The organism is Caballeronia sp. INML3B (assembly GCF_023631305.1).
Taxonomy (GTDB): domain Bacteria; phylum Pseudomonadota; class Gammaproteobacteria; order Burkholderiales; family Burkholderiaceae; genus Caballeronia; species Caballeronia turbans.
Window position 1 is genome coordinate 1 of the sequence record NZ_JALQDI010000058.1, and the last position, 56517, is coordinate 56517.

51 protein-coding genes, 2 pseudogenes and 1 riboswitch (1 of these 54 only partly in view) are annotated in these 56517 nt (G+C 64.6%); of the genes and pseudogenes, 28 read left to right on the forward strand and 25 right to left on the reverse strand.

Translation table 11 applies throughout. The annotated features are described in order from the left end of the window. Positions 1–126 precede the first annotated feature (126 nt). Positions 127–390, reverse strand: a complete 264-nt coding sequence (locus NCS58_RS25520) for a hypothetical protein (RefSeq protein WP_061116204.1) — start codon at positions 388–390, stop codon at positions 127–129. A gap of 344 nt (positions 391–734) precedes the next feature. On the opposite strand from NCS58_RS25520, the gene NCS58_RS25525 reads away from it, so the two are divergent. After that, positions 735–2132: an amino acid permease gene (locus NCS58_RS25525; protein ID WP_061116205.1), complete on the forward strand. Its 1398-nt coding sequence runs from the start codon at positions 735–737 to the stop codon at positions 2130–2132. 23 nt (positions 2133–2155) lie between these two features. Then, positions 2156–3355 carry an amino acid aminotransferase gene (locus NCS58_RS25530; protein ID WP_061116206.1) on the forward strand — a complete coding sequence of 400 codons (1200 nt, stop codon included), beginning with the start codon at positions 2156–2158 and terminating at the stop codon, positions 3353–3355. A gap of 3 nt (positions 3356–3358) precedes the next feature. Here the strand turns inward: NCS58_RS25530 and NCS58_RS25535 are convergent, their stop codons facing one another. After that, the gene (locus NCS58_RS25535) at positions 3359–3739 is read right to left on the reverse strand and encodes a hypothetical protein (protein ID WP_061116508.1); all 381 of its coding nucleotides are present in this window, start codon (positions 3737–3739) and stop codon (positions 3359–3361) included. Positions 3740–3863: 124 nt separating this feature from the next. Here NCS58_RS25535 and NCS58_RS25540 point away from each other — a divergent pair, with 124 nt between their 5' ends. The 3 genes from NCS58_RS25540 (at position 3864) to NCS58_RS25550 (ending at position 7182) form a co-directional block, all read left to right on the forward strand. Then, entirely contained in the window at positions 3864–4112 is a 249-nt protein-coding gene (locus tag NCS58_RS25540; RefSeq protein ID WP_061116509.1) for a hypothetical protein, read from the forward strand. Between the two features lie 55 nt (positions 4113–4167). Next, on the forward strand, positions 4168–4491 hold the full coding sequence (locus NCS58_RS25545) for a hypothetical protein (RefSeq protein ID WP_061116510.1): 324 nt from the start codon (positions 4168–4170) through the stop codon (positions 4489–4491). 174 nt (positions 4492–4665) lie between these two features. Next, complete coding sequence (locus tag NCS58_RS25550; protein ID WP_061116207.1) at positions 4666–7182, forward strand: glucose/quinate/shikimate family membrane-bound PQQ-dependent dehydrogenase; 2517 nt, start codon at positions 4666–4668, stop codon at positions 7180–7182. Positions 7183–7224: 42 nt separating this feature from the next. Here the strand turns inward: NCS58_RS25550 and NCS58_RS34225 are convergent, their stop codons facing one another. Both NCS58_RS34225 and NCS58_RS25555 read right to left on the reverse strand, forming a co-directional pair. Further along, positions 7225–7359 (reverse strand): hypothetical protein, encoded by a 135-nt coding sequence (locus NCS58_RS34225; protein ID WP_284502400.1) that lies wholly within the window; start codon positions 7357–7359, stop codon positions 7225–7227. Between the two features lie 149 nt (positions 7360–7508). After that, positions 7509–7868 (reverse strand): ester cyclase, encoded by a 360-nt coding sequence (locus NCS58_RS25555; protein WP_250538906.1) that lies wholly within the window; start codon positions 7866–7868, stop codon positions 7509–7511. A 200-nt stretch (positions 7869–8068) separates the two neighbouring features. Beyond that, positions 8069–8241, forward strand: a riboswitch (yybP-ykoY riboswitch). Between the two features lie 7 nt (positions 8242–8248). Here NCS58_RS25555 and mntP point away from each other — a divergent pair. Further along, positions 8249–8818 carry a manganese efflux pump MntP gene (gene mntP / locus NCS58_RS25560; protein ID WP_061116209.1) on the forward strand — a complete coding sequence of 190 codons (570 nt, stop codon included), beginning with the start codon at positions 8249–8251 and terminating at the stop codon, positions 8816–8818. On the opposite strand, the gene NCS58_RS25565 is transcribed toward mntP, so the two are convergent. Next, the gene (locus NCS58_RS25565) at positions 8784–9212 is read right to left on the reverse strand and encodes a DUF6632 domain-containing protein (protein WP_061116511.1); all 429 of its coding nucleotides are present in this window, start codon (positions 9210–9212) and stop codon (positions 8784–8786) included. The genes mntP and NCS58_RS25565 overlap by 35 nt on opposite strands. A gap of 174 nt (positions 9213–9386) precedes the next feature. On the opposite strand from NCS58_RS25565, the gene alr reads away from it, so the two are divergent. Continuing rightward, positions 9387–10490, forward strand: a complete 1104-nt coding sequence (alr, locus tag NCS58_RS25570) for an alanine racemase (RefSeq protein WP_061116210.1) — start codon at positions 9387–9389, stop codon at positions 10488–10490. Positions 10491–10509: 19 nt separating this feature from the next. Here alr and NCS58_RS25575 read toward each other — a convergent pair whose 3' ends face one another. Further along, positions 10510–11979, reverse strand: a complete 1470-nt coding sequence (locus tag NCS58_RS25575; RefSeq protein WP_061116211.1) for a PLP-dependent aminotransferase family protein — start codon at positions 11977–11979, stop codon at positions 10510–10512. 85 nt (positions 11980–12064) lie between these two features. On the opposite strand from NCS58_RS25575, the gene NCS58_RS25580 reads away from it, so the two are divergent. Then, positions 12065–12688 carry an FMN-binding negative transcriptional regulator gene (locus tag NCS58_RS25580; protein ID WP_250538908.1) on the forward strand — a complete coding sequence of 208 codons (624 nt, stop codon included), beginning with the start codon at positions 12065–12067 and terminating at the stop codon, positions 12686–12688. A gap of 6 nt (positions 12689–12694) precedes the next feature. Beyond that, positions 12695–13318 carry a LysE family translocator gene (locus tag NCS58_RS25585; protein ID WP_061116213.1) on the forward strand — a complete coding sequence of 208 codons (624 nt, stop codon included), beginning with the start codon at positions 12695–12697 and terminating at the stop codon, positions 13316–13318. Between the two features lie 20 nt (positions 13319–13338). On the opposite strand, the gene NCS58_RS25590 is transcribed toward NCS58_RS25585, so the two are convergent. From NCS58_RS25590 to NCS58_RS25605, 4 genes are read right to left on the reverse strand one after another with little or no spacing between them, the layout of a single operon-like run. Next, positions 13339–14718, reverse strand: coding sequence for a CoA transferase (locus tag NCS58_RS25590; RefSeq protein WP_061116214.1), 1380 nt, complete (start codon positions 14716–14718; stop codon positions 13339–13341). A 54-nt stretch (positions 14719–14772) separates the two neighbouring features. Next, positions 14773–15774: a 4-hydroxythreonine-4-phosphate dehydrogenase PdxA gene (gene pdxA / locus NCS58_RS25595; RefSeq protein WP_061116215.1), complete on the reverse strand. Its 1002-nt coding sequence runs from the start codon at positions 15772–15774 to the stop codon at positions 14773–14775. Positions 15775–15800: 26 nt separating this feature from the next. Continuing rightward, positions 15801–17054: a four-carbon acid sugar kinase family protein gene (locus NCS58_RS25600; RefSeq protein ID WP_061116216.1), complete on the reverse strand. Its 1254-nt coding sequence runs from the start codon at positions 17052–17054 to the stop codon at positions 15801–15803. Then, positions 17051–18049: a 2-keto-3-deoxygluconate permease gene (locus NCS58_RS25605; protein ID WP_061116217.1), complete on the reverse strand. Its 999-nt coding sequence runs from the start codon at positions 18047–18049 to the stop codon at positions 17051–17053. Before NCS58_RS25605 ends, NCS58_RS25600 begins: the two co-directional genes overlap by 4 nt. A gap of 235 nt (positions 18050–18284) precedes the next feature. On the opposite strand from NCS58_RS25605, the gene NCS58_RS25610 reads away from it, so the two are divergent. Continuing rightward, positions 18285–19064 carry a DeoR/GlpR family DNA-binding transcription regulator gene (locus NCS58_RS25610; RefSeq protein WP_061116218.1) on the forward strand — a complete coding sequence of 260 codons (780 nt, stop codon included), beginning with the start codon at positions 18285–18287 and terminating at the stop codon, positions 19062–19064. Here NCS58_RS25610 and NCS58_RS25615 read toward each other — a convergent pair. The 3 genes and pseudogenes from NCS58_RS25615 to NCS58_RS25625 all read right to left on the reverse strand — a co-directional run. Then, positions 19045–19197: pseudogene (locus NCS58_RS25615) on the reverse strand (thiolase C-terminal domain-containing protein); the annotation flags it as partial. The gene NCS58_RS25610 and the pseudogene NCS58_RS25615 overlap by 20 nt on opposite strands. A gap of 97 nt (positions 19198–19294) precedes the next feature. Next, entirely contained in the window at positions 19295–21805 is a 2511-nt protein-coding gene (locus NCS58_RS25620; protein ID WP_250477783.1) for a PAS domain S-box protein, read from the reverse strand. A 166-nt stretch (positions 21806–21971) separates the two neighbouring features. Beyond that, a complete protein-coding gene (locus NCS58_RS25625) occupies positions 21972–22850 on the reverse strand; it encodes an SDR family oxidoreductase (protein ID WP_061116512.1) in 879 nt (292 codons plus the stop codon). A gap of 104 nt (positions 22851–22954) precedes the next feature. Between NCS58_RS25625 and NCS58_RS25630 the strand changes: the two genes are divergently transcribed. Further along, complete coding sequence (locus NCS58_RS25630) at positions 22955–23806, forward strand: LysR family transcriptional regulator (protein WP_061116220.1); 852 nt, start codon at positions 22955–22957, stop codon at positions 23804–23806. Between the two features lie 47 nt (positions 23807–23853). On the opposite strand, the gene NCS58_RS25635 is transcribed toward NCS58_RS25630, so the two are convergent. After that, positions 23854–25194, reverse strand: coding sequence for a PLP-dependent aminotransferase family protein (locus tag NCS58_RS25635; protein WP_061116221.1), 1341 nt, complete (start codon positions 25192–25194; stop codon positions 23854–23856). Positions 25195–25293: 99 nt separating this feature from the next. On the opposite strand from NCS58_RS25635, the gene NCS58_RS25640 reads away from it, so the two are divergent. From NCS58_RS25640 to NCS58_RS25685, 10 genes are all read left to right on the forward strand, one after another. Then, positions 25294–25908, forward strand: coding sequence for a DJ-1/PfpI family protein (locus NCS58_RS25640; RefSeq protein ID WP_061116222.1), 615 nt, complete (start codon positions 25294–25296; stop codon positions 25906–25908). A gap of 196 nt (positions 25909–26104) precedes the next feature. Then, on the forward strand, positions 26105–26800 hold the full coding sequence (locus tag NCS58_RS25645) for a GntR family transcriptional regulator (protein WP_250477784.1): 696 nt from the start codon (positions 26105–26107) through the stop codon (positions 26798–26800). Positions 26801–26840: 40 nt separating this feature from the next. Continuing rightward, the gene (gene mtnK, locus NCS58_RS25650; RefSeq protein ID WP_061116224.1) at positions 26841–28106 is read left to right on the forward strand and encodes an S-methyl-5-thioribose kinase; all 1266 of its coding nucleotides are present in this window, start codon (positions 26841–26843) and stop codon (positions 28104–28106) included. 11 nt (positions 28107–28117) lie between these two features. Further along, positions 28118–29197, forward strand: a complete 1080-nt coding sequence (gene mtnA / locus NCS58_RS25655) for an S-methyl-5-thioribose-1-phosphate isomerase (RefSeq protein WP_250477785.1) — start codon at positions 28118–28120, stop codon at positions 29195–29197. Continuing rightward, positions 29194–29865, forward strand: coding sequence for an L-fuculose-phosphate aldolase (locus NCS58_RS25660; protein ID WP_061116226.1), 672 nt, complete (start codon positions 29194–29196; stop codon positions 29863–29865). Before mtnA ends, NCS58_RS25660 begins: the two co-directional genes overlap by 4 nt. Before the next feature lie 71 nt (positions 29866–29936). Next, the gene (locus tag NCS58_RS25665; protein ID WP_061116227.1) at positions 29937–31052 is read left to right on the forward strand and encodes a sugar ABC transporter substrate-binding protein; all 1116 of its coding nucleotides are present in this window, start codon (positions 29937–29939) and stop codon (positions 31050–31052) included. 57 nt (positions 31053–31109) lie between these two features. Beyond that, on the forward strand, positions 31110–32645 hold the full coding sequence (locus tag NCS58_RS25670; RefSeq protein WP_061116228.1) for a sugar ABC transporter ATP-binding protein: 1536 nt from the start codon (positions 31110–31112) through the stop codon (positions 32643–32645). After that, positions 32642–33643, forward strand: a complete 1002-nt coding sequence (locus NCS58_RS25675; RefSeq protein ID WP_061116229.1) for an ABC transporter permease — start codon at positions 32642–32644, stop codon at positions 33641–33643. The genes NCS58_RS25670 and NCS58_RS25675 overlap by 4 nt, the downstream gene beginning before the upstream one ends. Positions 33644–34374: 731 nt before the next feature. Further along, positions 34375–35385 (forward strand): dihydroxyacetone kinase subunit DhaK, encoded by a 1011-nt coding sequence (locus tag NCS58_RS25680; protein WP_061116230.1) that lies wholly within the window; start codon positions 34375–34377, stop codon positions 35383–35385. 11 nt (positions 35386–35396) lie between these two features. Continuing rightward, complete coding sequence (locus NCS58_RS25685; RefSeq protein ID WP_061116231.1) at positions 35397–36023, forward strand: DAK2 domain-containing protein; 627 nt, start codon at positions 35397–35399, stop codon at positions 36021–36023. 12 nt (positions 36024–36035) lie between these two features. Here NCS58_RS25685 and proP read toward each other — a convergent pair whose 3' ends face one another. Further along, a complete protein-coding gene (gene proP, locus NCS58_RS25690) occupies positions 36036–37508 on the reverse strand; it encodes a glycine betaine/L-proline transporter ProP (RefSeq protein WP_061116232.1) in 1473 nt (490 codons plus the stop codon). 352 nt (positions 37509–37860) lie between these two features. On the opposite strand from proP, the gene NCS58_RS25695 reads away from it, so the two are divergent. Beyond that, on the forward strand, positions 37861–38208 hold the full coding sequence (locus NCS58_RS25695) for a hypothetical protein (RefSeq protein WP_250477786.1): 348 nt from the start codon (positions 37861–37863) through the stop codon (positions 38206–38208). A 14-nt stretch (positions 38209–38222) separates the two neighbouring features. Here NCS58_RS25695 and NCS58_RS25700 read toward each other — a convergent pair whose 3' ends face one another. From NCS58_RS25700 to NCS58_RS25740, 9 genes are all read right to left on the reverse strand, one after another. After that, entirely contained in the window at positions 38223–39830 is a 1608-nt protein-coding gene (locus NCS58_RS25700) for an ABC transporter substrate-binding protein (RefSeq protein ID WP_086960704.1), read from the reverse strand. Between the two features lie 85 nt (positions 39831–39915). Further along, a complete protein-coding gene (locus NCS58_RS25705) occupies positions 39916–41553 on the reverse strand; it encodes an AMP-binding protein (protein ID WP_061116235.1) in 1638 nt (545 codons plus the stop codon). A 12-nt stretch (positions 41554–41565) separates the two neighbouring features. Next, positions 41566–41961, reverse strand: coding sequence for a RidA family protein (locus tag NCS58_RS25710; protein ID WP_061116236.1), 396 nt, complete (start codon positions 41959–41961; stop codon positions 41566–41568). Next, complete coding sequence (locus NCS58_RS25715) at positions 41958–42407, reverse strand: thioesterase family protein (RefSeq protein ID WP_061116237.1); 450 nt, start codon at positions 42405–42407, stop codon at positions 41958–41960. Before NCS58_RS25715 ends, NCS58_RS25710 begins: the two co-directional genes overlap by 4 nt. Beyond that, positions 42404–43585, reverse strand: a complete 1182-nt coding sequence (locus NCS58_RS25720; RefSeq protein WP_061116238.1) for an acyl-CoA dehydrogenase family protein — start codon at positions 43583–43585, stop codon at positions 42404–42406. The genes NCS58_RS25715 and NCS58_RS25720 overlap by 4 nt, the downstream gene beginning before the upstream one ends. Continuing rightward, on the reverse strand, positions 43586–44437 hold the full coding sequence (locus NCS58_RS25725; RefSeq protein ID WP_061116239.1) for an enoyl-CoA hydratase family protein: 852 nt from the start codon (positions 44435–44437) through the stop codon (positions 43586–43588). 11 nt (positions 44438–44448) lie between these two features. After that, positions 44449–45009 carry a MarR family winged helix-turn-helix transcriptional regulator gene (locus NCS58_RS25730; RefSeq protein WP_061116240.1) on the reverse strand — a complete coding sequence of 187 codons (561 nt, stop codon included), beginning with the start codon at positions 45007–45009 and terminating at the stop codon, positions 44449–44451. After that, positions 45006–45767, reverse strand: coding sequence for an SDR family NAD(P)-dependent oxidoreductase (locus NCS58_RS25735; protein ID WP_061116241.1), 762 nt, complete (start codon positions 45765–45767; stop codon positions 45006–45008). Before NCS58_RS25735 ends, NCS58_RS25730 begins: the two co-directional genes overlap by 4 nt. A 2-nt stretch (positions 45768–45769) precedes the next feature. Further along, complete coding sequence (locus NCS58_RS25740) at positions 45770–48154, reverse strand: bifunctional salicylyl-CoA 5-hydroxylase/oxidoreductase (RefSeq protein ID WP_250538907.1); 2385 nt, start codon at positions 48152–48154, stop codon at positions 45770–45772. Positions 48155–48288: 134 nt separating this feature from the next. Here NCS58_RS25740 and NCS58_RS25745 point away from each other — a divergent pair. From NCS58_RS25745 to NCS58_RS25755, 3 genes and pseudogenes are all read left to right on the forward strand, one after another. Then, a pseudogene (locus NCS58_RS25745) lies at positions 48289–48630 on the forward strand (MFS transporter); the annotation flags it as partial. Between the two features lie 22 nt (positions 48631–48652). Then, on the forward strand, positions 48653–49135 hold the full coding sequence (locus tag NCS58_RS25750; protein WP_061116244.1) for a YncE family protein: 483 nt from the start codon (positions 48653–48655) through the stop codon (positions 49133–49135). 206 nt (positions 49136–49341) lie between these two features. Continuing rightward, positions 49342–50694 carry an MFS transporter gene (locus tag NCS58_RS25755; protein ID WP_061116245.1) on the forward strand — a complete coding sequence of 451 codons (1353 nt, stop codon included), beginning with the start codon at positions 49342–49344 and terminating at the stop codon, positions 50692–50694. Between the two features lie 53 nt (positions 50695–50747). Here NCS58_RS25755 and NCS58_RS25760 read toward each other — a convergent pair whose 3' ends face one another. Continuing rightward, positions 50748–51812 carry an Ldh family oxidoreductase gene (locus tag NCS58_RS25760; RefSeq protein ID WP_061116246.1) on the reverse strand — a complete coding sequence of 355 codons (1065 nt, stop codon included), beginning with the start codon at positions 51810–51812 and terminating at the stop codon, positions 50748–50750. Between the two features lie 152 nt (positions 51813–51964). On the opposite strand from NCS58_RS25760, the gene NCS58_RS25765 reads away from it, so the two are divergent. From NCS58_RS25765 to bcsZ, 3 genes are all read left to right on the forward strand, one after another. Then, the gene (locus NCS58_RS25765) at positions 51965–52954 is read left to right on the forward strand and encodes a LysR family transcriptional regulator (RefSeq protein WP_061116247.1); all 990 of its coding nucleotides are present in this window, start codon (positions 51965–51967) and stop codon (positions 52952–52954) included. Positions 52955–53360: 406 nt separating this feature from the next. Continuing rightward, positions 53361–55643 (forward strand): cellulose biosynthesis cyclic di-GMP-binding regulatory protein BcsB, encoded by a 2283-nt coding sequence (gene bcsB, locus NCS58_RS25770; protein WP_061116248.1) that lies wholly within the window; start codon positions 53361–53363, stop codon positions 55641–55643. Between the two features lie 57 nt (positions 55644–55700). Continuing rightward, a protein-coding gene (gene bcsZ, locus NCS58_RS25775; RefSeq protein WP_409219309.1) for a cellulose synthase complex periplasmic endoglucanase BcsZ crosses the window boundary here: on the forward strand, positions 55701–56517 show its 5' portion. It continues 410 nt past the right edge of the window; 817 of the gene's 1227 nt are visible here — the first part of the coding sequence; the start codon lies at positions 55701–55703; its stop codon lies off the right edge, out of view.

The window sequence follows — 56517 nt, forward strand, 5'->3', positions numbered from 1 at the left end:
ACTCCACCGCCCACACCCCAAAAAACCCCCACCCCCGGGATATTATATAAAAATACAAATTAAACCTACCCCCCGAGCCCCCGCGCGGGGGCGGCGCGCCCCCCCCCCCCTGGCCCTGTTGGTCCGTTACGCCTGCGACGCGGGCAGCGCCAGCAAGCGTCCGATCAGCTGTTGCGCGAGCGCATGCTGCTCGGTGATGGTCACGGCGTCGTCGTCGGTTGCATCGCGCTCGCCGCGCAACTTGCCCGCGAGGCGCATGATGTTGTCCGACGCCGCCTGCAGCGCGTGCAGCAATTCGGCTTGCGTCGCCGCCGCGCTGTCCTGCGATCCTTCAGTGAAACACTGCGCCGTTCGATGCGGCCTGGCGTTTCCTTCCATCGTCTGATACATGGCGACCCCGTTGTGAGTGGATGATGCGATTCTCCCGCCGATGCGCGCCGGGCAATCCTCCGAACAACCCCTGATTTCGGCCTCAGTTCGTTTGTTGTGCGGCGCTCAGGTCCGGGACGCGCGCTGCGGTAGGTCCGCCCATCAAGGCTTCTGGGGTCGCCGGGCGGTAAAATCGCAGATCCGTCGACAGATAATCGGCCTTTTTTGCAGCGGCCTGTGGGGTCATCCGCACGAAAAAACAACACTTTTTATCTGATTAGAAGCGCGGAAAAGTCGGACGAATCGACGCGGTCGATCGTCCCGTCAAACGAGCGGGTAATTTTGCGGTTCATGCAGGCATCGACATGGTTTCAGGCAAGACAAACGAAGCATCCCAACACGAACTCAGGCGCGGGCTGAAGAGCCGCCACATCCAGCTGATCGCGCTCGGCGGCGCGATCGGCACCGGGCTTTTTCTCGGCGTCGCACAGACCATCAAGCTCGCCGGGCCGTCCGTGCTGCTCGGTTACGCGATCGCCGGGCTGATGGCGTTTTTCATCATGCGGCAGCTGGGCGAGATGATCGTCGACGAACCGGTCGCCGGTTCCTTCAGCCATTTCGCCGACAAGTACTGGGGCCACGCCGCCGGGTTCATCTCCGGCTGGAATTACTGGGCCATTTACATTCTGGTGAGCATGGCGGAGCTGTCCGCCGTCGGCATCTACATGCAGTACTGGTGGCCGGGGCTGCCGACATGGATATCGGCGCTCGGGTGCTTCGTCATCGTCAATGCGATCAACCTGACGAGCGTGAAGTCCTACGGCGAAACGGAATTCTGGTTCGCGATCGTGAAGGTGGCCGCGATCGTCGGGATGATCCTGTTCGGCGGCTATCTGCTCGCGTCGGGCAAGGCCGGACCGGAGGCGAGCGTCACGAACCTCTGGCGGCTCGGCGGCTTTTTTCCGAACGGCGTGAGCGGGCTCGTTATGTCGATGGCCGTGATCATGTTTTCGTTCGGCGGGCTGGAGCTCGTCGGCATCACGGCGGCGGAAGCGGAAGATCCGTCGCGCAGCATTCCGCGCGCGACCAATCAGGTCATCTATCGCATCCTGATTTTCTATGTCGGCGCGCTCGGCGTGCTGCTGGCGCTGTATCCGTGGGACAAGGTGGCGACCGGCGGCAGCCCGTTCGTGCTGATCTTCCGCGATATGAACAGCACACTCGTCGCGAACGGGCTCAACGTGATCGTGCTGACGGCCGCGCTGTCCGTATACAACAGCGGCGTGTATGCGAACAGCCGCATGCTCTACGGCCTCGCGCAGCAGGGGAACGCGCCGCGCGCGCTGCTGAACGTGAGCGGGCGCGGCATTCCGCTCGCGGCGCTTGCGGTGTCGGCGATCGTCACGGCGGCGTGCGTCGTCATCAACTACGCGATTCCGGGGCGCGCGTTCGGGCTTTTGATGGGCCTCGCGGTGTCGGCGCTCGTCATCAACTGGGCGATGATCAGCATCATCCACTTGATGTTTCGCCGGCAAAAGCGCGCGAGCAACGAGACGACATCGTTTCGGAGCTTCGGCCATCCGTTCACGAATTACATCGTGCTCGCATTTCTCGCGGGCATCGCGTGGGTCATGTACGAGATTCCGGACCTGCGCCTGTCCGTCTATCTGATCCCCGCCTGGCTGGCCGTTCTCGGAATCGGCTACTATCTCAAAAAAAGGGGCGCTGACGCAAAGCGCGCCCACCGCCTGCAATCCCGCTGATCTCTCGTCCTGATACCGACACCATGTTCGAACATATCGATGCCTACCCCGGCGACCCCATCCTGTCGCTGAACGAAAATTTCCAGAAGGATCCGCGCACCAACAAGGTCAACCTGAGCATCGGCATCTACTTCGACGACGAAGGCCGCCTGCCGGTGATGCAGGCGGTGCGCGAGGCCGAACTGTCGATCCTGAAGGATCCCGGCCCGAAGCCCTACTTGCCGATGGCCGGTTTCGCGCATTATCGCGACGCCGTGCAGGCACTCGTATTCGGCAACGACAGCCCGTCGCGCGCGGGCGGCCGCATCGCGACCGTGCAGACGCTCGGCGGCTCGGGCGCGCTGAAGGTCGGCGCGGATTTCATCAAGCGTTATTTCCCGCAATCGAAAGTATGGGTGAGCGATCCGACGTGGGAGAACCATCGGTTCATCTTCGAGCGTGCCGGCTTCGAGGTGAACACGTACCCCTATTACGACGAAGCCACCGGCGGCCTTCGCTTCGACGCGATGCTCGAAGCCATCGACAAGCTGCCCGCGAAGAGTGTCGTCTTGCTGCACGCGTGCTGCCATAACCCGACGGGCGTCGATCTCGATCAGGCGCAATGGGTGAAGATCATCGACGTGCTCCAGAAGCGCGATCTGCTGCCGTTCGTCGATATGGCGTATCAGGGCTTCGGCGCGGGTCTGGACGACGACGCGTTCGCCGTGCGCGAACTTGCGCGCCGTGGCGTGCCGGCGTTCATCGCCAATTCGTTCTCGAAGAATTTCTCGCTGTACGGGGAGCGCTGCGGCGGCTTGCACGTCATCAGCGACGATGCCGCCGCGGCCGACCGCGTGCTCGGCCAGTTGACGAGCGCGGTGCGCGCGAACTACAGCAATCCGCCGACGCACGGCGCGAAGATCGTCACGCATGTGCTGAACACGCCCGAACTGAAGCAGTCGTGGGAGCAGGAGCTTGCGTCGATGTGCCAGCGCATCGCGCGCATGCGCCAGGCGATTCACGACGGCCTGAAGGACCACGTGCGCGGCGAAATGCTCACGCGCTACATCAAGCAGCGCGGCATGTTCACGTACACGGGTCTCGTCGCGGAGCAGGCGGATCGCCTCAAGGAGGAATTCGGCGTGTATATCCTGCGCTCGGGCCGCATGTGCGTCGCGGGCCTGAACGACAGCAACGTGCAGATCGTCGCCGATGCGATCGGCAAGGTGCTCGCCGCGAAGTAACCGCTATAGCGCGGGACAGGACAGCACTTTCTGCGGCGGCAGGCTGCCCGGTCCCGTGTCGACCTTCGTGCCGCGCGGCGGCGTCAGGATGAGCCGCGCGCTGGTCGCGCTTTCATTCGCGAGCACGTACAGGTCGCCGCTCCCCTCCGGCTGCCAGTACACGCGATACACCTCGCCGTCCTTGTAGACGTGCAACGCGCCGTGCCGCACGGTGCCGCCCCGCCAGAAATTCACGCTTTCTCCTTCGCGCAGCGCGATCATGCCGTCCTGTCCGTTCGTTGCGCTTTCGAGCGTGCCGCAGATGGCATCGTCGGCATGGGCGTGCGTGCATGCGACGAGCGTTGCAAGCGCGCCGGCGCACATCGTGATTGATGCGTGTTTCATCGTGATCGACTCCTCCTGAGACATGGCGCGTGCGCCGTCCCGCGCTCGTCGCAAGATATGCGCCGACGTTGCGCCGCGCGTGTGCTACTTTGAATGGAAGCAGCCTTCGATCTTGGAGGGTCTCATGACTGTGATCGCGCCGGACGAAAAGGCGGAGTTCCTCGCGATTCTCGAGCGCCATCGGCTCGACGAGAGCGATTTTCTCGTGCAGGAAGGCGGCGAGTCCGATGTCGTGGACGATGTCTATCCGTTGCAGGGCCTCGTCACCATCACGCGACGTTCCACGCTGAAGGAACGCGAATATCGCATTGGACACGGCACGCAATGGACCGCCGCGTTCGAAAAGGATTTGAATAAAGGCGTGTTCGGCTGAACGAGCACGCCGCATGCAGGTTTTTTTCACGCACTTCTTTGAAGCGGAGCACGCGATGAGACCGACCGAATTCAAATCGTTCAAGGCGCATGTCGCGATGCTGCTGCGCGATCTTCCGCGCGGCGTGACGGCCGATCTGACCGACGTCGCCGTCGCATACTGGAACGGCACGCAATTGGTCGGTGCCTATCTGCGCGACAACGGGCGCATCGACGAGGATTTCGATTTCGACGAAAACGCGTGGGGCAACTGGGGCGACGAATTCCTGCTGTGGTTCGATGCGCCGCGCTTCTCCGAACGCGCCGATCTGAAGGCCGCGTTCGTGTCCGGCGTCATGCCCGCGAATGCGTGCGGCGGACTCTGGCCGCGGCCGCTCTGACCGGAAGGCGCGCACGCGCCTTTTCCCCGAAAGTCATCTGTAAAGCCAGCTCCGCGCGCGTCCATCTCCGGCCGAACGGCACAACGATTGCTCCCATCCACGACGCGACAGCGTCCGAACCACGACCGTCTCCTCGGCCGTGTTCCGCCATTCATCGTCACGGAGGGTTTCAGCATGGCTGTCAACGGAAGACTTCATCCGCTCACGTTTTTTACGGCCATCGTGTTCATTGTCATCGGCGTGTTGCTGGCGGCGGGCGGTGGGTATCTCGTGGCGCTGAAAGGATCGTGGTACTACGCGATCGCGGGCGCGGCCATCGCCCTGACAGGCCTTTTGCTGCTGATACGGCGGCGCTCCGCGCTGCTGCTCTTCGCGCTCGTGTTATTCGGCTCGACGATCTGGGCCGTGTTCGAAGTGCATTTCGACTTCTGGCAACTGATGCCGCGTCTGTGGATCTGGGTGCTGCTCGGCATCTGGCTGCTGATTCCGTTCGTGCATCGCGGCGCGCTGTTCGGCCCGCCCGCGACCGCGCGCGGGGCGCGCACGCCGCTCGCGGCTGCGATCGTGCTCGCACTGCTGCTCGGCATCGGCACGTATTTCATCGATCCGCATGATCGGCCGGGGCGCATCGACGTGAATGTCGCCGCCGACGCGAATCAGCCCGACGCCAACGCCGCGACCGGCCGTGCGCCGGGCGACTGGATCGACTATGGCGGCTCGCCGCTCGCGCAGCGTTACGCGCCGCTCACGCAGATCACGCCGGAGAACGCGCATCAACTGAAGGTGGCGTGGACGTATCGCACCGGCGACATGCCCGGCGCAGGCGATCCGACCGAGACCACCGACGAGAACACGCCGCTCAAGGTTGGCGACACGATCTTCCTGTGCACGCCGCACAGCAAGGTGATCGCGCTCGATTCGGCGAGCGGCAAGGAAAAGTGGCGCTTCGACCCGCAGATCCAGAGCCCGATCGGCTTCAAGCACTGGGAGCATATGACTTGCCGGGGCGTCGCTTATTACGATACGTCCATGCATCCGATGCCATCCGAGGCTGCGGCGGCATCCGCGCCGGCCGAAGCGAGCGCGCCGGTTGCGTCGTCCGAAACCGAGGCACTGGCCGCGTCCGCGCCTGCGGCGGCATCGGAGCCCGCCGCGCCGGTGCAGACGCCCGCGCAGACCACGGCGCTGGCCGAATGCCCGCGCCGCCTCTTCCTGCCGACCGCCGACGCCCGCCTGATCGCTCTCGACGCAGAAACCGGCAAGCCGTGCGCGAGCTTCGGCAAGGGCGGCGCGATCGATCTGCGCGCCAACATCGGCCCGTTCACGCCGGGCGGCTATTACTCCACGTCGCCGCCGGCGGTGTTCCGCAACCTCGTGATCGTCGGCGGCCACGTGACCGACAACGAATCGAACAATGAGCCTTCGGGCGTGATCCGCGCGTTCGATGTCAATGACGGCCATCTCGTCTGGAACTGGGATCCGGGCAATCCGGACGCCACCGAGCCCATCGCGGCCGGTGGGACCTACGTGCGCAACTCGCCTAACATGTGGTCGATGTTCAGTGTCGACGAGAAGCGCGGCATGATCTATCTCCCGATGGGCAACCAGACGCCCGACCTGTGGGGCGGCGGGCGCACGCCGCAGGCGGAAAAATTCGCGGCGGGCGTGGTCGCGCTCGATGCCGCGACGGGCAAGCTGCGCTGGAACTACCAGTTCACGCATCACGATCTGTGGGACATGGACGTCGGCGGGCAGCCGACGCTCGTGGACCTGCAGACGGCGCACGGCACGGAGCCGGCGGTGATCGCATCGACGAAGCAGGGCAGCATCTACGTGCTGAATCGCGAAACCGGGCAGCCGATCGTGCCGATCAGCGAAGTGGCGGTGCCGCAGGGCGCGGCGAAGGGCGATCACACCGCGCCGACCCAGGCGGTCTCCGCGCTCAACTTCAATCCGCCGCACGTGAAGGAAGCGGACATGTGGGGCACGACGCCGTTCGATCAGCTCTGGTGCCGCATCAAGTTCAAGAGCCTGCGCTACGACGGGCCGTTCACGCCGCCATCGGAACAGGGGACGCTGGTGTTCCCGGGCAATTTCGGCGTGTTCGACTGGGGCGGAATTTCAGTCGATCCGGTGCGGCAGATTCTCATCGCAAATCCGGATTACATGGCGTTCACGTCGAAGCTGATTCCGCGCGAAAAGCTTCAGGAAGGCGCGACGAGCACGAGCGAGACGAGCGGCATCAAGCAGGCGCGCGGCACGCCGTTCGCCTATGAGATCAGCGCGTTTCTGTCGCCGCTCGGGATTCCGTGTCAGGCGCCGCCGTGGGGCTACATGGCGGCTGTCGATCTGCGCACGAACAAGATCGCGTGGATGCACAAGAACGGCACGATCGTCGACAGCGCGCCGCTGCCCGTTCCAATGCCGCTCGGCGTGCCGAGTCTCGGCGGGACGATCGTGACGGCGGGCGGCGTCGCGTTCCTGACGGGTACGCTCGATCAATACGTGCGGGCGTACGACGTGCGCGACGGAAAGAAGCTTTGGGAAGCGCGTCTGCCGGCAGGCGGACAGGCGACGCCGATGAGCTACGCCGATGCGAACGGCAAGCAGTACGTGCTCGTGACGGCGGGCGGCCACGGCTCGCTCGGCACCAAAGCGGGCGATTACGTGATCGCCTACACGTTGCAGTGAGCGATGCAAGGAGGCGCGGGACTTGTCTCCCGCGCCGGCGCATTACGTCCGACGATAGGCTTCGGCCATCAGCGCGCTGACCTTGGCGCGTGCGATGAGCGCATCGCGCGTGGCGGCGCGCAGCTTGGCGGCGATGAAGGAAACGAGGGCGATGGGCGTTGCGGCGATGATTCCCATGATGGACTCCGGACTAGGGGTAACTAACTAGGTAATAACCCTAGGTTAGCACATTTGACGCGTTGCAACAAATTTCCTTGCACGCGGAAGTCCTTGGGACGTTTGAGAGGGCATCGCGCCTGCCGCGCGAAGCCGCGCACGCGCCGCGGCTAAACCGGCGGATTGACCCTCGGCGGCACTGCGTCGAGTTGCCGGAACACGCTCAGCCAGTCTTCGAGATGCCACGTTTTCGACACGAGCCCATCGCGCAGCTGGTGAAACGAATGAATTGCGAAGCGGATCGGCTTCTTCGTCGCGGCGATGCCCAGCAATGGCCCCGACTGCGTGCCGCTCACTTCCGCGCGAATGCCGACGCGATCGTCCTGCACCAGCATGTCGAGAATGTCGATGCGCATGTCGGGCAGCGCGGTCGCGAGATCATCGAAGATGGGGATCATCTGATCGGGACCTGGCTTCTGTCCGGGCGGCTCGGGAATGTACTCCCAGTCGGGGGTGACGGCCTGCCGCAAGAGCGCGACGTCCTTGGTGAAAACGCGCGATAAAGGCGCTCGACCGCTTCGCGCGCGGCCGATTGAGTCGGTTGACCTGCCTGCATGGTGCCTCCTTCTCGGTGCTGTCTGCATGAGGTGGGAATGGCGGCATTGCCCGCCCACTGTACCCCAACCCGTCTCATGGACGCAGGAACGCCCATGCACCCGTGTTAAGCTCACGCTTCTTCGCTGGGGAGTAGCCGGCTTTTCCGCACTGGAAAAGCGCTCATGTCAACACGCTCGGTCGTTCAGACCGTGGCATGGGCAGCCGTCACAGGTTGGCAAGACCATCGACGGAATTCGCGACCGGTCGGGCGCGTGTTCTGTCGTTCCATCTTGCCCGACCAGAGCGCTACTCGATGAACCTCGCCTCTACGATATTTCTAGCCTTCGCCATGTCCACCGACGCCTTCGCCGCCGCGGTCGGCAAGGGCGCGACCCTGCACAAGCCGCGCATCGCGGAAGCGTTGAAGACCGGCGTGATCTTCGGCGTGATCGAGGCGCTGACGCCGCTCGTCGGCTGGGCGCTGGGCAAGGCGGCCGCGCAGTATGTAACGGCCTGGGATCACTGGATCGCGTTCGGCCTGCTCTTCGTGCTCGGCGCGCGCATGATTCGCGAAGGCTTGAGCGAAGCGGCCCACGACGAGGAAAGACCCAACTCGCATTCGTTCTGGGTGCTCGCGCTCACCGGTTTCGCGACCAGCATCGACGCAATGGCGGTCGGCGCAGGCCTCGCGTTCATCGATGTCGATATTTTCTCGACGGCCGCGACCATCGGCTTCGCGACCATGCTGATGGTGACGATCGGCGTGATGGTCGGGCGGCTCGTCGGCGCGACCATCGGCAAGCGGGCGGAAATCGTCGGCGGTCTGGTCCTGATCGGCGTCGGCAGTGTCATTCTGGCTGAGCATCTTGGCTATCTGAGCTGAGCTTGCGCGCCGTGTCGCCGCGCGGTGTGAAGACGGCGAGCGCGGCGGCGACGATGAAAAGCGCGGGGACATCGCCCGCCAGGTGACCGAAATGTCCCGCGCCGCCGAACGATTGCACGGTCATGATCGCGCCGTGCACGACGCTCGAACACACCGTGAACCAGATGAGGCTCAGATGCCGCATCGGCGCACGGGATGCGATGAGCAGAAACACGCCGAGCGTCGCATAGATGCCGACGATCATCAGCGCATACTCGGAGCGGCCCGCGTGGCCGCTTTCCCATGCCCATCCCGAAGGCCACAGCAACATCAGCGGATAGAGGCCGAACAGCGCGATCAGCCCGACGATGACGAGCACGATACGCAGACAGGCGAGACGGCGGGCGTCGTTCATGGCGTGCTCCTCGGCGGCGCGGCATGAACGACACCATACGCCGAAGCGCGCCAGAACGGCTCCGAAGCCGTCAGTCGTTTCGACCAAAAAACATCGCAAATAAAATAACAACTACTGCGATTTGGCCGATACGATTCGTCGATCCACTGCCTTTAACCTCGCATCCAGCACGTCATGCCACGTCCGATTTCCGCGCGCATTCATCTCGACGCCGTTCGTCAGAACCTTCAACTCGTCAAGCGCATGGCGCCGTCCTCGCGCGTCTGGTCCGTGATCAAGGCGAATGCCTACGGTCATGGAATAGAGCGCATTTATCCGGCGCTCGCGGAAGCGGACGGCATCGCACTGCTCGATCTCGACGAAGCCGTGCGCGTGCGCGAACTCGGCTGGACGAAACCGATTCTGCTGCTCGAAGGCATTTTCGAGCCTGCGGACGTCGAGACGGCAGATCGTCATCGCCTCACCGTGACGGTGCATTGCGACGAGCAACTCGCGCTGCTCAAAGCGGCGCGGCCGAGCGAACGCATCGACATCCAGTTGAAGATGAACTCGGGCATGAACCGGCTCGGCTACCGGCCGGGCGAGTTCGAAGCCGCGTGGGAGCGAGCGTCGGGCATCGGCGCGGTCGGCTTGATCGGCCTGATGAGCCACTTCGCGAACGCGGACGATGGCGCGATCGACTGGCAAGTCGACGAGTTCGATGCCGCCACGCGCAATCTTCCCGGCACGCGCTCGCTGTCCAATTCGGCGGCGGTGCTGTGGCATCCGCGCGCGCATCGCGATTGGGTGCGGCCCGGCACGATCCTCTATGGCGCGTCGCCGACGGGCCGCGCGCGCAACATCGAAGGCTTCGCCCTGCGCGCGGCGATGACGCTCGAAAGCCGCATCATCGGCGTGCAGACGCTCGCGCCGAACGAGACGATCGGCTATGGCCGCACCTTCACGGCGGATCGCGCGATGAGAATCGGCGTGGTCGCATGCGGCTACGCGGACGGCTACCCGCGCCACGCGCCGACGGGCACACCCGTGATGATCGACGGCGTGCGCACGCGCATCGTCGGACGTGTGTCGATGGACATGCTCACCGTCGATCTCACGCCGTGCCCGGCGGCGGGCATCGGATCATCGGTGGAACTGTGGGGCGAGCACGTCCGGGTGGACGAGGTGGCCGAGCCGTCCGGCACCATCGGCTACGAGCTGATGTGCGCGCTCGCGCGGCGCGTGCCGGTGAGCATCGACGCGGGCGTGACGAGCGAGCCCAAAGCGCAGTCGGCCTGACGCTGCCGCGCAGGCGAACTCAGGCGCTCGTATCGCCGATCACGCCGGCGAGTATCTCGATACCTCTGCGAATCTGATCGACCGGCACGCTGGCATAGCCGAGGATCAGGCCGGCGGGCCGGGTGCGCGCGGCAACGGCCGGCGCGACATAGAGCGGCGACACCGGATAGACACCCACGCCTTTCGCATGCGCAGCGGCCACGAGCGCCGCCTCATCGTTCGAATCGAGAAACGGCAGCCACAGCGTGACATGCAGCCCGGCGGCACTGCCGGTCACCTCCGCGCGGCGCGGCAGAAGACACGCGATGGCATCGAGCAGTGCGGCGCGACGCCGTTCGTATTCCCGCCGCACGCGCCGCACGTGACGTTCGTACGCGCCGCCTTCGATCAGCGATGCGAGAACACGCTGATCGATGACCGCGGAATGACGGTCGCTCAGCCTTTTGGCCTGACGGAACACCGGCACGAGATCGTGCGGCAGGATCATGTAACCCAGACGGAGATGCGGCGAAAGCGCCTTGGAGAATGTGCCGATGTAGATCACGCGGCCATTCGAATCGATCGATTGCAATGCGTCGATCGGGCGCTGGCCGTAACGGAACTCGCCGTCGTAGTCGTCCTCGATGATCCACGCATCGTGCCGTCGCGCCCATTCGAGCAGTTCGAGCCGGCGCCCGACCGGCAACACGCCGCCCAACGGAAACTGATGCGATGGCGTCACGTAGGCGAGCCGCGCGCGGCCGCGAGCGGGCAGACGGCGCGTGTCGAGACCATGTTCGTCGACGGGAACGGGCAGCGGCACGCCGCCCGACGCTTCGAAGCAGTGGCGCGCGATCAGATAGCCCGGGTCTTCGAACGCGAACGTATCGCCGGGATCGAGCAAAACGCGCGCGCATAGATCGAGCGCCTGCTGCGTGCCGTTCACCACGACGATCTGCTCACTGTCGCAGACGAGTCCGCGCGCCCGGCCCAGATACGCCTGCAGCGCGCGCCGCAGCGCGGCATCGCCTTCGGGCGCGACGTAGTAGAGGCTGTCCGGCTGATGCAGCAACTCGGCCTGATAAGCCCGCTTCCAGATCAGCGATGGGAAGTCGCGCGCGGACACCGCGCCGTACAGGAAGCTGACAGTGCCCTTCTTCGTCTGAGGCAGAACCGGCATGGGCAGGCCGGAGACGCGCCGGCCGTATGCGGAGAGCGCAGGCGCCGTGCGGGCGACACGCGCGGGGCCGGGCGGCGCGACGGGCACGGGCGGCGTCGCGACCCGTGCGACGCGGCCCGCCGATGTGACGAGAAAGCCTTCGGCCGCGAGCTGTTCGTAGGCGGCGGTAACCGTGGTGCGCGAGACGCCCAGCTCCGCCGCCAGCGCGCGCGTCGATGGCACGGGCGCGCCTGCGGGCAACGTGCCGTCGGCGATCTGCGCGCGCAGCAAATCGTAGATGCGTTGTCCCGTACCGACCGCGCTCGACGAAGGCTTGTTCAACTGGACCATGAAAATCGACCGAAACTGGACCTTCGTATTGTGCCTGTTTCGGGCGATAGTCACGGAGTTCCGTCACATCAGTCGAGCATTCACGATGTATATCCCGCCGCATTTCGCAGAAACTCGCCCCGAAGAGTTGCAACGGATCATTCGCGCGCATGTGCTCGGCATCCTCGTCACGCGCGACGACGCCGGTCTGGACGCCAATCACATTCCCTTCGAATTCGATCCGGACCGGGGCACGCACGGGTTGCTCACCGCGCACGTGGCGCGCGCCAACGATATCTGGCAGCGATACCCGACCGGCACGCCCGTCATGGTGATTTTTCGCGGCGCCGAGGGGTATATCTCGCCGAACTGGTATCCGAGCAAGCACGAGGCGCATCGGCAGGTGCCGACGTGGAATTACGAAGTCGTGCACGCGCACGGCGTGCTCACCGTGCGCGATGACGAGCCGTTCGTGCGCGGCCTCGTCGCGCGCCTGACGCGGCGGCACGAGGCGAACGAGCCGAAGCCGTGGAAGATGGGCGACTCCGAACCCGAGTTCATCGACGGCATATTGCGAAACATCGTGGGCATCGAGATCGCCGTGACATCGCTCGTGGGCAAATCGAAGCTGAGCCAGAACAAGGAGGCGCGCGATCGAATCAATGCAGCCGATACGTTGCAAGCGCGCGGACATGATGAGCTGGCTCAGGCGATGTCGCGGGCCGGGTGACAGACCATGACCTTCCTTACATTTCTCATCGCGGCGACCGTGCTTGCCATTACGCCCGGCCCCGGCATCGCTTATGTCGTCGCGCGAACCGTCGCAGGAGGCCGCGCCGAAGGCATGGCGTCGTGTCTCGGCACGGCGGTCGGCGGCCTGTTTCACGTCGCTGCCGCGGCGCTCGGCCTTTCTCTGCTGATCGCCCGGTCGGCGATGCTCTTCAGCATCGTCAAATACATCGGGGCTGCGTACCTGATCTACCTCGGCATTCGCCTTCTGATCCGCAAGGAAGAGGCAGCCGATCTCGCCCCGGTTACGTCGCACGGTGCGCGTCGCGCGTTCCGCGAAGGCATTCTCGTCGAAGCGCTCAACGTGAAAACCGCGCTCTTTTTCCTGGCGTTCCTTCCGCAGTTCGTCGCGCAAGGTCAGGCGTTGATTCCGCAACTGGTGCTGCTCGGGAGCATCTGCGTCACGTTGAATACGCTCGTCGATGTCGGCGCGGTGCTCGCGGCGTCGCGCCTGCTCGGCTCGAGTGCCGCACGTGCCGCGCGCGCGAGATTCCTCACACGCACCTCGGGTGCCGTCATGCTGGGATTGGGCGGATATCTGGCGCTCGCGCGCAGGACGTTCGCGCTTTGAAGCGGTTCAGCAAACGCGCGTCACCACCGCGCGTCCGACGTCCCCGGCGGCGCCGAATTGCGCGTATAGCCCGTGGGCGTGCGCGCCAGTTGCGCGCTCGGCCGCACGGCCATCAGCTCGCCGAAACCGGATTCGTACCGCTCGACATACGGCGCGAAATCCGGCTTCGCCGTCTTCAGCCCGCCCGCCACGCGCCCGAGTCCGCGCACCCAGTGCCCCGTCTGCGCGAGCGAAACCTGCACATGCCAGCTTCCGCCTTCGCGCTGCTGTTTCCATAGCGCGGCGGCCGCGCCGAACGCCATCAGGAAGCCGCTCGCCATGTCGAGCATCTGCATGGGCAAGGGACGCGGCTTGCCTTCGCCCGCCGCTTCGCCTTCGGCTGCGTTGAAACCCATAGCGGTCTGAACGAGCGAATCGAAGCCGCGCCGCTCGGCCCACGGACCCTCGGTGCCATACGCACTCAGCGACGTATAGACGATCCCCGGCCTGCGCGCCGCCAGCGCCTGCGGCCCGAAACCCAGCGATGCGATCCCGCCCGGCCGATACCCCTGCGCGAACACATGCGCGTCATCGATCAGCCGCCAGAGCGTGTCGCGATCCGAAGCCAAGCGAAGGTCGAGCAACGCCGAGCGTTTCCCCCGGCTCGTATCCGCAATCGCGGGAATATTCGGCAGATGCGGTCCATTCACGAGCATCACGTCCGCGCCGAATGCAGCCAGCGCGCGCCCGCCGACCGGCCCCGCGAGAATGCGCGTGAAATCGAGCACACGCAGGCCGTCGAGCGGACGCGCATCGGCGGACAAGGGCGGCAACGCGAGAGGCGCCGCATCGCCGATGCGCGTGATCGTCATCAATGGCTGCGCGGCGACGGCTTGCGCCTGCGGCGTCGCGTCCCACGCATCGAAGGTGCGCAGCATCGTGACGACGAGCCCACGCTCCGCCGCCGCGTTCTCGAAATCGCAGCCGCGCCACGCGAGCAACGCGCGCTCGGCGTCTTCGCGCGTCGCCGTTTTCGGATCGAGCCCGAGCAGCCGCAGCGCGCCATCCTGATGATGTTCGAAGTTCGCGTGAATGCGGACGTAGCCATCGGCGCAGCGATAGAGCCCGGAAAAGCGTCCCCACGTTTCCGGCTCCTTGCCATCGACCATGAACGCGCCGGTGCATTCGACCGCCGCATGCGTCATGTCGACCGACACGCGCTGCCGAGCGCCGCCACGCAGCGCACCAAGCTCGCACGCCGCGAGCGCGGCCGCGCCGATGCTCGCCTGCGCCGCCGTGCCGACGGCGAAGCTCGATGGAAAAACCGGATCGCGACCCGGAAGGTCGATGAAAGAAAGCGCATCGCCGGGCAAGCCGGCGATGCGCCATATGTCGTGCAGCGTATCGAAGGAAGAGGTCATGATCGGTCGGCGCGCGTGCTTCGTGTGAAGCACCCATTATCGCGCCAACTGCGTTCAGTGACGCCGCGTCGCCAGCTCCGCGCCCTGACGCAGCGCTTCGAGCATGCTGCCTTCATCGGCGATGCCCTTGCCCGCGATATCGAACGCCGTGCCGTGATCCACCGACGTGCGAATCACATCGAGCCCCACCGTCACGTTCACGCCCGCTTCGAGACCGAGCACCTTCACCGGACCGTGCCCCTGATCGTGATACATCGCGACTACGAGATCGAAGTCGCCGCGCCCCGCGCGGTAGAAGAGCGTATCGGCAGGCAGCGGGCCGGTCACATCGAGACCGCGTTCCTGCAGGACCTTCACGGCGGGGATGATCTTTTCCTCTTCCTCGCCATAGCCGAACAGCCCGTTCTCGCCCGCATGCGGATTGATCCCGCACACCCCGATGCGCGGCTTCTCGATGCCCGCTTTCACGAGCGTCGCGTTGCCGCGCTCGATCGTGCGCTGCACGAGGCCCGGCTCGATCTTGCGGATCGCGTCGATGATGCCGATATGCGTCGTCACGTGGATCACGCGCAGTTGCGGCGCGACGAGCATCATCGACACTTCATCGACGCCCGTCAGATGCGCGAGCATCTCCGTGTGACCGGGAAACTTGTGGCCGCCCGCGTGCAGCGCTTCCTTGTTGAGCGGCGCGGTGCAGATCGCGTCGATCTGGTTCGCCTGCGCCAGTTCGACGGCGCGCGCAATGTACTGATACGCCGCATCGCCCGCGACGGCGGAAAGCTCGCCGAAGGGCAGGTCGTCGGGAATCAGGCCGAGATCGATGCAATCGATCACGCCCGGCTCGTAGCGCGCTTCGGTCGCATCCTTGATGCGTCGCACGGTCGCCTTGCCGCCGACGATTTCGTTCGCACGCTCGAGACGGCGCGCATCGCCGATCACGAGCGGACGGCACTGCCGATGGACGGCGTCGTGCGCGAGGCTCTTGACGACGACTTCCGGGCCTACGCCGCTCGCGTCGCCCATCGTGATGCCGATTACGGGGAGTGTGTTGGTCATGATCTTTCGTCTGGTGATGTCGTGTCTTAACGCGCGACGGGAATATCCGCGCCGCGCAAATGCAGGTAGGCGCCGAGCAGCGCGTGCTCGCTGCCGAACGCGCCCGCTTTCGTGACGATGGAAGGGCCTGTGCCGCCCGCTGGCCGTCCGAGCGCGACACCCGCTTCTATTTCGTGCACGAGTTCGAGGCTGCCGACGCTCGCGGCGGAAAGGATCGCGCGCGCGGTTTCGCCGCCGGTCGCGATCAGTCCGCCGAGCGCGTCGAATTGAGGCGCGACGAGCGCCGCGAGCGCGTTCGACAGCAGCGCGCCTTCGGCGGGATCGAACGCGTCGTCGCGGCCGATGCGCACGATCGCGTCTTCCCTGCCGCGCACCGAATCGCCGATTCGTTCATGCCACGCCTGCCATTGCGGGTGTTGCGCGCCATCGCGTAGCACGGCGGGCGGCACGATCATTTCGCGCACGCCGGCTTCGGCGCACAGCATCGCGCATTGACGCTCGGAAATCGCGGAGAGGCTGCCGACGAGCGCGAGGATCGGGCCTTGCGTCGGATCGATCGAGCTTGCCGGGTGCGAGGACGCATCGGCATCGAAGAGATCGGGCAGGGCGGCCAGTTCGCGCGCGAGTCCGCCGGAACCGACCCAGAAAAACGGCGCATCGACCGATGCGGTCACGCGGGCAAGCGCGGCCAGATCGCCGCTGGTTTCGGCATCGACGATGATGGCGTCGATGCCATCCGCCGACGCGGCCGCCGATGCGATCATCGCGGCGACGTCGTGCGGCGCGGCCCGGAACGCATCGAGCGAAACGTGCGCGACGCGCAGGCCGACCATGTCGAGCATCGCGCGCAACCCCGCGTTTTGCCCGGCGTGTTCGAGCTGCCACGTTTCGGTGTCTTCGAGCGGCACGCCGCGCACGAACACACGGCCATCGCGCACGGTTCGGCCCGTCGCCGGGAACGCGGGCGTGACGATCGCCGGTCCGGCGAGCCGCGTCAGCGCCGCGACTTCCGCGCTCCAGTTGCCGCGCAAGGTCGAATCGATCTTCTTGTAGAGACGCCGGCCCGGCGCGCGCAGCGTCTGCCAGGTGCTCGCCGTGCGCTTCGCGGCGTCGGCGGGCGCGAGGCGGCGCGTGTCGGTGTCCGCCGCGATGACTCTTGCGTTCGCGTGTGATGCGTTCTCATCGAGCGAGACGACGGTTTTCAGTCCGGCCGCCGCGAACGCGATCGCGCAATCGGCGGCGCCGGACAGATCGTCGGCGACGATCAACAAGCTCTTCATTGCGTGGCCTCGCGTGTCTTCGATGCCAAGCGCGCATCGTTTTGCGCGTTCACGCGTTTCGCAATCGACGCGGTCAATATCGGCGACACGATTGCCGTCACGACGACGCACGCCGCGACGAGCAGCGTTGCGGATTTGGCCGCTTCGTTATAGACGGGATTGGCCGCCGCGATCAGCGCCGGAACGGCGGCCGCGTTACCCGCGGTATTCGCCGCCGCCGCGCCCGCGACACCCGTGCCGCCCGTCAGACGATCCGCGAAATAAAGCGGAATGCCCGTCACGACGACGACCGCGAAGCCCAGGCCGATGCCGAGCAGGCCCGCCTGCCAGACCTTGTGCAGATCGAGGCTCGCACCGAGCGCCAGCGCGAAGAACGGAATCATCACCGGCACGGCGCGGCCGAGGAAGTCGCGCATCTCGCGATCGAGATTGCCGAGCAGCATGCCGACCACGAGCGGCAGGATGCTGCCGACGAGCGTCGGCCACGGAAACGCCGAGAGACCCGCGACGCCGAGCGTGACCATCGTCAGGAACGGGCCGGATTCGAGCGACATGATCGTGTAGGCGCCCACATCTTCGGAACGGCCGTACTGCCCCATCAGCGCCATGTACAGGCCGCCGTTCGTGTCGTTCATCGCGGCGACGACAGCGAGTGTCGAGATGCCCGCGAACACGCCCGACGTGATCGGCTGCTCGCCGAGGAAGTGCCCGAGCACGACGCCCGCGACGACCGCGGTGCCGACCTTCGTCGCGAACAGTGCGCCGCCTTTTTTCAGGAGATAGGGCGTCGCCTTCACGTTGATGCTCGCGCCCATGCACACATAGAACACCGCGAGAATCGGCAACGCTCCGGTGAAGAGCGCGTTCGTGAACGAACCGAAGAACTTCGGCATGTTCGGCGCGAAGGTCGCGATCAGCGAGCCGATCAGAAGCGGGACGATCATCATGCCGCCAGGCACGCGCTCGACGGCGCGCTTGATATGAATCTGAGCCATGCAAGTCTCCAGAGTGGTTTTTGCGCGATTCGATCATAAAGTGATCGAATCGAGCGTATGGGAGTGTAGTCCTTCGGCGTATTTCGCGCAAATCCGTCGTCGTGCGGGTTTACTCTGATCGAATCGATCAAATTGCTTGCGATACGTTCAGAATGAACCGCCAGCATTCGACGGACCCGGCCGGTTCGCTACACTGTGCGTCGCCGTCAGAACCGCAAAGAACTCAGGGAACAGGATGAAAGTCGAAAAACGCCGCGAAGCCATGCTCAAGGCCGTGCTTTCCGGCATGAACGATGTCGCCGCGCTGTGCGAGCACTTCGGCATGTCGGAAGCGACGGTGCGCCGCGACCTGCGCGCGCTCGCCGAGGAGCGGCGCATCGTGCGCACGTACGGCGGCGCGGCATCGGTGGGCATGCACGAGCCGGAAGAATCGCTCGATACGCGCCGCGAAAGTTTTCGCGAGCAAAAGGAGGCGATCGCGCGCGCGGCCGCGCGTCACGTGCAGGACGGCGACACCATCTTCCTCGATGGCGGCACGACCACGGCGGCGCTCGCGCGCTGGCTCGCCGGCCGTTCGGAAGTGCACGTCGTGACCAACAATCTGCTCGCGGTCAATGTGCTCGCGTCGGCGGACGTGCGCGTGACGCTGATCGGCGGCGACGTGCGGCCATCGAGCATGAGCACGCTCGGGCCCATCGCGCAGGTGGCGCTCACGCGCGTCACGTTCGACAAGGCGTTTCTCGGCGCGGACGGTGTCGTCGCCGGACGCGGACTGTGCGAAGCGACGGCGGAGCAGGCGTTTCTGAAGGAATGCATCATCGCGCAGGCGGCGGGCGTGTTCGTGCTGGTCACGTCGAACAAGCTCGAGCGCGCGAGCCAGCAGCACTGGACGCCGCTCGAGCGCAACTGGACGCTCGTCACCGACGCGCTGGCCGAAGCGCCGGTGCTCGCGCGCTTCGAGGAGCGGGGCAATGTGACGGTGGAATGCACCGAGCTTACGTCGAGAGAATCGTGACCAGCGCGACGGCCGAATCGCCCGCAAGCTGACCGCCGTTGTTCTCCGCGAGCGCGACCTTCGCGCCCGGACGCTGCCGCGCACCGGCCCTGCCACGCAACTGCCCGGTGAGTTCGACGATTTGCGCGACGCCGATGCTAACGGCGCGTTCTGGCCGGTGCGGAAAGTGCCGTATCGCCTCGCGAAAACGCCCGCGCGCGTGCGTGCCGTTCCCGGCGCGCCGGAAATCGTCAGACGCGCGCCGCCAGCGCCAGCACGCGCTCCAGTTCCGGAAGATCGACCGGCTTGACGAGGTGCGCATCGAAACCGGCGGCGCGCGTGCGCGCCATGTCTTCGTCCGAGCCGAGGCCCGTCATCGCGGCGACGATCGCGCGTGTGCCGCCGGGCTTGTCGCCGTCCTGACGCATGCGGCGGATCACGTCGAAGCCCGTCATGCCGGGCATCGACAGATCGAGCAGCACGACCTGCGGCCGAAGCGCTTCGAACAAATCGAGCGCGCCCGGACCGTCGTAGGCGGCGCGCGCGTTGTGGCCGAGCAGCTCGACGAGCAGCGTCATGCTGTCGGCGGAATCGCGGTTGTCATCGACGACGAGCACGTCGAGCTGACGGCTCGTCACGGCGAGCGGCGTCCCGCCTGCCGGTGCGCCGCTCGCCGGCGCCTCGGCGAGCGGCAGCCAGAGCGAGAACGCGCTGCCTCGTCCCGCGCCGCCGCTCTTCGCCTCGACATGCCCGCCGTGCAGTTCCGCTATCGCGCGCACGAGCGTCAGGCCGATGCCGAGACCGCCTTCGTCCGGATGCGCGCCCGGCGGATGCTCCTGCACGAAAAGATCGAACACGGTGCCGAGCGCCTCGGAAGAAATGCCGCGGCCCTCGTCGGTCACGCGCACCAGCACCGAGCCGCCGCGCGGGCCGACTTCGAGCGTGATCGTCGAGCCGGGCGGGCTGAACTTCGACGCATTGTTGAGCAGATTGTTGAGCGCCTGCACGAGCCGCGTCGCATCGCCGTTCACGAAAAGGGGCTGACCGCTGTCCTTCACGTCGATGCGTTGCCCGCGCTCGTCGCACAGCGGCTGGCTGGCCTCGACACTCAGATGCACGACATCGGCGATATCGACGGTCGCCGTCGTCAGGCGGATCTTGCCCGAGCTGACGCGCCCGGCTTCGAGCAGATCGTCGACGAGCCGAGTCAGATGCGCGAGCTGACGATCGACGATCTGGCGGCTGCGGACCACCTCGGCATCGTCGGACGCCTTGAGCTTGAGGATGCTCACCGCGTTGCGGATCGGCGCGAGCGGATTGCGCAGCTCGTGACCGAGCAACGCGAGAAACTCGTTCATGCGCCGGCTCGATGCTTCCAGTTCCTCGAGACGCCGCCGCGCGGTCATGTCGCGCGTGATCTTGACGAAGCTCTGCTCGCCGTCGCTGTTGCCGGGCAGCGCGCTCAGCATGACGTGCGCCCAGAACTCGGAGCCGTCCTTGCGCACGTGCCAGTCTTCGTGCTCGATGCGGCCGCGCTTCGCGGCGAGCGCGAGGTCGTCGCCGGGACGGTCGCGCCCGTGTTCGTCGGATGTGTAGAAGAGCGCGAAATGCCGGCCGATCGCTTCGGCCGCCGAGAAGCCGTAGATCGCACGCGCGCCGTCGTTCCACGAGCGCACATGGCCGTTCTGGTCGAGCATGCAGATCGCATAGTCGCTCACCGAGTCGATGAGCAGGCGCAGACGTTCGTTCGCCTCGGTCGCGACGTGCCGGTCGGTGATGTCGTGCACGAAGCACGCGAACTGGCGCTGGCCTTCGTACCAGACTTCGCTGATCGTCAGCTCGGCGGCGAACTCGCTGCCGTCGCGGCGCAGCGCGGGCAGCTCGAAGCGCCGGTTGATCATGCGCGCCTCGCCCGTCGCGAGATAGCGCGTGAGTCCGGCGCGATGCGCGTCGCGAAAGCGCTCGGGCACGATGTGCGAGGCAAGCTCGCGGCCCGTCACTTCCTGCTGCTTCCAGCCGAAGAGGAGCGTAGCGGCCTCGTTCCAGTCGACGACCATGCCGGCCTCGTCCATCGACACGAACGCGACATGCGCGTTGTCGAGCACGGTCTGGCGTCGGCGCATGGCGTCGGCGAGCTTCTTTTCGAATTCGATGCGCAGCGACGACTCGACTGAAAGATCCGCGGTCACGCTGGCGTTTTCCTTCACGAGCTTGCGGTTTTCCTGCGCGATTTCCTCGCGCGCGATGGTCTCCGCGATGCACGCGCAAAACGCGTCGAGAATGCTGATATCGGGTGGCCCGAAATGATCGGCCTCGCCGGAGATGAGCTTCAGCACCGCAACCGAGCGGCCTTCGTAGACGACGGGCGCGACCACCATCGACACGGCGCCGACCGCCTCGCATGCGGCGCGATCGACCCGATGGTCCGTCGCCGAATCGCGGCAGATGAGCGCCTGCTGGCGCGTGATGCACAGGCCCGACAGGCTGCCGGCAGTAGGCAGCCGCACGCCGATGTGCGCCGCCGCCGCGCCGCTCACCGCGCGATAGATGAGCGAGTCGCCTTCGATCCATTCCACCACGGCGGACGCGACGCCCGCGACTTCTCTCAGCGTGTCGGTGACTTTTTGCAGATAAGCGGACAAGGGAAGCCGCGAATGGGCGAGGCTCGCGAACGTGGCGAACCATCGCTGGAAATGCGCCAGTTGCTCATGTTTCGCCTTGATATTGCTTTCCGGGCTCGACGCCTCGTATTGAGTCCGCATGGGCCATGTCCAATCGATGGATCGCGATCGTGAATCGCGGAGGCATCGTAGTTTGCAAGACGGATAATTTCGTCAATTGGAACATAAATATCGGGCAAACGTTTGCGGTGAATTCTGCGTCGCGGGCCGGGCGTCTTTCTGCCGAGCCCGGCGTTTTCACTTCGCTTTATTGCGTGGCCCATTCGCGTGCGGCTTCGGCGGCGAAATCGCGATAGTCACGCGGCGGACGGCCGAGCAGCGAAGTAAGGCGCCCGACTTCCTGTGCCGAGGCCACCGCGCCATCCTGTTGATAGCGCTGCATCATGAGACGCATGTCGTAGGCGAGCCAATCCGGGCCCGCGCCTTTCATGCGGGTTTCGAGCGCGTCCAGATCGTCGCCGCCGTAGCGGATCTCGCGTTGCAGCGCATCGCGCCAGATCGCTGTGATGCTGTCGCCCGTCAGCGCATCGGGGCCGACGAGTTCATAGGCTTCGCGCGGCAAGGGCGCGTCGCTGCGTTCGCGGCGCAACAGTTCGCGCGCGGCGGCATCGCCGATATCGCGGACATCCACCATCGAAATGCCTTTGGCGCCGATCGGCATGCCATATACGCCGTGATGCAGCAGTGCATCCTTCAGGCGGATGTCGTTCTGCATGAAGTAGGCTGGGCGCAGGATCGTCGCGGGGAGATCGCAGTGTTCGATCATGCGCTCGACCGTGTGCTTGCTGGTGAAATGGGGCACGTCCGTGTAGGCATCGCCCTTGAACACCGACAGATACACGATGCCCTTCACGCCCGCCTCGCGCGCGATGCTCATTGCCTGCAGGGCCTGCGTCAGTTCGTCCGGGGCGTTCGGCGCGAGAAGAAAGAGCGTGTCGATGTCTTTCATCGTCTCGCGCAGCGCGCCGATTTCAGTCAGGTCGCCCTTCACCGCCGTCACGCCCGCCGGAAAACTCGCGCGCTCCGGCGAGCGCGTCAGCGCGCGCACGTTCGCGCCACCGTCCTTCAGATGGTCGAGAACCTGTGTGCCGATCACGCCGGTGCTGCCCGTCACGAGAATAGTCATGTCGATCTCCTTGGATCCGTTGAACACAGCGCCTACGATAATTGTTCCGGTTTCGAGCCGATAGACCCTGCTTCGGGACAGCTCGTCTCAACGATGGAACGATCATGGACCTGACCGCACTCGCCGATTTCAACACCGTCGCGTTACACGGTGGCTTCGGACCCGCCGCACGTCGCACGGGCCGCCCGAAAGCCACGCTCTCGCGGCGCGTCGCGGACCTGGAGCACAGTCTCGGTGTGCGGCTCATCGAGCGCGGCGCGCGCACGCTGCGGCTGACCGAGGAAGGCCGTGTCCTGCACGAACGCACGCGCGGCCTGCTCGCCGAAATCGACGACGCGGGCGCAACGATTCGCTCGCGCGCGCCCGTGCCGAGCGGACGCCTGCGCGTGAGCGCGCCGATCGTGTTTGCGCATGTCGTGCTGCCGCGCCTCGCGTCGCGTTTTGCGTCGGCGTATCCGCAGGTCGAGCTGGAGATCGTCGCGGAGGATCGTGTCGCGGACCCCGTGCAGGACGGATACGACCTCGTCATCCGCATCGATCCCGACGCCGACGAATTGCTCGTGGGACGCCGCATTGCGATCGACCGGCGCGTGCTGGTCGCGGCGCGCGGCTTCACGATCGACGAAGGCGCATCTTCCTTGCCTGCCGTCGTGCTCGCGCGCGCGGGCGGCACGGCCTGGCGAATTCAAGGCGGCGACGGCCGCGAGCGCACGATCACGCCCGAGCCGGTTTTGCGCCTGTCGTCGTTGCTGATGGCGCGCGAGGCCGTGCTCGAAGGCGCGGGCGTGGCGTTATTGCCGGGCTTGCTGGTCGAACCCGAGATTGCCGCTGGACGGCTCGCGAGGCTCGGACTCGATGCGGGACCGGCCGTCGAAATCTGGGCGCTCTATAGTTCGCGGCGATTGCTGAGCGCGAAAGTGCGCGCCTTTCTCGATATGCTGCAAAGCGCGGCGTGACTACGCCGGAAAAAACAACCGTGGTGCTAGGTTATTCGGATCGCGGGCTAAATATCGACCTGCGATTCGACGATCTCCCGGACCCTTCCCAACGCTTCCCTCAACGTCCCCGCATCCACCGATCCCAGCGCGAGCCGCAACGCATGCGGCACCTGCGCCGCGGTGCAAAACGGCCCGGCCAGCGACACCGAGATCCGCTCTTTAATCAGCGCCGCCGCGACACCGTCCGCGCGCACGTCCCCAGGCATCGGCAGCCATACGAAATACGAAGCAGGATGCGCGACCCGCTTCAATCGTCCCAAGGCGCTCGACGCGATCGCCTGACGCATCGAAGCATCCGCGCGCTTGTCCGCTTCGAGCCTGTCCACCGTGCCGTCCTCGAGCCAGCCGCACGCGATGGCCGTCATCACCCCGGGCGTATTCCAGGTCGTCACTCTGATCGCGCGTTCGATCTTCGGCACCCATTCGGGCGGTGCGACGACGTAGCCGACACGCAAGCCCGTCGCCACGTTCTTCGAAAATCCCGACACGTACACCGTGAGTTCGGGCGCGAGCGCGGCGAGCGGCGGCGGGGCATCGCTGGCGAGAAAGGCGTAAGCCGCATCTTCGATGATGACGAAGCCATGCTTGCGCGCAATCGATACGAGTTGCCTGCGCCGCGTCGCCGTCATCACCCAGCCGAGCGGATTGTGCAGCGTCGGCATCGTGTAGATGGCGCGCACGCGTCGCCGCTTGCATAGCGCATCGAGCGCGTCCGGATCGGGGCCCGCGCCCGACGCCGGCAGCGGGGCGAGTTCGAGCCGATGCGCTTCGGCCAGCAACTTGAATCCGGGATAGGTCAGCGTGTCGACGGCGACCACGTCGCCGGGTTTCAGCATCGCCATCACGGTCGTGGCGAGGCCGTGCTGCGCACCATCGACGAGCATCACGCGATCCGCGCTCGCATCCAGGCCGCCGCGCAGGAGATGACGCGAGACCGCCGCCCGGTCGCGCGCGCGTCCGCCATGCGGCTGATAGCGCAGCAACGCTTCCAGATCGCCCGCCGATGACAACTGCCGCAACGCATTGCGCAGCAACTCCGCCTGACTCGCCAGCGCGGGATAGTTGAAGTTGAGATCGACCATGTCCGCGGCGATGGCCACCTGATCGATGCCGAGTTCACGCGCGAGCGTCGTTTCCTTCACGAAGGTGCCGCGTCCCGTTTCGCCGCTCACGAGACCCATCGCGTTCAACTCTGCATAGACGCGCGTCGCGGTCACGATGCCGAGTCCTTCGCGCGCGGCGAGTTCACGATGCGTCGGCAGACGTGTGCCGGCCTTGAGGCGACCGGAACGAATGTCCTCAACGAATCTGTCGACGATTTGCTTGTAGCGCGGCGGTTTCGGCATGAGCGGCCTAAGCGGATGTATTCATGACAATTTTTTGATTGTATTCATTTTCGACCGTAGCATGCGCACATGCCACACATGCGCTGAAAGGAGCACATCATGCACATTGCCATTCTCACTTTCGAGGGCTTCAACGAACTGGATTCGCTGATCGCGCTCGGCATTCTCAATCGCGTGAAAAAGCCGGACTGGACCGTGTCGATTGCGTGTCCATCCGAAGAAGTGCGTTCGATGAACGGCGTCGTGCTGAAGGCGCAAGCCACGCTCGAAGAAGCCGCGAATGCCGACGCCGTGATCGTCGGCAGCGGCAGGCTGACTCGCCAGGTCGTCGCCGATGCGTCGCTGATGGCGCGCATCAAACTCGATCCCGCACGCCAGTTGCTGGCCGCGCAATGCTCGGGCACGCTCATTCTCGCGAAGCTCGGCCTGCTTCAGGACGTTCCCGCCTGCACGGATGTGACGACGAAGCCGTGGGTCGAGGAAGCGGGCGTGCGCACGCTCGATCAACCGTTCGTCGCGAACGGCAACGTCGCCACGGCCGGCGGATGCCTCGCATCGCAATATCTCGCGGCCTGGATGATCGCTCGGCTCGAAGGCATCGAAGCGGCACGCAGCGCGATGCATTACGTCGCGCCCGTCGGCGAGAAGGAAGCCTACGTCGAGCGCGCGATGAAAAACATCACGCCGTTCATCCGCATTGCCACGCCGGCGTAGCGCGAAAATTCGTGCACTGCGATGCCCGTCGCGCTGCGCGTGACGGGCTTGTTCGTGCTGCACCTGCGTCATGAAAATCGTGCGTTTAAGGCATTAAGCGCTTCGGGAAAGTCCTTAGAGAAACATCAGACGTCTGATGTATATTTCATGGACTGTCATCCGAGAGACCTTCATGCGCCTGAGCGTCGAGCGATCGATGAGCGACAAGATCCAGGAGTCGCTCCTCACCATGATCCGCGAGCGCAAGCTCAAGCCCGGCGATCAGATTCCCACTGAGATAGAGCTTTGCGAGCTGCTCGGCGTCGGCCGCTCCAGCCTGCGCGAAGCCGTGGCGCAGATGATCTCGCATGGCTTGTTGTCGCGTCAGCAAGGCAAGGGCACCTTCATCAGACAAATTTCGCTGAAGCTGCACGGCGGCCTCGATGATCTGATGTCGGTGACCGACATGATTCGCAGTGTGGGCGCGGTGCCATCGACGAGCCGCATCCAGATGGATACTGTCGCGGCTTCGGAGAGTCTCGCGGAAAAGCTCGCCATCAAGTACGGCGACCCGTGCGTGAGAATCGAGCGCGTGCGGCGCGCGGATGACGCGATCGCCGCGTATTGCATCGACACGATTCCGAAGCACGTGTTCGATGCCGCCGAGGGTGAGCTGGGCGAATCGCTCTTCGGTATGTTCGCGCGCACGGGGCGGCGGCTGTCGCATACGCATACGTCGATACAGCCGACCATTCTCACGCCGCGCGATCTGCCGGAACTGGGCGATGGCTTCGGCCTTTTTCTGCTGCTGGACGAAGTGGATTTCGATCAGAGCGGCGAGCCGCTTTGCTATAGCAACGACTACTACAACACGAGCATCTTCAAGTTCGATCTGGTGCGCAAGCGTCGCTGAGCAAGATGCACGCGCCCGGGCAACATCGGAGGAGACACCGATGGAGTTTGAAGCTTTCACCGCGCAGGAACTCGCCGCCTATCTCGGCGGCGTGCCCGACGTGCGCGCGCTGCTGGGCGACCCCGACGATCTCGAAGTCGTCGAAGTAGGGGACGGCAATCTGAACTACGTGTACTTCGTGACGAACGCGAAAGCGCCGGGGCGCAGCGTCGTCGTCAAGCAGGCGCCGCCGTTTTTGCGGCTCGTCGGCAAGACGTGGCCGCTTTCGTGTCAGCGCATGGAGCACGAAGTCGCTGCGTTGCGGCGCTTCGGCGCGCTATGTCCGCGTCATGTGCCGAAGGTGTATCACGCGGACAGCAAGCGCTTTCTCGTGGTCATGCAACACCTCGCCTCGCATCGCATCCTGCGGCAAGGGCTGATGGATGGCGCGATGTATCCGCGTCTCGCGGATCATCTCTCGACCTATCTCGCGCACACGCTCTTCTACGGCTCCGATCTCTTTCTCGCGCCCGACATCAAGAAGCAGGCCGCGAGCGCCGCGGTCAATGCGGAGTTGTGCAAGATCACCGAAGATCTCGTGTTCACGTTTCCGTTCGAAGATCATCCGTCGAACGTCTATAGTCCCGCGCTGCCCAAAGCTGCGATCGAAAGGCTGAGAACGCATGCGCCATTGCGCATCGCGGCGGCCGACATGAAGTGGGCGTTCATGAATCACGCCGAGACCTTGCTGCACGGCGACCTGCATACCGGTTCGATCATGGTCAACGAAGAAGACACCTTCGTGATCGATCCCGAGTTCGCGTTCTATGGACCGATGGGCTTCGATGTCGGCGCGGTGATCGCGAATCTGTTGCTCGCGTATTTCTCGCGCGACTGGCATGGGCGCATCGACGGGCGCGATCCCGTCGCGTATCAGGAGTGGCTGCTCGAACAGATGATGCGCATCTGGAGCGGTTTCAGCGCGCAATTCGTCGAACTGTGGCGCGATCACGAAAGCCGCAGCAAGCGGCGTTTCATCGGCGGGGACGCGGAGAGCCGCGCGCTCACGGCGTACCGCACGCACTTCATGCGGCGGCTGCTGGCCGATACGCTCGGCTTCGCGGGCTGCAAGATGATTCGCCGCATCGTCGGCATGGCGAAGGTCGCGGAAGTCACGCGCATTCCGGATGCGCAAGCGCGGGCGAATATCGAAGTGCGCTGCCTGCGTTGCGCGGAAGCGTTACTCGTCGAGCGCGCCACGCTCGGCGATATCGAACAAGTGGCGGCGCTCGCGCGCGACATTCAGCGCGATACCGCGACGATGTGACAGGAGATCTCATGGCTTCGCAGCCCTTGTTCACCACGCTTCCACCCACGATCGAATGGCGCGACGGCGATCTGCTGCTGCTCGATCAGACGCGTTTGCCGCATGAGATCGTGGTGGAGAACATCGCCGATGTGAAAGCGGTGTGGCGCGCCATTCGCGAGTTGCGTGTGCGCGGCGCGCCGGCGATCGGCGTTGCGGCCGCTTATGGGCTTTGCATCGCGATGCGCGGATCGACCGCGCTGCCCGTCGCGCAGTTCAGAACGGAGCTGGAACGTCATGCGAACTGGCTCGAAACGGCGCGGCCCACGGCGGTCAATCTGAGCTGGGCCGTGCGGCGCATGCTGCGTCATGCACGCGATGTCGATGCGAGCGATGCCGCGACGCTCTACGAAGCGCTCGTCGCGGAAGCCAAGCGCATACACGAAGAAGATCAGGCGTTGTGCGAAGGCATCGGCGAGCATGGCATGCCGCTTATCCGCGAAGGATGCGGCGTGCTCACACACTGCAATGCGGGCGCGCTCGCGACGAGCGGCATCGGCACCGCCACCGCGCCGATCTACGCGGCGCATCGCGCGGGCATCGCGTTCAAGGTCTATGCCGATGAAACGCGTCCGCTTCTGCAGGGCGCGCGTCTCACGGCGTTCGAATTGCAGCAGGCGGGCGTCGATGTCACGCTCATCATGGACAGCGCCGCCGCGTCGGTCATGTCGCAAGGACTCGTCGATGTCGTCATCGTCGGGACGGACCGTGTCGCCGCGAACGGCGACTTCGCCAACAAGATCGGCACATTGGGGCTCGCCATCGCCGCGCAGTATTACGGCATTCCGTTCTATGTCGCCTGTCCTTCATCGACGCTCGATCTGCGCACGCCGAGCGGATCAGGCATCGAAATCGAGGAGCGCGATGCCGAGGAGGTCACGCACCTCGCCGGACGACGCATCGCGCCCGATGCGATGAAAGCGCGCAACCCCGCGTTCGATGTCACACCGCATGCGCTCGTCAGCGGCTTCGTCACGGAGCGCGGCATCGTGCGTGCGCCGTTCGAGCGCTCGCTGAAAACGCTGTTCGCCGCAGAGGGGAACGCCGCATGAGCGCGGCCGATGAAAGCGCGCTGCGCCGCGCGATCGTCGGGACGGCGCTCGAGATGGAGCGGCTCGGCATCAATCAGGGCACGTCCGGCAATGTGAGCGCGCGATATCGCGCGGGCTTGCTGATCACGCCGAGCGGCGTGAGCGCGCGCGAACTCGACGAGAAGGACATCGTGTGGCTGCCGCTCGATATCGCCGACGATGCCGAGCTTCTGCGCATTGAACGGCCCTCGTCGGAATGGCGCATTCATCGCGACATCCTGCGTGCGCGTGACGATATCGACGCAGTCGTGCATACGCATTCGATCGCGGCCACCGCGCTCGCCATTCATGGGCGCGATATTCCCGCGCTGCATTACATGGTCGCGGCAGCGGGCGGCAAATCGATACGCTGCGCGCCTTACGCCGTCTTCGGCAGCCAGCAGTTGTCCGACCATGTGCTCGCCGCGCTCGCCGATCGCCGCGCGTGCCTGCTCGCGCATCATGGCGTGATCGCGCTCGGTGCGGACCTCGCGCGCGCCGTGTGGCTCGCGCATGAAGTGGAGGTGCTGTCGAAGCAATATCTGCTGGCGTTGCAGATCGGCCCGCCGCCCCTGCTTTCCGACGAACAGATGGATGAAGTGCTGGAGAAGTTCAAGACTTACGGCAGGCGCAACACGGAGGATCGCTGAAACGCGTGACGGGAAGCGAAGCCTCATCGCAACGAAACTCGCATTGAACAACTCGTACAACGGAGACAGCCATGGCATGGAGTTCGGCAAGATTCGACAGTTGGGGAACGTTCGGAAAGTCCGGCGGCGCCGTATTGTTGTGCGCGGCGGCCGCGTTGAGCGGATGCTCGAAGAGCGACAACACGTCATCGACGAGCAGCACGAGTTCGGCGGCGAGCGCGAGCGCGCCCGCCAGCGCCCCGGCGAGCGCGCCGGCCGCAACCGCCGCCGGCGGCAAGCCCAAGATCGGCTTCTCGATCGCGACATTGAACAACGCGTTCTTCGTCGGACTGAAGGCGGGCGTCGAGCGCGGCGCGAAGGATCAGGGCTTCGATCTCGTGCAGACCAATGCGAACGGCGACGCGCAACAGCAGGTCAACGATGCGATCAATCTGCTGAGCCAGGGCGTGACCGCGCTCGTGCTCAACCCGATCGATTCGAAGGCGATCATTCCCGCGGTCGAAAAAGCCAACTCGATGAACATCCCGGTCTTCACGCTGGATCGCGGCTCGGATGGCGGCAAGGTCACGTCGTTCGTTGCGTCGGATAACGTCGCGCTCGGGCAGACGGGGGCGAAGTGGATCGCCGAGCAGTTGAAGAAGCGCTACGGCGAAGAGAAGGGCAACGTCGTCGATCTGATCGGTCTCGTCGGCACCACCGCCGCAACGGATCGCGAGAAGGGCTTCAGCGAGGAGATCGCGAAGTACCCGAACATCAAGGTGGTTGCGCGTCAGGAAGGTGCCTTCGATCAGGAGAAGTCGCTCAACGCGATGACCAGCATCCTCCAGAAATACCCGCAGATCGATGCAGTCTTCGGCGCGAACGACGACAACACCGTGGGCGCGGAGAAGGCCATCGACAACGCGGGCCGCTACAAGCCGCTCGGCGACAAGGCGCATATTCTCGTGATCGGCGCCGACGGCACCGCGCAGGCGCTCTCCGCGATCCGCGCGGGCAAGCAGGACGCGACGATCTCGCAGAACCCGATCCAGATGGCGGCGAAGTCGCTGCAGTTCATCGCCGACTACAACGCGAAGAAGGACGTGCCCGCGAACTATGCGTGGCCGACGATGCTCATCGACAAGTCGAACATCGACTCGGATGAAGTAAAGAAGTACGGCCTCTGGTCCGAGGAAGTGAAGCAGTAAGGGCAACCGGGGGCCGCGTGTTTCAGCGACGCGCGGCCCGCACACGGAACGCACGACATGAGAGTCGAAACCCGGGCGCGAGCGAGCGCCGCTTCGAATGCAGCGATGCCCTTGTTGCGCATGCAGGGCATCGTCAAGAGCTTTCCCGGCGTGAAAGCGCTGCGCGGCGTGAGCCTCGATCTGCACGCGGGACATGTGCTCGCGATCGTCGGCGAGAACGGCGCGGGCAAGTCGTCGCTCGTGAAAGTGCTGTCGGGCGCGTATGAACCCGACGAAGGCACGATCGACATCGACGGCATGCCGCTCGCGCGCGGCACCCATGCGGCGATCGATGCGGGCGTGGCCGTCATCTATCAGGAGCTTTCGCTCATCAACGACATGACGGTCGCGGAGAATCTCTTTCTCGGCCGCATGCCTTCGCGCAACGGCTTCGTGAGGATGCGCGAGGCCAACACGATGGCGCGCGAGGCGTTGGCGCGCGTCGGCCTGGACAACGTGCCGCCGTGGATGCGGCTCGGCGATCTGCCCTTGAACAAGCGGCAACTCGTCGAGGTCGCGAAGGCGATCGCGCGCGATGCGCGCATCCTCGTAATGGACGAACCGACCGCCGCGCTGCAAAGCCATGACATCGCCAACCTGTATGCGGTGGTGCGGCGGCTGCGCGCGGAAGGCATGGGCATCATCTTCATCTCGCATCATCTCGAGGAAGTGTTCGAGCTTGCGGATTCCGCCGTCGTGATGCGCGATGGCGCAACGGTCGGCGCGCGTCCGATGTCCGAATGGACCGAAGCGGATCTCGTACAGGCGATGGTCGCGCGCAATCTCGAATCGTTCTATCCGTGGGAACCGCGCGAATATGGTCCTGTCGTGCTCGAAGTGCGCCATCTCGCGAGCGCGCCGCTTCTGCGCAATGCGAGCTTTTCCGTGCGCGCGGGTGAGATCGTCGGCATTGCGGGCATCGCGGGCGCGGGACGCACGGAATTGCTGAAGACGATCTTCGGCGCGTTGCCTGTGACGAATGGCGAGATTCTCGTGAAGGGCAGGAAGATCACCAATCATTCGCCGACGCAAGGCGTGCGTCACGGGCTCGTCTATACGTCGGAGGATCGCAAGCTCGAAGGGCTCGTGCTGGAAGCGAACATCGAAGAAAACGTCGCGTTGTCGAGCCTGAAGGCGCTCGCGAGCGGCGGCTTCGTGAGCCGCGCGAAGAAGCGCAAGCTCGCGCAGGATGCGAGCGCGCGCTTCGGCGTGCGTGCGTCGTCGGTGCTGCAGATCACGGGGACGCTGTCGGGCGGCAATCAGCAGAAGGTGATTCTCGGCCGCGCGACGGCGACGAGTCCCGTCGTCATCATGCTCGATGAACCGACGCGCGGCATCGACGTGGGCGCGAAGTCCGAAATCTACGCGCACATGGTGACGATGGCGCGCGCGGGCGCGGCCGTCGTCATGGTGAGTTCGGAGCTGCCGGAGTTGCTCGGCATGTCGGATCGCGTGCTGGTGATGTATCGCGGCAGCATCGTGACCGAGATCGCGCGCGACAAGGCGGATTCGGAAACGGTCATTCAGTGGGCAACGACAGGAGCAGGCGCATGACCTCCACGGCAGCCGAACGTTCGGACACGGAGGCGCTGTCGCGCCGCGTGATCCGTCAATTGAGGAGCGGCATCGGGCCTTTGTTCGCGGCGCTCGTCATCATCTGTATTGCGTTGTCGATCGCATCGCCGGAGTTTCTCACCACGAGCACGCTCACGAACATCATGGTGCAGGTGTCGGTGGTGGGCATCGCGGCGGTGGGCGGCACGTTCGTCATCATCACGTCGGGCATCGACTTGTCGGTCGGCTCGCTCGTCGCGTTGAGCGGCATGGTGGCGGCAACCGTGATGGCGGGGTCGAGCCCGGGCGCGGTCGGCCTGGGCGTTGCGGGGCTGTGCGTCGCGCTTGCGGTGGGCGCGTTCGCGGGCGCGCTGAACGGGCTCGCGATTTCGTGGCTCAGGCTCGTGCCTTTCATCGTCACCCTGGCGGCGATGGCGATGGCGCGCGGCCTCACGCTCGCCATTTCCGATGGCCGCACGAAGTTCGATTTTCCCAACGCGTTCACGATGTTCGGTGCGAAGACGGTCGCGGGCTTGCCGATGCCGATGATCGTGATGCTGGTCGTGTTCGTCGCCGGGCATGTGTTGTTGCGCAAGACGACGTTCGGGCATCAGGTGTTTGCCGTCGGCGGCAATCAGGAAGCGGCGCGGCTTGCTGGGATTCCTGTGAGGCGTGTCGTGTTTTTTACTTACATGCTTGCGGGCGTGACCGCGGCGATTGCCGGGATCGTGCTTGCCGGGCGGCTGAATTCTGCTTTGCCTTCGGCGGCTAATGGGCTCGAGTTGCAGGTCATCGCGGCGATTGTGATTGGGGGGACCTCGCTTGCGGGCGGGCGCGGTTCTATCGTCGGGACGTTCATTGGGGTGGTGCTGATCGGCGTCATCAACGTGGGCCTCTCGTTGCTCGGCGTGAATCCGTTCTGGACTCAGTTCATTCAAGGCGGCGTTATTTTTGCTGCTGTGTTGCTTGATGCGCTTAGTCAGCGGAGGAAGGTTTGATGTTTTTTTTTGCTTCGCTGGATCCCGTTTTCTTGTTGGTTTATTAGCGTTGCCCCTATGCGGGGCGGCAGTCACTTTCTTTGCTGCTGCAAAGAAAGTAACCAAAGAAAGCAGCTCGAGACGCCCGCGGTCACACGCAGTTTGGCCATGCTTGCCAGCCGATCGTGGGCTCTGTAAAGAGTGCCCTCATAGGCCCCGCCGGGCTTGGATCGCGCACGGTCTGACAAGCTAGTGCTCTAAGGACACAGGTTCAGCACGAAATAGCTTCGGCACAGCGCTACGCGCTGCCGCTGGGTCTGCAAGGGACAACATCGGTCGGCACTTGCAGTGAGATGGAGGCGTTAGTAAAGAAAGTTCGGGCGGACCCGATTGACCCAACGGCCGCGAAGCGGGCTGGAGCCATTTGGTGCTGAACCGCTCCGCCATGCGACGCGAGGTGACAGACCGTGCGCGATCCAAGCCCGGTTAGTCCTTTGAGGGCGACACTTAGGCAGCCCACGATGGGCTGGCAAGCGTGGCCAAACTGCGTGTGACCGCGGGCGTGTGGAGCTGCTTTCTTTGGTTACTTTCTTTGCAGCAGCAAAGAAAGTGACTGCCGCCCCGCACAGGGGCAGTGCTAATAGACCGACAAGAAAACAGGATTCCACGCAAACGCAAACGCAAACGCAAACGCAAGCGCAAGCGCAAGCGCAAGCGCAAACGAACCAACGAGACAAAGGAGCCACAAAACCATGAAAAAGATCATCAACCAGCCCGAAAATTTCGTCGATGAAATCATCGAATCACTACTACTTGCCCATCCGAAATGGATCAAACCGGCGACTGAAGACCACCGCGCGCTGGTCCGAGCCGACGCTCCAAAACCAGGCCGCGTAGGCATCATCACCGGCGGTGGCTCGGGCCACATGCCCGGCTTCCTCGGTTACGTCGGCGAGGGCCTGTGCGGCGGCGTAGCGGTCGGCAACGTATTCTCATCGCCATCATCGGAGCAGATCTTCGAAGCAACGAAAGCGGTCAACGGCGGCGCCGGCGTGCTCTATGTCTATGGCAACTACGGCGGCGACGTGCTCAACTTCGACCTCGCAGCGGACCTCGCGGACGCCGAAGGCATCGACATCAAAACGGTCGTGCTGACCGACGATGTCGCCTCCGCGCCGAAAGACCGCGCAGACGACCGCCGCGGCGTCGCGGGCATGGTGTTCGCCTTCAAATGCGCAGGCGCGGCGGCCGAACGCGGCGATTCGCTCGATGATGTCGCGCGCATCTGCGCCAAGGCCAACGCGAACTGCCGCACGATGGGCGTCGGCCTGTCCCCCACCATCCTGCCCGCCGCCGGCAAGCCCACATTCACGTTGCCCGAAGGCGAAATGGAGATCGGGATCGGCATACACGGCGAGCCGGGCACGCATCGCGGCAAGCTCGAATCCGCCGATGCCATCGCCGAGCGCATCACCCGGCAGATCGTCGATGATCTCGCCGCGCCGAAGGGTTCGCGCGTCGCGCTGCTCGTCAACGGCCTCGGCGCGACGCCGCTCGAAGAACTCTATCTGCTGTATCGACGTTGCGCGAAGCTCATCGCCGACGAAGGGCTCAAGATCGCGCGCTCGTATGTCGGCGAATACGTGACGAGCCTCGAAATGGCGGGCGCATCGATCACGGTGATGCTGCTCGACGACGAACTCGAAGCGCTGCTCGAAGCGCCCGCGCGTTCGCCGTTCTTCCGCGACGGCACCGAGTCCTGAAAGGAGCTGCGATGAGCGTAACGAGCAAGGAACTGCGGGACATCCTCACGCGCGCACTGAACGCGCTTCCCGCACATGCCGACGAACTGCGCGATCTCGATGCCGCGCTCGGCGATGGCGATCTCGGGATCACGGTGCAGTCGGGATCGGCGGCGGTCGTGAAGGCACTGGGCGCGCTGCCCGAAGAGGCGACACTGAACGAAGTCATGCTTGCCGCCGCCAAGGCGTTTTCGACGGCGAATCCATCGACGTTCGCCGCGCTCGTCGGCGGTGGCCTGCTCGCTGCCGCGAAGACGGTGAAGGACAAGGACGCGATCGGGCGCGACGAAGCGCTCGGAATCGGCCAGGCGGTGGCGGCGCGCATCATCGAGCGCGGCAAGAGTCAGGTCGGCGACAAGACCGTGCTCGATGCACTCGTGCCGAGTCTCGATGTGCTGGCCGCATCGCAAGGCAACGCGACGGACGCGCTCGACGCGATGATCGCGAAGGCCCGCGAGCAGGTCAGCGCGACCGCCACGATGCAATCGAAAAAGGGCCGCGCCGCGTGGGTGCAGGAGCGCAGCATCGGGCACGCGGACCCGGGCGCGACCGCTTACGTGAGGTTTCTCGAAGCGTTGAAGAACGCGCTTGCAGCATGAATGCGGCGACGTTCATGCGCGCTTCTTTTGCGGCACGACCTCGCGCTCGCGTTTGCCCGACCGAACGACCTTCAGCTTCTTGCGCGTGAGGGCGAGCGCTTCCGCTTTAGTCGCGACGCACGGCCCCGAGCCGAGCAACGGCTCGCGCGCCGTCTCGCGCAACGCGAGCACGGACACCGCGCCGATCACGGATGCCGCCATCAGGTAATACGCGGGCATCATCAGATTGCCCGTTGCATCGACGAGCCATGCCGTGACGAGCGGCGTCGTGCCGCCGAACAGGGACACGGACACATTGAAGCCGATGGCGAGCGCGCCAAAACGAATGCGCGTCGGAAAGAGCGCGGGCAGCGCTGAAGGCATCACGCCCGTGAATGTCGAAAGGAGCGCGCCGAGTATCAGCAGCCCGAGAAACACCGGCAGCAGCGCGCCCGCGCGCACGAGCACAAGCGCGGGAATCGAGAGCGCGAAGAGCCCGATACAGCCGAACAGCATCACCGGCTTGCGGCCGATCAGGTCGGAAAGGTGGCCCGCGAAGAGCGTCATCGGGATCATCAGCACCATCACGAGCAGCACGAGAAAGAGGCCATGCGTTTCGTCGAAATGCAGGGTGGCCGACAGAAAGCTCGGCAGGTACGACAGCGCCATATAGTCTGTGACATTGAAGATCAGCACGAGGCCGACGCATTGCATCATCGGCTTGAACTGCTGCGAGAGAAGCTCGGCGAACGTTTGCTTCGGACGCGACCGTTCATGCGCCTCGCGTGTCTCGGCTTCCTTCCTGAACGCCGGCGTTTCTTCCAGTTTCATGCGGATATAGAGGCCCACGAGACCGAGCGGTCCCGCGATCATGAAGGGCACGCGCCATCCCCACGAGAGCAGAGCGTCGTGCGGGAGCAGCGCGGTCAGCAGTGCGACCGTGCCCGCGCCGAGAATATAGCCCGCGAGCGTGCCGACTTCGAGAAAGCTGCCGTAAAAGCCGCGCCGCGCATCGGTCGAGAACTCGGCGATGAACGTGGCCGCGCCGCCGTACTCGCCGCCCGTCGAGAAGCCCTGCACGAGACGCGCGACGAGCAGCAGCACGGGCGCGAGAATGCCGATCGAGTGATAGCTCGGAATCAGGCCGATGCAGAACGTGCCGACGGCCATCATGATCATCGTCATGGCGAGCACGCGCTGGCGGCCGATCCTGTCGCCGAGCGGGCCGAACACCATGCCGCCGATAGGCCGCACGAGAAAGGCGGCAGCGAACGTGCCGAAGGTCGCGATCAACTGCGCGGACGGACTGCTCGACGGAAAAAATACTTTGCCCAGCACGACGGCGATATAGCTATAGACGCCGAAGTCGAACCATTCCATCGCATTGCCGAGCGCCATCGCGCCGACGGCACGTTTGAGAAGCGCGTGATCGACGACGGTGATATCGCCCAGCGTGAGATTCGGCGACGATTTGCTGCGGGCATTACGCTCGTGCGAGGGGCTCAATTGTCTCACTCCAGTTTTCAAGGCGAACGCGTGCGGCTGCGTGTGTTCGCGCAGAAAGGCCGCCGATGAGGCGCGCGGCCCTCGGCATGATGGTTCTAGAGTGTGCGGATAGCGACGCGCCCATGCCTTCGCTCACGCGTCTCTGAATCGGCAGAAAGCGACACACGCACGCTCGTGTTGTCGGATCGCATCGCACAGGCATCGCGCAAGCGTTGGCCGCGATCCCACACCCGCGCGCTTCGACGATGCTCGCGCGCCACGCCGAGCCCCTTTGTTCACAGGCCTCTCAGAGAATCAGAGCGATGCGTCTATCGTCATTGGCACAGGCCGTGCAATGAATGAGGCGGGCGCGATGCTTCGGCACCATGATTCGATTCCGGCAAACGTGTCGATCGTCGCGCCTCTTTTTATCGACACGTTCACGGGGATCGCCATGAAAGCGAAGACCATTGCCGTTCTTATCGTCGCGAGCGCGGCGTCATTAGCTGTTCCCGCCTTCGCGGACGATTCAAGCACGGTCGCACCGGCATCGCACGCGCCGTCTGCCGTTCATGCGATGAGCGCGAAGCACGACACGCAAAACATGCGCGACATGCCGGATGCGGGCACCGGCGCAGTCGGCGGCGGCGATGCCTACAAGACGCAGTCGGGCAAGCGCGAAGAGCGCGACAGCATCGATGCCTGGCTTCGCGGAGGCTGAAAAAACCGCCGCAATCAGTCGAGCGTGATCCCGTCGAAGCGATGCCCGCCGAGCGGGCTGATCAGATAGCCGTGCACGCGCTTCGATATCGGCTGAAAGATGTTGGCGTGCGCGAGCGGCGTGTACGGCACCTGATCCTTGAAGACCACCTGCGCTTCTTCATAGAGCTTCGTGCGCGCGTTCTGATCCGTGATGAGGCGCGCTTTTGCGAGCAGATCGTCGAACTGCCTGTTGCACCACTTCGCCATGTTGCTTCCGTGGACGGCGTCGCAGCCCAGCGTCGTGCCGAGCCAGTTGTCGGGATCGCCGTTGTCGCCGAGCCAGCCGTAGAGAATCGCGTCGTGCTCGCCGTTCGTTTTCGCGCGCTTGTTGTACTCGGCCCATTCGTACGTGACGATATTCGCCTTCACGCCGATCTTCGCCCAGTCCGATTGAATCAGTTGCGCCATCAGGCGCGCGTTCGGATTGTAGCCGCGCTGCACGGGCATCGCCCATAGCGTGATGGTGAAGCCGTTCGGAAAGCCCGCATCCTTCAGCAGTTCCTTCGCCTTCGCGGGATCGCGTGGCGCGTCCTTCAACGCCTTGTTATACGACCATTGCGAAGGCGGCATCGGGTTCGTCGCGATGGTCGCGGCGCCTTCGTAGACGGTCTTGATGATCGCCTGCTTGTCGATGGCCATGTCGAGCGCGCGTCGCACGTTCGCGTTATCGAGCGGCTTGTGCGTCGTGTTGTAGCCCACATAGGCGACATTGAAGCCGACACCGGACAGCACCGTGAGCTTCGGGTCCTGCTTCGATGCGGCGATATCGGCGGGGCGCGGGAACGACGTCACCTGGCATTCGCCGCTCGATAACTTTTGCTGGCGCACGGCGGCATCCGGCGTGATCGAGAAGACGAGCTTCTCGATGTGCACATCCTTCCGGTTCCAGTACGTCGGATTCGCGTCATACCGGATCGTCGCGTCTTTCTGATAGTCGCGAAATACGAACGCGCCCGTGCCCACAGGCTTCTGATTGAGGTCTTCGGGCTTGCCCTGCTTCAGCAATTGTGCGGCATATTCCGCCGAAACGATCGACGCGAACTCCATTGCGATGTTGCGCACGAACACGACGTCCGCGGTCTTGAGCGTGAAGCGCACGGTGTAATCGTCGAGCTTCTCGACGGACGCGATGTTCTTGTCGTAGCCGAGATCGGTCAGATACGGAAAGCTGACCGGATGCGCCTTCTGGAACGGATCGTTCGGATCGATCATGCGCTTGAACGTGAACACGACATCGTCCGCGTTGAAGTCGCGCGTGGGCTTGAAATACGGTGTCGACTGGAATTTCACGCCGTGCCGGAGATGAAACGTGAAGGTCTTCGCATCCGGCGATTCCTCCCACTGCTCCGCGAGACCGGGCACGAGATCGAGCGTGCCGCGCCTGAATTCGACGAGTTGGTCATAGACGGCGTGAGCGCCCGCATCGAAGTCCGTGCTGGTCGTGTACTGCGCGGAATCGAAGCCGGCGGGACTGCCTTCGGAGCAGAACACGAGCGTCTTGCTCGCGGCCGATGCAGTCTGCGCGGTGATTGCAAGCGCGGCGGAAAGAGAAACAACAAGGAAACGTCGTGAAAGAAGCATTTTTCTTGTTTGCTCGGAAGAGTGGGCGAGCCGCCTCACGGCGGGCATGACCCGTACTCTACCAAGCAAACGTCTTTCCTTCCCGCTACATCGAGCGCAGCGCGAAGCGCTTGAGCTTGCCCGTTTCGGTGCGCGGCAAGGCATCGAGGAAGGCCACGATGCGCGGATATTTGTAAGGCGCGACATTGCGCTTCACGAAGTCCTGCAATTCGGCGATGAGCGCATCATCGGCCGTGAAGCCGGGATTGAGCACGACGAATGCCTTCACCACTTGCCCGCGCGTTTGGTCGGGCACGCCGATCACGCCGCATTCCGCGACGGCCTCGTGCTGCATCAGCACGCTTTCCACTTCCGGCCCGGAAATGTTGTAGCCCGCCGATACGATCATGTCGTCGGCGCGCGCCTGATAGAACACGTAGCCGTCTTCATCGATCACGACGGAATCGCCCGGTAGATTCCAGCCGTCGCGCACGAACTTCGTCTGACGCTCGTCCGCGAGATAGCGGCAACCGGTTGGGCCGCGCACTGCGAGCTTGCCGATCGTGCCGGCCGGCACCGGCTGCATCGCATCGTCGACGGCCTGCACGGCATAGCCCGGCACCGCGCGTCCGATAGCGTGCTCGCGCACGTCCGCGCCCGCCGACGAAACGAAGATGTGGATCATCTCGGTCCCGCCGATGCCGTCGATCATCTCGATGCCGCTCGCTTCGCGCCATAGCACGCGTGTCGAATCGGGCAAGGCTTCGCCCGCGGACACGGTCTTCTTCAGGCTTCGTACGTCGAAGCCCGCGATGAGCGGCGCCATCTGCCGATAGAAGGTCGGCGCGGTGAACATGATCGTCGCGCGAAAACGTTCGACGGTTCGCAGCAGCGTTTCGGGCGTGAGCTTTTCGAGCAGTACCGTCGATGCGCCCACACGCAGCGGAAAGCAGAGCAGGCCGCCGAGACCGAACGTGAACGCGAGCGGCGGCGTGCCGCAGAACACATCATCGGATGCCGGCTTGAGGATGTGTCGCGGGAACAGATCGCACATGGCTAGCACGTCGCGATGAAAGTGCATGCAGCCTTTCGGCGCGCCCGTCGTGCCGCTCGTGAACGCGATGAGACACACGTCGTCGGCGGCGGTGTCGCACGCATCGAAATGATCGGGCTTCGTCGCCGCGAGCGATTCGAGCGAGCCGGGTGCGTCGTCATGGAACATGAGAACCTGCGCAAGCGCTTCGCAATGGAACGCGTCGCCCGGCGTCTCGCAGCGTTTCAGTTCTTCCGTCAGGCGCACATCGCATAGCGCCGCTGAAATGCGCGCCTTGTCGATGATCTGCTTGAGCTCCTTCGCGCGCAGGAGTGGCATGGTCGGCACGACGACGAGACCCGCCTTCAACGCCGCGAAGAACGCGACCGCCATCTGCAAGGTATTCGGCCCGCGCAGCAGAACGCGGTTGCCCGGACGCAAGCCCATCTCATCGACGAGCACATGCGCGCTGCGATTCACGAGCGCGCGCAACTCGCGATAACTCGTCGCACGAGGCTCGCCGTTCACATCGGACCAGATTGCGGGGCGATCGCCATGTCCGCGTTCGATTGCGCGATCGAGCAACTCGGTCGCGCAATTGATGCGCGCGGGATAGGCGACATCCGCGTTGTCGAGCATGAACACCGGCCATTGTTCCTGTGGCGGCAGATGATCGCGCGCGAATGTATCGACGTGTGCTGACCGTTCCATCGTGCTCTCCGCTTAATCGGGAATAACCGCCGTGGCTTCGATTTCCACCAGTGCTTCGTCTTCGATGAGCGCGACGACCTGCACCGCGCTCATCGCGATATCGTAGTCGCCGATCAGCTCGCGAAACGCCGCGCCGATTTCCTTCGCCGCCGCGAGATACGCGCGTTTGTCCGTCACGTACCACGTCATGCGCACGAGGTGCTCGGGCTTGCCGCCTGCTTCGCGCAGAATCGCCACGACGTTGCGCAGCGCCTGGGTGGCCTGCGCGCCGAACTCGTGATTCACGAAGCGCGCCTGTTCGTCCCAGCCGATCTGTCCGGCGATATACACCTGCGTGCCGCGCACCGCGACGCCGTTCGCGTAGCCGCGCGGCTTGAGCCAGCCCGAAGGCAGAAGCGTCTTTTTCATGAGCGTGTCTCCTCTTGCAATGCGCGGCTCGTGCCCGGCGCGAACCGTTCGATGGCGCGGGCGATGTCGCCGGGAATGTCGATCGAGCGGCCATCGTCGAGCGATGTCGTCACGAGAACCTGCTTCGCGCGAAAGCGCACTTCGCCATCGCAATGACCGACGATGTCGATGCGAATCGAGCGCTGTCCGACGGAATCGACAGCCAGCGTGAACGTCACCGTTTCACCCATGCGGCTCGGCCGCGAGAACTCGCAGTTGAGCTTGACGATGGGCAGCCCGACGCGACGCGCGGAGATCATCGCTGCATAGTCGATGCCGAGCGCGTCGTTGAACCAGTCCTCGACGAGCGCGTTCGTCATCACGAGGTATTGCGGGAAATAGACGATGCCCGCCGGGTCGCAATGCGCGAAGCGGATGCGCATCGGCATATCGAAGGCTTGCGTCATCGTTGACGTTCTCCGTGCGCTTTCAACAAGTCTCGTCCGACGATCAACTGCTGCACTTCCGTCGCACCTTCATAGATGCGCAGCGCGCGAATCTCGCGGTAAAGCGATTCGACTGCCGTGCCGCTTTTCACGCCGAGGCCGCCCCATAACTGCACGGCAGCATCGATCACTTGTTGGGCGCCTTCGCTCGCGTGCCACTTCGCCATGGCTGCTTCGCGTGTGACGTTCTCGCCCTGATCGCGCAACCACGCGGCGCGATAGACGAGCAGCGCGCTCGTGTCGATGGTCAGCGCCATCTGGGCGAGCTTTGCCTGCGTGAGCTGGAAGTCGCCGAGCGTCTGGCCGAACATCTTGCGCGACGCGGCGCGATCGAGTCCCTCCTGCATTGCGCGGCGCGCGAAGCCCAGCGATGCGGCCGCAACGGACGTGCGGAAGATGTCGAGCGTGCGCATGGCGATCTTGAAGCCTTCGCCTGGCGCGCCGAGCATCTGGCTGCGCGGCACGCGCGCCTTGTCGAAATGCAGCCGCGCGAGCGGATGCGGCGCGATCACGTCGATGCGTTCGGCGATCTGCAGCCCCGGCGTATCCGCATCGACGATGAACGCGCTGATGCCGCGCGCGCCCGGTGCTCCGCCGGTGCGCGCGAACACGACATAGAAATCCGCGATGCCGCCGTTCGAGATCCATGTCTTGTCGCCATTCAGCACGTAGTCATCGCCGTCGGCGCGCGCATCGAGCGACATCGCCGCGACATCCGAGCCTGCGTCGGGCTCCGACAATGCGAACGCCGCGAGTGCCGTGCCGTTCGCGACACGCGGCAGATAGCGCGCCTTTTGCTCGTCGGTGCCGGCGAGCGAGATCGCGCCGGAGCCGAGGCCCTGCATGGCGAAGGCGAAGTCCGCGAGGCCGTCGTGCTTCGCGAGCGTTTCGCGAAGCAGACACACGGCGCGCGTGTCGATCGACTCGTTCGATGCGCCGTATTGCGTCCCGCCGACGCAATGCTTGAGCCAGCCCGCGTCGCCCAGCATCCGCACGAGGCGCTTGCAGGCGGCGTCGGTATCGGCGTGATCGACGTGCTTCAGATGCGTGTGCGCCCATGCATCGACATCGCGCGCGAGTACGCGATGCCGTTCATCGAAGAAGGGCCACGCGAGCGCGCTGTGCAGATCGACGTTCATTCAATCACCTTCGAAGACGGGGCGCGTTTTCGCGGCAAACGCGCGATATGCGCGCTCGAAATCGCGCGTGCTCATGCAGATGGCTTGCGCCTGCGCTTCCGATTCGATCGCTTCGTCGATGCTCATGCTCCATTCCTGATGCAGCATCTTCTTTGTGATGCCGTGCGCGAAGGTCGGGCCTGCGACGAGTTCGGATGCGAGCTTCGCGGCTTCGTCGAGCAAAGTCTCGGGCGTGCAGAGGCGGTTGTAGAAGCCCCAGTCGTAGCCTTCGTCGCCGCTCGCGGCGCGGCCCGTGAAGAGCAGTTCGGCCGCACGTCCCTGGCCGATGATGCGCGGCAGGATCGAGCACGCGCCCATGTCGCAGCCCGCGAGGCCGACACGTGCGAACAGGAACGCGAGCTTGCTGCGCGAAGTGCCGAGACGCATGTCGGAGGCCATCGCGAGGATCGCGCCCGCGCCCGCGCATACGCCATCGACGGCGGCGACGATCGGCTGCGGGCAATGGCGCATCGCCTTGACGAGATCGCCGGTCATGCGCGTGAAGAGCAGCAGCTCGGGCATCGGCAGATCGATGAGCGGCGCGATGATTTCATGCACGTCGCCGCCGGAACAGAAGTTGTCGCCCGCGCCGTGAATCACGACGGCTTTCACATCGGTCGCATAGGCGAGCTGGCGAAAGAGGTCTCGCAACTCCGCATACGACTCGAACGTCAGCGGGTTCTTGCGCTCGGGGCGATTGAGCATGATGGTCGCGACGCCGTTCGTCACGGACCAGCCGAAGTGCGTCGCGCGATAGTCCGCGAGCGTCATGCGATTGCCGGCGAGAAGCGCGGCGGCGGCGGATGAGGTCATCGCTGTCTCCTTCAGTCCTTTAGCGTATTCATCAAATGCTGCTTCAGTTTGCCGAGCCGCTGATGCGTCTGCGATTTTTCATTCAGTTCGAGGCCGCCGAACATTTCGACGACCCATTGCTCGTGCGCGGTCGCCATCTTGTCGAATGCGGCGCGGCCTTGCGGCGTGAGACGCACGCTGATCGAGCGGCGATCATTCGGATCGATGTCGCGCGAGACGAGTCCTTCCTTTTCGAGCTGATCGGTGATGCCCGTCACGTTGCCGCCGGTGACCATCATGCGGCGCGACAGCTCGGTCATCTTCAGGCCTTCCGGATGACGTTCGAGCTGCGCCATCAGGTCAAAGCGCGGCAAGGTCGTATCGAACTCCGTGCGCAGGCGTTTGCGCAATTCGGCTTGCACCAGGTTCGTCGTCGTCAGCATGCGCAGCCACAGGCGCAGTCCCATGTGGCTGTCGGCGCCCGTGCTCATTTCCAGATCGACGACGTTGTCCGCCGGCTTTTCTATGCCCTTGCGCGGCGTTTTCGGCTCCGTCGGGGCGGTCGTTTTCTTGTTGCGTGCGGCGTGGGTCACGTTACTTCTCCACCTGATACGGAAATAGATTGGCCGTTCATCGAATCGGAGCCGGGGGCGCACAGCCATAGCACGGCGTTAGCGACTTCTTCCGGTTGCACGAAGCGGCGTTGCGGGTTGTGGCGCACGAGGGCATCGCGCGCATCCTGTTCGCTGCGCGAGGTCTTCGACATGATCTGATCGAGCGACGCGCGCAGCAGTTCGGTTTCGGTATAACCGGGGCACACTGCATTGACGGTGACGCCTTTCGTCGCGACTTCCGCAGCCAGCGCGCGCGTGAGGCCGATGACGCCGTGCTTCGCCGCGCAGTAAGCGGCGACATACGCATAGCCGATTTGCCCCGCCGTACTCGCGACATTCACGATGCGGCCATAGCCGCGTTCGAGCATGGAAGGCAGCACGGCGCGCGTGCAGAGAAATACACCTGTGAGATTCACGTCGAGCATGCGTTGCCAGAGCGCGGCATCGGTATGCGTGAAGGGCGCGGCTTGCGCGTGGCCCGCGTTGTTGATGAGGATGTCGGCAGGACCGGCGCGCGAAAATGCTTCCTCGACGGCGGCTTCGTTCGTGACATCGACGCTGATGCACGCGACGTCGCCATGCGCGCGCATCGCTTCGCGTTGTGCTTCGAGGCGCGCGCGATCGCGGCCCATCAACGTGACGCGCGCGCCCGCCCGTGCGAGCGCTTCTGCGCACGACGCACCGATGCCGCTGCCTCCGCCCGTGATGACCGCGTGCTTGTCTGCGAGAGCCGTCATGATCAGACCGTTCCTTCCGCGCGTTGGGCGCGTTCCTGTGGCGTGAGGCGCGCGTTGTCGGCGGCCAGCGCTCGCTCGCGTTCCAGGTTGCGTTCGAGTTGCGATTTGGCGGCGGCGTACTGCTTCGGCCACGCGATGTCGAAGTAACCGATCTTCGCGGCTTCGTTCAACGTCCACGCCGGATTCGCGAGATGCGGACGCGCCACCGCGCAGAGATCCGCGCGTCCCGCCGCGATGATGCTGTTCACATGATCCGCTTGCGAGATCGCACCGACGGCGATCGTGGCAATGCCCGCTTCGTTGCGGATGCGATCCGCGAACGGCGTCTGGAACATGCGGCCGTACACGGGCTTTTCCTGCTTGCTGACCTGCCCCGACGACACGTCGATCATGTCCGCACCTGCTGCCTTGAATGCGCGTGCGATTTCGACCGCGTCGTCCGGTGTCGTGCCGCCATCCACCCAGTCGTGCGCGGAAATGCGAACGGACATCGGCCTGTCTTGCGGCCATGCCGCGCGCATCGCCTCGAATACTTCGAGCGGATAGCGCAGACGGTTTTCGAGCGAGCCGCCGTACTGGTCGGTGCGATGATTCGTTAGCGGCGACAAAAAGCTCGACAGGAAATAGCCGTGCGCGCAGTGCAATTCGAGCCAGTCGAAGCCCGCTTGCGCGGCCATTTCGGCGGCACGCACGAATTGCGCTGCAATTCCACGCAGTTCTTCATGCGACGCCTCGCGCGACCATTGGCTCACGCCTTGCACGTACTGTTGCGGCGAAGCGGAGACGAGCGGCCAGTTTCCATCAGGCAACGGCTGATCGATGCCTTCCCAGCTCACGCGCGTCGATGCCTTCGCGCCCGCATGACCGAGTTGCATGCCGATCTTCGCATCCGATTGCGCATGCACGAAATCGACGATGCGCGTCCACGCGGCGAGATGCTCCGGCGCATACATGCCGGGACATCCCGGTGTGATGCGCGCCTCGGGCGACACGCAGGTCATCTCCGTCATGACGAGCGCGGCGCCGCCCATCGCGCGCGCGCCGAGATGCATCAGGTGATAGTCGCCCGCGACGCCATCGACGGCGGAATACTGCGCCATCGGCGATACGACCACGCGGTTCTTCAGCGTGACGCCGCGCAGCTTGAACGGCGTGAACATCGGTGGAATGGAGCGTTGCTGTGCAGTGCGCTCGATACCCGCGCGCGCGGCGAGCCAGTCTTCGAACGAGGCGACATAGCGCGCATCACGTTCGCGCAGGTTTTCATGCGAGATGCGCTGCGAGCGCGTAAGCAGCGAATACGCGAACTTCTCCGGTTCGAACGCCGCGTAACGGTCCACATGCTCGAACCATTCCGTCGAATTGCGCGCGGCGTTCTGGATGCGCAGCACATCCACGCTGCGCACCTGCGTGTAATGCGCGAGCGCGCCTTCGAGATCGCCGTTCTGCCTGGCGAATGCCGTGTCGATGCTGTTCGCGAGTTCGATCGCGTCTTCGAGCGCGAGCTTGGTGCCCGAACCGATGGAGAAGTGCGCGGTATGCGCCGCATCGCCCATCAGCACGACGGGCGTGCGCTTGCCGTTCGCGCCATCGCGCCAATGCACCCATTCACGATTCACCACGCGCGGAAAGCGAATCCATTGCGCCGAGCCGCGCAAGTGCGTGGCGTTCGATATCAGCGCGTGACCGTCCAGATACTTCGCGAAGAGCTTTTCGCAAAACGCGATGCCGTCGTCCTTGCTCATGTCGGCGAGGCCGGCTCCGCGCCATACGCGCTCGGGCGCTTCGACGATGAACGTCGACGTGTTCTCGTCGAAACGATAGGCATGCGCCTGGAACCAGCCCCACTCCGTCTTTTCGAATGCGAACGTGAAGGCGTCGAAACACTTGTTCGTGCCGAGCCACACGAAGCGGCAATCGCGCAGATCGATGTCGGGTCGATAGGTCGACGCGTATTTTTGCCGGACCGCGCTGTTCGCGCCATCGCTCGCAATGATGAGGTCCGCCTCGTAGTCTTCGTCGTTGACGACTTGCGTCTCGAAGACGAGCTTTACGCCGAGATCTTCGCAGCGTGCCTGCAGGATATTCAGCAGACGTTTGCGGCCGATGCCGCAGAAGCCATGCCCCGACGAACGGATCGTGCGGCCGCCGACGTGGACTTCGATGTCGTCCCAATGATTGAAGGCATCGAGGATGGCGTCGGCGCTTTGCGGGTCCGCCGCGCGCAGGTTGCCGAGCGTCTGGTCGGAGAACACGACGCCCCAGCCGAACGTGTCGTACGGCCGGTTGCGCTCGACGACGGTGATGTCGTAGCCAGGGTGGCGGTGCTTCATCAAAAGCCCGAAATACAGGCCCGCCGGGCCTCCGCCGATGCAGACGATGCGCATGCTTGCTCTCCGACCGTTGTCTTCTCACGTCGATAATTTAGGTTTTGATAGTTTAGATGTCAAGTAAATAGTGGGCTGGAGGGCAGTCGCCCGCGACCCTTGCGCGTAACTACCGGAGGCGAGTCACCTTGTAGCTTGCGGTGGCATTCGTCGGAACGCTGAATCCGAGCGCGGACGATGTCAGTCTGTTTCTACCGATCGAGCACGCATGTCTTGCCGAAGCGTCGCAGGCGCAGGCACGTACAGCATTGTTCGCGCGCTACAGCCTCGCGGGCGCGCTCGCGGGCGCGCGCTCGGTGCGCTGCTGGCCGGCGTCCCCGACTGGGTCGCTGCGCATTCCGAAATATCGGCGCTTTCGGCCATGCGAGTCATGTTCATGGTGTGCGCCCTGTCGGGACTCGCGATCCTGATCCTGTACCTGTACATGCCATCGCATCAGCCAGCTACCACCAACGTTCCCGCCGCGCTCGCGGGTGTTTGCCTCGGCGACCGGAACGAATGAAGTCGTGGCGATCGACAGTCACGCGGCATATCTTCGTCAACGTTCAAACGCGTCGGCAACTGGTCGAGATCGACCTTTCGACGGGTGCAATCGCGGCGCGGATCGACTTGCCCGGAGCAGACGGGAATCACGGCTTGCTCATCGTTGGGCAAGCCAGACTCGCCTTCATTGCGTGTGAAGGCAACAGCAAATTGCTGGTGCTGGACATGCGCACAATGCGTGTCTCCCAATCGTTCGACGTGGGACGAAATCCGGACGTACTGGCGCTCGATGCTTCGGCGAGCACGGTGTATGTGGCTGGCGAGGGCGGTGTCGTCCCGATGTTCCGTTTTGACGGGACTCATGTGGCAAAAGTGGGCGAAGGTTCTCTGGGGCCGAACGCTCATGTCGTGTATGTCGATCCGGCGACGCATCGATCGTACTTCGCTCTCAAGGATCTCAACGGTCATCCGGCGTTGCGCATCATGGCGCCGCAGTGATGCTGGCATCGTGCGCTGATAGCTGCAAGGGTGCTGCGCGGGTTTGCCCCTAGCTCGCGATAAACAAATGGAATTGCTTTGCGAGAAAATTTGATTGGATTTCCATCGGGTGCGGACCTATCGTGCGTAGTCCGATGCGGCAATCCGCGCGCTCGCATCGAAATAACGGCCTCGCCGACAGAACAAAATATCCAGGAGACTTACCCATGGAGCAATCCTCCGCGGTGCCGCGTGTGCCGGAGTCGGACGCCAGCGCCGCTCAGAACATCGCTTCCAACGATCGAGCTACGCCAAGGGTGCGGCGAATCCAGCGTACCGCGCTTGCTCTTCTCCTCCTGAGCGGGGTCATCAACTACATCGATCGCGCAACGCTATCCATCGCGAATCCGCTGATCCGGCAGGATCTCGGGCTTTCGGTCGGGGAAATGGGCCTGCTGCTTTCCGCGTTCCTATGGGCTTATGCGTTTGCGCAACTGCCGGCGGGCGCATTGGTCGATCGCTTCGGCGCGCGGATCATGCTTACCGTCAGCCTCGCGACTTGGTCGGTGGCGCAAGCCTTCGGCGGCGTCGTGAGCAGCTTCGGCCAGTTCTTCGCCGCTCGCATGGTGCTGGGAATCGGGGAGGCGCCGCAATTTCCGACGAGCGCCAAAGTCGTTCGCGACTGGTTCGGCAAGAAAGAGCGTGGCGCCGCGACCGGCATCTGGAACAGTTCATCGACGCTGGGCACCGCAATATCGGCGCCTTTGCTGACAGTCGTAATGTTGACCGTGGGATGGCGATGGATGTTCGGCATCATGGGAATCGCCGGGCTCGTCGTGGCACTGTGTTTCTTTCTCGTGCATCGCGACCCGCGTCAGGTCGACCTGACGCAGCGGGAGCGCGCGTATCTCACCGACGTCGATGGTGAAATCCAGAGCCGCCCGACATGGCGCGAGTGGCGCCGTCTGTTCGAGTTCAGCACCACGTGGGGCATGCTGCTGGGATTCTTCGGCACGATCTACGTCTTGTGGCTCTACAACGCGTGGTTGCCGACGTATCTGCAAATGGAATTTCACCTGACCATCGCGAAGTCGGGGTGGGTGGCGGCGGTCCCCTATCTCTTCGGCGTAGTGGGCAGCCTTTCCGGCGGAAAGATTTGCGACGTGCTCGCTCGGCGAGGGGTGTCGGCGATCAACAGCCGGAAGTACCCGATGGCCGCCTCGCTTTTCGGTGTCGCCGTGTTTACGGTGCTGACTGGCCTCACGCACAGCGCGACACTGGCGGTCGTATTCATCTCGATCTCGATGTTGCTCCTGTATGTGTCGAGCAGTGCGGCCTGGGCGACGGCGTCCGTTGCCGCGCCCTCCAACTGCACCGCGTCGATCGGCGCCATGCAGAATTTCGGGGGCTACTTCGGCGGCGCGCTGGCACCGGTCGTCACGGGCTTCATCGTGCAGCAGACACGCTCGTTCCAGCCTGCGCTCTTCGTCGGGGCGGGCGTTGCCGCCGTCGCGCTGATCGGCTACTGGCTGCTCGTGCGCGGCCCGATTCCGCCGGCGGCGCTGGCCCAGGACGCGTAACCGCAACACAGCGCTGCTGCGAGCGAGAGTCAGAGACTCTCGCTCGCCTCGACTCAGCCGGTCAGTGCATCAGGAAACCCGATCTCATAGCGCCGAGCGCAGGCCTCGAGTGCCGGTGCGATCGTCGGGTGCAGCGCGACTCCGTCGCGTAGTTGCTCGCGCTTGAGGCTCAATCCGCGATCGCCCGGCATCCGCACACCCGACGTTCCAGGGCGCGGCGGATTGTCCCGACAGGCATCGCCGAGCCAGTCCATTTGCCGCGCGAACGCGGCGGGACCGCCAAAAGCCGCCGGATCGTATAACGACACAAACACGGTGGCGCCCCATCCCTCGGCGGGATCGGCCCGGCCGTGACCGGCGAGACCTCCCGTCAGCGCCTCGATCATCAACGCTAGCCCGAAGCCCTTGTGTCCCCACGTCATGCCGCCGACCGGGAGAATCGATCCCGGAGGCTCAGTGGACAGCACGGCGGGATCGCGGCTGGGCTGACCGTCCGCATCGAGAAAACATGCCTCCTCGAAGAGTTCGCCGGCCTTGTGTCGGCGCGCGGTCATGCCGTTCGTCACGGTCGACGAGGAGATATCGATCAGAAACGGCGTGCCCGATGTCGGAATGCCCGCCGCGATCGGATTCGGTGTAAATACCGAACGCGTGCCGCCATGAGGGGCCACGCTTTGCACCGCCGGGTCGGAGCTGCCGAGCACGATCATGAATCCGTCGGCAGTGGCCTTTTCCAGATAACTGGCAAGACAGGCGATGTGATGACTGCGCCGAATCACGAGCGTCGCGCTCCCGTATTCTCGTGCTCTCGGCGCGAGTGTTTCGATGCCGCTGAGCACGAGCCACGGGCCGGGAAGACGCCGGCCATCCCACAACAGGCTGGCGCCCCGGTCCGCCACGACCTCGGGCTCGCCGGAGCACGTCATCGTGGCGTTTTCAATCTCACGGATATAGCCGGGCAGCAGCGCGAGCCCGTGCGTATCGTGTCCCATCAAGTCGCCATCGACGAGCGTACGGGCGACTGCCAGCGCTTTGACGTCGTCCATTCCGGCCCTGACCAGCAGACGCTGTGCGAAGCCTTGCAGTTCATCGGCGGAGTACCGGGCTTGTGTATTCATCGTGATCGCGTCAGTAAGGTGGTTGTTGGAAGCTGCCGGGCAAGTAAAGGCCCGATGCGCTCTGGATTGTCCATTGCGCTTTTGATAAGCGTCCAATCGAGAATTGCGTAAAATCAATTCCATCTGGTTATGAGTCTCTACGCGTTTGCCCTATGCCTCAAGATTCGAATAACTCCGCTATTTCAGCGCTGACGAAGCTGCGCTTCAGGCATCTGCAGTTGCTCGAACTGCTCGGGCGTACGCGCAACCTCCGTATTGCGGCTGAGCACATGCACATCACGCAGCCGGCCGCGACGAAGATTCTGAGCGATCTGGAGGCGATGTTCGGTGCGCCGCTCTTCGAACGGCTACCGCGCGAAATGCGGCCGACCGATCTTGGAACGCTCTCCGTCCGCTACGCCGGCACCGCGCTATCCAGTCTCGGCAAGTTTTCGAACGAGTTCGCGACACTGAAGAACGGCGGCTATGGACATCTCACGGTGGGTTTCATTCCGGCTTCCGCCGCACAACTCGTGACCGCGGCTATCAAGGAGATCCAGCGCCGGCGCCCGAGACTCATCATCAAGCTGGTCGAGCAAAGTAGCGATCAGCTCGCGACATGGCTCGAGGAAAGGCGACTCGACGTGATGGTCGGGCGCCCGACAGAGCCACGACACGAAGCGCTTTTCCATGTGGTCGATCTATTGGCGGAGCCTGCACGTACGGTCGTCGGGCAGCATCATCCGTTGCTGAAGCGGCGGCGCATGGAGATCACCGATCTCGGCCAGTGGCCTTGGATCCTGTATCCCCAAGGCACCGCCATGCGGCAGCTATTCGAAGAGACGTTCGCGGCGGCGGGGATGATCGCGCCGGTGGGTATCGTGGAAACGCCCTCGATTTTTTCGACGCTGGAGTTGCTGCAGGCCACCGACATGATCTCCCTTCAACCACAGGCCGCGATGGACAAGTACGTCAAGCATGGCCTGCTTGGATACCTGGACGTGCCGATACGGCGGACGCTGTCGAATTACAGCGTTATTACGCGAAAAGACGAAGCCACTTCGCAAGCGATGGACGAGTTCGTTGCCATCCTCCTGGCAATCGCCGCGCAATACCGGGTAGTCGACAAGACTGGTGCGGGCGCGCGTTTCCCGGTTTCGTAAGCAAGGGCAGCGTCCGCATTCTCTCATTCTCTATTTCTCATCGAATCGGTAAGTTTTTCGCGCACTTTCCATCCGCCAGGCGAACTTCCTCGAACGTAGCCATCAAGTTTCGCCTTTATCGACCGACAAAGCTTCGTATGGAGTTGAGTGCGAAGAAGCCGCGCGGCAGTCCGCTGCATTTGCCGTGGCGCGGTTTTGCGACGCAAGAGAGTGGCCCCGGGTAGAAGAAGTTGGCCGTGGCGATGTGGTCTTTATCGAAGAAGCGTGGATTGGTACGGATGCTTACGAAGAATGCGACGGTAGGGCCTGCGGCTGGCGGGGTGGGGCCAGCATGCATCGAGCAAACGCAAGACGGCGATGGCCCGCGAGCCGGTCTGCGCCCGCGTGACGCTGCGCAGGCTCGTCGATGAAGCCGTCCGTTCCGTTCCGCCTGTTCCTCGCGATGGCTACCGGCGCGATCTACGCCGCGGCATTGCCGGCCGTCGCCGCCAACGCGCCCGTCGACGCAACCGTTCCTGCCGCCGTCAGCGACGCGGCCTCGATCCACGTGCCGTTCTCCGCGCTGGGCGCGTATGAGCCGCTGCATCTGCGCGGCCTGGAGGACGCACGCTCGGTCTCGCTCGGCGTGCGGCTCGACCGCGTCGTGACCGGCGCGCGCCTGCGTCTGCGCTATACGTATTCTCCCGCGCTCGCGTTCGCGCTGTCGCACGTCAAGGTGTCGATCAACAACGAGGTGATCGCCACCGTGCCCTTCGACAAGGAGCACGCGGGAACGATGGTCACGCAGGACATTCCCGTCGATCCGCACCTGTTCACCGATTACAACCAGTTCGGCCTGCGCTTCATCGGCCATTACACGCTCGATCATTGCGAAGATCCGGCCAACACCGCTTTGTGGGCCGACGTGAGCCCGACGAGCGAATTCATTCTCGACACCGCGCCGATCAAGCTGCCGAGCGATCTCGCGCTTCTTCCCGCACCGTTCTTCGACCCGCGCGACGTGAGCCGCCTCACGCTGCCGTTCGTGCTGCCCGCGTCGCCCGACAGCGCAACGCTCAAAAGCGCGGGCGTTCTCGCCTCGTGGCTCGGCGCGCTCGCCGATTACCGCAACGCGCGTTTCCCGGCGCGCACGTCGCTGCCGGCGAACGAGCACGCGCTCGTCGTCGGCACGCGCGCGCAATTGCCCGCCGAATTATCGGCGCATGCGGTGCTGCCGGAGATAGACGGGCCGACCATCTTCGTCACCGACAACCCCGCCTCGGCGGACCGCAAGCTGCTCGTCGTGACCGGGCGCACCGCCGCCGAAGTGGACGACGCGACCTATGCGCTGGTGCTCGGTCGCGCGGCGATGTCGGGTGCTTCGGTCAAGGTCGCGCACGTCGATATCGGCAAGCCGCGCGAGCCCTACGATGCGCCGCGCTGGATGCCGACCGATCGCCCGGTCGCCTTCAAGGAACTCGTCGACGACCCGTCGCAACTGCAGGTCTCGGGCGGCACTCCCGATGCGATCCGCCTGAACCTGCGCGTGCCCGCCGACCTCTTCGCGTGGAACAGCGCGGGTGTGCCGCTCAACCTGCGCTACCGCTACACCGCGCCGACGGTGCAGAACAACTCCGCGCTCGCCGTCGACGTCAACGACCAGCTCGTGAAGTCGTTCCGCCTGCCGCCCGCCCGCAGCGACGACAGCCAGGGCCGCTTCCAGTTGCCGCTCTTGTCGGGCGTCAACAGCGGCTCGGCGAGCGCGCTCGATATTCCGGCGTTTCGCGTAGGCAGCTCGAACCAGCTGCAACTGCGCTTTAACCTCGATTCGCAGAAGACCGGACTGTGCGCCGGCGTGCAGAACAACCCGGCGCGGGCGGCGGTGGACCCGGATTCGACCATCGACTTCTCCGGTTTCGTGCACTACGCACAGATGCCGAACCTCGCGTACTTCGCCAACAGTGGCTTTCCGTTCACGCGCCATGCGGACCTGGCGCAGACGGCCGTCGTGATCCCGGATCATCCGAGCGACGCCGAGCTCGAGACGATGCTGACGATGCTCGGCCACATGGGCCAGTGGACCGGCTTTCCCGCGCTGCGCGTGACGATCGCCCGTCCCGGCGATGTCGCGGCCCTCGCGCAGAAGGATCTGCTCGTGATCGGCGGCTCGCCGTCATCGCCGGTGTTCGCACGCTGGCACGACGCGCTGCCGCTGTCGCTGTCGATCGCGGGCGGGCGCGCGGCGGGTGCCGCCGCGGCGAACGACGGCATCGCACGTGCGTCCTTCTCGGTCGGCGAGCGCTGGCGCGACGGCAAGCTCGCCACGCATGGCGGCGCATCGCTCGATCAGAGCGGCCCGCTCGCCGCGATCATGGGCTTCGAGGCGCCCGGCGCGGCGGGGCGCAGCGTCGTCGCGCTGGCGGCGACCGGCGACGGCCGCCTCGGCGACCTGCTCGACGTGCTGGAGCGCTCCGACCGCGTCTCGCAGGTGCAGGGCGATCTGTCACTGGTGCGGCGCGGCGGCGTCGACAGCACGCGCGTCGGCGATACCTATGTGATCGGCTACGTACCGTGGTACGCGAAGCTGTGGAGTCTCGCGGTCCGGCATCCGGCGCTGCTCGGTGTGCTCGGCGCGCTGGCGGGCCTGCTGCTCGCGATCGGCGCGTTCACCGGGCTTCAGGAACTGGCCGCGCGCCGCCGGGGCATCTGAGCGATGACCGTTCTTCTCTCGCGCCGCATGACGCGTCCCGCCCGCCGGAGCATGTGAATGAAGGCTCCGGTCTTACTGCGCGCGGCGTGCGTGGCGTCGATCGTATGCGCATCCGGCACGGCTGGCGCGAACGCGTTCGGGGCAAGCGTGGCCGACGGGCCGCACGGCGCGCCCGCGCAGGCCGCAGCCATGACGGCATCCGGGCCGTCGTCCGGTCATCCGCGCGTCTGCGCATCGTGGGCGCGCTGGGAGCGGTTCAGGCGCGACTTCGTTTCGAAGGACGGGCGCGTGATCGACGTCGGCTCGGCTGACGAACGCACCGTTTCCGAAGGTCAGTCCTACGCGCTGTTCTTCGCGCTCGTCGCCAATGATCGCGCGAGCTTCGACACGATCCTGCACTGGACCGAGCACGAACTCGCGCAGGGCGATCTCGCTTCGCACCTGCCCGCGTGGCTGTGGGGCCGCGACGAAGCCGGCCAGTTCCGCGTGCTCGATGCCAACGCCGCATCCGATGCCGATCTGTGGATCGCCTACGCGCTCCTCGAAGCCGGCCGCGCGTGGGGCGAGCGCAGCTACACGGCGCGCGGGACATTGCTCGCGAAACGCGTGCTCGACGAGGAAGCCGCCACGCTGCCGGGCCTCGGGCCCACGCTGCTGCCCGGGCCGGCGGGGTTTCATCCCGCCGCCGATACCTGGCGCGTGAATCCGAGCTACGCGCCGCTGCAAGTCATACGCGGTATCGGCGCGCACCTGCCGGACGACACGCGCTGGCCGCGCCTCGCCGCGACGAGCGCGCGCATGCTGATCGATACCGCGCCGCGCGGGTTCTCGCCCGACTGGGCGCTCTACCGCGCGAAAGGCTTCGCCCCCGACG

Bases quoted from the DNA above. Each gene is read 5' to 3' on its own strand.
- alr (WP_061116210.1), top strand. From the start codon at position 9,387: ATGCCACGTCCGATTTCCGCGCGCATTCATCTCGACGCCGTTCGTCAG.
- NCS58_RS25710 (WP_061116236.1), bottom strand. From the start codon at position 41,961: ATGAAAAAGACGCTTCTGCCTTCGGGCTGGCTCAAGCCGCGCGGCTAC.
- NCS58_RS25700 (WP_086960704.1), bottom strand. From the start codon at position 39,830: ATGCTTCTTTCACGACGTTTCCTTGTTGTTTCTCTTTCCGCCGCGCTT.
- NCS58_RS25665 (WP_061116227.1), top strand. From the start codon at position 29,937: ATGGCATGGAGTTCGGCAAGATTCGACAGTTGGGGAACGTTCGGAAAG.
- mtnK (WP_061116224.1), top strand. From the start codon at position 26,841: ATGGAGTTTGAAGCTTTCACCGCGCAGGAACTCGCCGCCTATCTCGGC.
- NCS58_RS25720 (WP_061116238.1), bottom strand. From the start codon at position 43,585: ATGAACGTCGATCTGCACAGCGCGCTCGCGTGGCCCTTCTTCGATGAA.
- NCS58_RS25535 (WP_061116508.1), bottom strand. From the start codon at position 3,739: ATGAAACACGCATCAATCACGATGTGCGCCGGCGCGCTTGCAACGCTC.
- NCS58_RS25585 (WP_061116213.1), top strand. From the start codon at position 12,695: ATGACCTTCCTTACATTTCTCATCGCGGCGACCGTGCTTGCCATTACG.
- NCS58_RS25640 (WP_061116222.1), top strand. From the start codon at position 25,294: ATGCACATTGCCATTCTCACTTTCGAGGGCTTCAACGAACTGGATTCG.
- NCS58_RS25520 (WP_061116204.1), bottom strand. From the start codon at position 390: ATGTATCAGACGATGGAAGGAAACGCCAGGCCGCATCGAACGGCGCAG.
- NCS58_RS25755 (WP_061116245.1), top strand. From the start codon at position 49,342: ATGGAGCAATCCTCCGCGGTGCCGCGTGTGCCGGAGTCGGACGCCAGC.
- NCS58_RS25540 (WP_061116509.1), top strand. From the start codon at position 3,864: ATGACTGTGATCGCGCCGGACGAAAAGGCGGAGTTCCTCGCGATTCTC.
- NCS58_RS25545 (WP_061116510.1), top strand. From the start codon at position 4,168: ATGAGACCGACCGAATTCAAATCGTTCAAGGCGCATGTCGCGATGCTG.
- NCS58_RS25740 (WP_250538907.1), bottom strand. From the start codon at position 48,154: ATGCGCATCGTCTGCATCGGCGGAGGCCCGGCGGGCCTGTATTTCGGG.
- NCS58_RS25630 (WP_061116220.1), top strand. From the start codon at position 22,955: ATGGACCTGACCGCACTCGCCGATTTCAACACCGTCGCGTTACACGGT.
- NCS58_RS25660 (WP_061116226.1), top strand. From the start codon at position 29,194: ATGAGCGCGGCCGATGAAAGCGCGCTGCGCCGCGCGATCGTCGGGACG.
- NCS58_RS25750 (WP_061116244.1), top strand. From the start codon at position 48,653: ATGAAGTCGTGGCGATCGACAGTCACGCGGCATATCTTCGTCAACGTT.
- NCS58_RS25525 (WP_061116205.1), top strand. From the start codon at position 735: ATGGTTTCAGGCAAGACAAACGAAGCATCCCAACACGAACTCAGGCGC.
- NCS58_RS25600 (WP_061116216.1), bottom strand. From the start codon at position 17,054: ATGAAGAGCTTGTTGATCGTCGCCGACGATCTGTCCGGCGCCGCCGAT.
- NCS58_RS25760 (WP_061116246.1), bottom strand. From the start codon at position 51,812: ATGAATACACAAGCCCGGTACTCCGCCGATGAACTGCAAGGCTTCGCA.
- NCS58_RS25765 (WP_061116247.1), top strand. From the start codon at position 51,965: ATGCCTCAAGATTCGAATAACTCCGCTATTTCAGCGCTGACGAAGCTG.
- NCS58_RS25675 (WP_061116229.1), top strand. From the start codon at position 32,642: ATGACCTCCACGGCAGCCGAACGTTCGGACACGGAGGCGCTGTCGCGC.
- NCS58_RS25695 (WP_250477786.1), top strand. From the start codon at position 37,861: ATGCTTCGGCACCATGATTCGATTCCGGCAAACGTGTCGATCGTCGCG.
- NCS58_RS25715 (WP_061116237.1), bottom strand. From the start codon at position 42,407: ATGACGCAAGCCTTCGATATGCCGATGCGCATCCGCTTCGCGCATTGC.
- NCS58_RS25565 (WP_061116511.1), bottom strand. From the start codon at position 9,212: ATGAACGACGCCCGCCGTCTCGCCTGTCTGCGTATCGTGCTCGTCATC.
- NCS58_RS25680 (WP_061116230.1), top strand. From the start codon at position 34,375: ATGAAAAAGATCATCAACCAGCCCGAAAATTTCGTCGATGAAATCATC.
- NCS58_RS25725 (WP_061116239.1), bottom strand. From the start codon at position 44,437: ATGACCTCATCCGCCGCCGCCGCGCTTCTCGCCGGCAATCGCATGACG.
- NCS58_RS34225 (WP_284502400.1), bottom strand. From the start codon at position 7,359: ATGGGAATCATCGCCGCAACGCCCATCGCCCTCGTTTCCTTCATCGCC.
- NCS58_RS25530 (WP_061116206.1), top strand. From the start codon at position 2,156: ATGTTCGAACATATCGATGCCTACCCCGGCGACCCCATCCTGTCGCTG.
- NCS58_RS25670 (WP_061116228.1), top strand. From the start codon at position 31,110: ATGAGAGTCGAAACCCGGGCGCGAGCGAGCGCCGCTTCGAATGCAGCG.
- NCS58_RS25575 (WP_061116211.1), bottom strand. From the start codon at position 11,979: ATGGTCCAGTTGAACAAGCCTTCGTCGAGCGCGGTCGGTACGGGACAA.
- NCS58_RS25610 (WP_061116218.1), top strand. From the start codon at position 18,285: ATGAAAGTCGAAAAACGCCGCGAAGCCATGCTCAAGGCCGTGCTTTCC.
- mntP (WP_061116209.1), top strand. From the start codon at position 8,249: ATGAACCTCGCCTCTACGATATTTCTAGCCTTCGCCATGTCCACCGAC.
- bcsB (WP_061116248.1), top strand. From the start codon at position 53,361: ATGAAGCCGTCCGTTCCGTTCCGCCTGTTCCTCGCGATGGCTACCGGC.
- NCS58_RS25685 (WP_061116231.1), top strand. From the start codon at position 35,397: ATGAGCGTAACGAGCAAGGAACTGCGGGACATCCTCACGCGCGCACTG.
- NCS58_RS25550 (WP_061116207.1), top strand. From the start codon at position 4,666: ATGGCTGTCAACGGAAGACTTCATCCGCTCACGTTTTTTACGGCCATC.
- NCS58_RS25645 (WP_250477784.1), top strand. From the start codon at position 26,105: ATGAGCGACAAGATCCAGGAGTCGCTCCTCACCATGATCCGCGAGCGC.
- NCS58_RS25635 (WP_061116221.1), bottom strand. From the start codon at position 25,194: ATGCCGAAACCGCCGCGCTACAAGCAAATCGTCGACAGATTCGTTGAG.
- NCS58_RS25580 (WP_250538908.1), top strand. From the start codon at position 12,065: ATGTATATCCCGCCGCATTTCGCAGAAACTCGCCCCGAAGAGTTGCAA.
- NCS58_RS25590 (WP_061116214.1), bottom strand. From the start codon at position 14,718: ATGACCTCTTCCTTCGATACGCTGCACGACATATGGCGCATCGCCGGC.
- NCS58_RS25605 (WP_061116217.1), bottom strand. From the start codon at position 18,049: ATGGCTCAGATTCATATCAAGCGCGCCGTCGAGCGCGTGCCTGGCGGC.
- NCS58_RS25625 (WP_061116512.1), bottom strand. From the start codon at position 22,850: ATGACTATTCTCGTGACGGGCAGCACCGGCGTGATCGGCACACAGGTT.
- mtnA (WP_250477785.1), top strand. From the start codon at position 28,118: ATGGCTTCGCAGCCCTTGTTCACCACGCTTCCACCCACGATCGAATGG.
- pdxA (WP_061116215.1), bottom strand. From the start codon at position 15,774: ATGACCAACACACTCCCCGTAATCGGCATCACGATGGGCGACGCGAGC.
- NCS58_RS25735 (WP_061116241.1), bottom strand. From the start codon at position 45,767: ATGACGGCTCTCGCAGACAAGCACGCGGTCATCACGGGCGGAGGCAGC.
- NCS58_RS25620 (WP_250477783.1), bottom strand. From the start codon at position 21,805: ATGCGGACTCAATACGAGGCGTCGAGCCCGGAAAGCAATATCAAGGCG.
- NCS58_RS25705 (WP_061116235.1), bottom strand. From the start codon at position 41,553: ATGGAACGGTCAGCACACGTCGATACATTCGCGCGCGATCATCTGCCG.